General features: G+C 45.8%; 43 protein-coding genes, 1 tRNA gene and 1 pseudogene (1 of these 45 running past the window's edge). 22 read left to right on the forward strand and 23 right to left on the reverse strand.

All coding sequences use genetic code 11. The features are described 5' to 3' along the window. Positions 1-75: 75 nt before the first annotated feature. Positions 76-1,494, forward strand: a complete 1,419-nt coding sequence (locus tag BUR42_RS18025; protein ID WP_074240826.1) for a cation:proton antiporter domain-containing protein — start codon at positions 76-78, stop codon at positions 1,492-1,494. On the opposite strand, the gene BUR42_RS18030 is transcribed toward BUR42_RS18025, so the two are convergent. The 3 genes from BUR42_RS18030 to BUR42_RS18040 form a co-directional block, all read right to left on the reverse strand. Next, the gene (locus BUR42_RS18030) at positions 1,491-2,657 is read right to left on the reverse strand and encodes a TlpA family protein disulfide reductase (protein WP_074240827.1); all 1,167 of its coding nucleotides are present in this window, start codon (positions 2,655-2,657) and stop codon (positions 1,491-1,493) included. The two genes, BUR42_RS18025 and BUR42_RS18030, sit on opposite strands and share 4 nt — an antisense overlap. Positions 2,658-2,727: 70 nt before the next feature. Then, the gene (locus BUR42_RS18035) at positions 2,728-4,311 is read right to left on the reverse strand and encodes a RagB/SusD family nutrient uptake outer membrane protein (protein ID WP_074240828.1); all 1,584 of its coding nucleotides are present in this window, start codon (positions 4,309-4,311) and stop codon (positions 2,728-2,730) included. 18 nt (positions 4,312-4,329) lie between these two features. Beyond that, positions 4,330-7,380: a SusC/RagA family TonB-linked outer membrane protein gene (locus BUR42_RS18040; protein WP_074240829.1), complete on the reverse strand. Its 3,051-nt coding sequence runs from the start codon at positions 7,378-7,380 to the stop codon at positions 4,330-4,332. Positions 7,381-7,792: 412 nt separating this feature from the next. On the opposite strand from BUR42_RS18040, the gene BUR42_RS18045 reads away from it, so the two are divergent. Together BUR42_RS18045 and BUR42_RS18050 are read left to right on the forward strand one after the other, a co-directional pair. Continuing rightward, a complete protein-coding gene (locus tag BUR42_RS18045) occupies positions 7,793-8,557 on the forward strand; it encodes a DeoR/GlpR family DNA-binding transcription regulator (RefSeq protein ID WP_074240830.1) in 765 nt (254 codons plus the stop codon). Between the two features lie 49 nt (positions 8,558-8,606). Then, a pseudogene (locus tag BUR42_RS18050) lies at positions 8,607-9,274 on the forward strand (putative polyvalent protein kinase domain-containing protein). 8 nt (positions 9,275-9,282) lie between these two features. On the opposite strand, the gene BUR42_RS18055 reads toward BUR42_RS18050, so the two are convergent. From BUR42_RS18055 to BUR42_RS18100, 10 genes are all read right to left on the reverse strand, one after another. Further along, positions 9,283-10,767, reverse strand: a complete 1,485-nt coding sequence (locus BUR42_RS18055; protein ID WP_074240832.1) for an FAD-binding oxidoreductase — start codon at positions 10,765-10,767, stop codon at positions 9,283-9,285. 67 nt (positions 10,768-10,834) lie between these two features. Then, on the reverse strand, positions 10,835-12,070 hold the full coding sequence (locus BUR42_RS18060) for a lytic transglycosylase domain-containing protein (protein ID WP_084185691.1): 1,236 nt from the start codon (positions 12,068-12,070) through the stop codon (positions 10,835-10,837). Positions 12,071-12,083: 13 nt separating this feature from the next. Next, a complete protein-coding gene (gene gatA, locus BUR42_RS18065; RefSeq protein WP_317044477.1) occupies positions 12,084-13,535 on the reverse strand; it encodes an Asp-tRNA(Asn)/Glu-tRNA(Gln) amidotransferase subunit GatA in 1,452 nt (483 codons plus the stop codon). An 80-nt stretch (positions 13,536-13,615) separates the two neighbouring features. After that, the gene (locus BUR42_RS18070) at positions 13,616-13,789 is read right to left on the reverse strand and encodes a Sec-independent protein translocase subunit TatA/TatB (protein ID WP_317044478.1); all 174 of its coding nucleotides are present in this window, start codon (positions 13,787-13,789) and stop codon (positions 13,616-13,618) included. A 328-nt stretch (positions 13,790-14,117) separates the two neighbouring features. Beyond that, positions 14,118-14,465, reverse strand: a complete 348-nt coding sequence (gene rplS / locus BUR42_RS18075; RefSeq protein ID WP_074240836.1) for a 50S ribosomal protein L19 — start codon at positions 14,463-14,465, stop codon at positions 14,118-14,120. A gap of 84 nt (positions 14,466-14,549) precedes the next feature. Beyond that, complete coding sequence (gene trmD / locus BUR42_RS18080; protein WP_074240837.1) at positions 14,550-15,230, reverse strand: tRNA (guanosine(37)-N1)-methyltransferase TrmD; 681 nt, start codon at positions 15,228-15,230, stop codon at positions 14,550-14,552. An 11-nt stretch (positions 15,231-15,241) separates the two neighbouring features. Continuing rightward, a complete protein-coding gene (gene rimM / locus BUR42_RS18085) occupies positions 15,242-15,766 on the reverse strand; it encodes a ribosome maturation factor RimM (RefSeq protein WP_074240838.1) in 525 nt (174 codons plus the stop codon). Positions 15,767-15,844: 78 nt separating this feature from the next. Continuing rightward, a complete protein-coding gene (rpsP, locus tag BUR42_RS30170; RefSeq protein WP_074240839.1) occupies positions 15,845-16,300 on the reverse strand; it encodes a 30S ribosomal protein S16 in 456 nt (151 codons plus the stop codon). Positions 16,301-16,479: 179 nt separating this feature from the next. Then, complete coding sequence (ffh, locus tag BUR42_RS18095; RefSeq protein ID WP_074240840.1) at positions 16,480-17,802, reverse strand: signal recognition particle protein; 1,323 nt, start codon at positions 17,800-17,802, stop codon at positions 16,480-16,482. 351 nt (positions 17,803-18,153) lie between these two features. Next, positions 18,154-19,023, reverse strand: a complete 870-nt coding sequence (locus BUR42_RS18100; protein WP_074240841.1) for a sigma-70 family RNA polymerase sigma factor — start codon at positions 19,021-19,023, stop codon at positions 18,154-18,156. 388 nt (positions 19,024-19,411) lie between these two features. On the opposite strand from BUR42_RS18100, the gene BUR42_RS18105 reads away from it, so the two are divergent. Further along, positions 19,412-19,795: an START-like domain-containing protein gene (locus BUR42_RS18105; RefSeq protein WP_074240842.1), complete on the forward strand. Its 384-nt coding sequence runs from the start codon at positions 19,412-19,414 to the stop codon at positions 19,793-19,795. On the opposite strand, the gene BUR42_RS18110 is transcribed toward BUR42_RS18105, so the two are convergent. Beyond that, positions 19,792-20,394, reverse strand: a complete 603-nt coding sequence (locus BUR42_RS18110; RefSeq protein WP_074240843.1) for a hypothetical protein — start codon at positions 20,392-20,394, stop codon at positions 19,792-19,794. The two genes, BUR42_RS18105 and BUR42_RS18110, sit on opposite strands and share 4 nt — an antisense overlap. A 140-nt stretch (positions 20,395-20,534) precedes the next feature. Here BUR42_RS18110 and BUR42_RS18115 point away from each other — a divergent pair, with 140 nt between their 5' ends. The 3 genes from BUR42_RS18115 (at position 20,535) to BUR42_RS18125 (ending at position 24,405) form a co-directional block, all read left to right on the forward strand. After that, entirely contained in the window at positions 20,535-21,980 is a 1,446-nt protein-coding gene (locus BUR42_RS18115; RefSeq protein ID WP_074240844.1) for an LptF/LptG family permease, read from the forward strand. 37 nt (positions 21,981-22,017) lie between these two features. Next, positions 22,018-22,695: a phosphatase PAP2 family protein gene (locus tag BUR42_RS18120; protein WP_074240845.1), complete on the forward strand. Its 678-nt coding sequence runs from the start codon at positions 22,018-22,020 to the stop codon at positions 22,693-22,695. A 72-nt stretch (positions 22,696-22,767) separates the two neighbouring features. After that, positions 22,768-24,405 carry an ArnT family glycosyltransferase gene (locus BUR42_RS18125; protein ID WP_074240846.1) on the forward strand — a complete coding sequence of 546 codons (1,638 nt, stop codon included), beginning with the start codon at positions 22,768-22,770 and terminating at the stop codon, positions 24,403-24,405. 30 nt (positions 24,406-24,435) lie between these two features. On the opposite strand, the gene BUR42_RS18130 is transcribed toward BUR42_RS18125, so the two are convergent. Further along, entirely contained in the window at positions 24,436-25,158 is a 723-nt protein-coding gene (locus tag BUR42_RS18130; RefSeq protein WP_074240847.1) for a superoxide dismutase, read from the reverse strand. A 689-nt stretch (positions 25,159-25,847) separates the two neighbouring features. Between BUR42_RS18130 and BUR42_RS18135 the strand changes: the two genes are divergently transcribed. From BUR42_RS18135 to BUR42_RS18155, 5 genes are read left to right on the forward strand one after another with little or no spacing between them, the layout of a single operon-like run. Further along, a complete protein-coding gene (locus BUR42_RS18135; RefSeq protein ID WP_074240848.1) occupies positions 25,848-26,951 on the forward strand; it encodes a ThiF family adenylyltransferase in 1,104 nt (367 codons plus the stop codon). 28 nt (positions 26,952-26,979) lie between these two features. Further along, positions 26,980-27,675: a hypothetical protein gene (locus BUR42_RS18140; RefSeq protein WP_074240849.1), complete on the forward strand. Its 696-nt coding sequence runs from the start codon at positions 26,980-26,982 to the stop codon at positions 27,673-27,675. Between the two features lie 55 nt (positions 27,676-27,730). Further along, the gene (locus tag BUR42_RS18145; RefSeq protein ID WP_074240850.1) at positions 27,731-29,893 is read left to right on the forward strand and encodes a sensor histidine kinase; all 2,163 of its coding nucleotides are present in this window, start codon (positions 27,731-27,733) and stop codon (positions 29,891-29,893) included. A gap of 14 nt (positions 29,894-29,907) precedes the next feature. Beyond that, a complete protein-coding gene (locus BUR42_RS18150) occupies positions 29,908-31,005 on the forward strand; it encodes a sensor histidine kinase (protein WP_074240851.1) in 1,098 nt (365 codons plus the stop codon). After that, positions 30,989-31,405: a response regulator gene (locus BUR42_RS18155; protein ID WP_074240852.1), complete on the forward strand. Its 417-nt coding sequence runs from the start codon at positions 30,989-30,991 to the stop codon at positions 31,403-31,405. The genes BUR42_RS18150 and BUR42_RS18155 overlap by 17 nt, the downstream gene beginning before the upstream one ends. A 55-nt stretch (positions 31,406-31,460) precedes the next feature. On the opposite strand, the gene BUR42_RS18160 is transcribed toward BUR42_RS18155, so the two are convergent. The 5 genes from BUR42_RS18160 to BUR42_RS18180 all read right to left on the reverse strand — a co-directional run bounded on the left by BUR42_RS18160 (position 31,461) and on the right by BUR42_RS18180 (position 36,066). Further along, positions 31,461-32,975 (reverse strand): trypsin-like peptidase domain-containing protein, encoded by a 1,515-nt coding sequence (locus BUR42_RS18160; RefSeq protein ID WP_074240853.1) that lies wholly within the window; start codon positions 32,973-32,975, stop codon positions 31,461-31,463. 82 nt (positions 32,976-33,057) lie between these two features. Then, the gene (locus tag BUR42_RS18165) at positions 33,058-34,287 is read right to left on the reverse strand and encodes a sensor histidine kinase (protein WP_074240854.1); all 1,230 of its coding nucleotides are present in this window, start codon (positions 34,285-34,287) and stop codon (positions 33,058-33,060) included. Beyond that, complete coding sequence (locus BUR42_RS18170; protein WP_074240855.1) at positions 34,284-34,961, reverse strand: response regulator transcription factor; 678 nt, start codon at positions 34,959-34,961, stop codon at positions 34,284-34,286. The genes BUR42_RS18165 and BUR42_RS18170 overlap by 4 nt, the downstream gene beginning before the upstream one ends. A 31-nt stretch (positions 34,962-34,992) precedes the next feature. Further along, positions 34,993-35,439: a DoxX family protein gene (locus BUR42_RS18175; RefSeq protein ID WP_074240856.1), complete on the reverse strand. Its 447-nt coding sequence runs from the start codon at positions 35,437-35,439 to the stop codon at positions 34,993-34,995. Positions 35,440-35,499: 60 nt separating this feature from the next. Further along, the gene (locus BUR42_RS18180; protein ID WP_074240857.1) at positions 35,500-36,066 is read right to left on the reverse strand and encodes a Crp/Fnr family transcriptional regulator; all 567 of its coding nucleotides are present in this window, start codon (positions 36,064-36,066) and stop codon (positions 35,500-35,502) included. A 717-nt stretch (positions 36,067-36,783) separates the two neighbouring features. Between BUR42_RS18180 and BUR42_RS18185 the strand changes: the two genes are divergently transcribed. The 5 genes from BUR42_RS18185 to BUR42_RS18205 all read left to right on the forward strand — a co-directional run bounded on the left by BUR42_RS18185 (position 36,784) and on the right by BUR42_RS18205 (position 42,139). Next, positions 36,784-37,803, forward strand: a complete 1,020-nt coding sequence (locus tag BUR42_RS18185) for a sensor histidine kinase (protein WP_074240858.1) — start codon at positions 36,784-36,786, stop codon at positions 37,801-37,803. Further along, the gene (locus BUR42_RS18190) at positions 37,781-38,494 is read left to right on the forward strand and encodes a LytR/AlgR family response regulator transcription factor (protein ID WP_074240859.1); all 714 of its coding nucleotides are present in this window, start codon (positions 37,781-37,783) and stop codon (positions 38,492-38,494) included. Before BUR42_RS18185 ends, BUR42_RS18190 begins: the two co-directional genes overlap by 23 nt. A 113-nt stretch (positions 38,495-38,607) precedes the next feature. Next, positions 38,608-40,968, forward strand: a complete 2,361-nt coding sequence (locus BUR42_RS18195; RefSeq protein WP_074240860.1) for a TonB-dependent receptor — start codon at positions 38,608-38,610, stop codon at positions 40,966-40,968. A gap of 178 nt (positions 40,969-41,146) precedes the next feature. Further along, positions 41,147-41,219: transfer RNA gene (locus BUR42_RS18200), tRNA-Ala, on the forward strand. Between the two features lie 65 nt (positions 41,220-41,284). Then, positions 41,285-42,139 carry a DUF4349 domain-containing protein gene (locus tag BUR42_RS18205; protein ID WP_074240861.1) on the forward strand — a complete coding sequence of 285 codons (855 nt, stop codon included), beginning with the start codon at positions 41,285-41,287 and terminating at the stop codon, positions 42,137-42,139. Here BUR42_RS18205 and BUR42_RS18210 read toward each other — a convergent pair. The 3 genes from BUR42_RS18210 to BUR42_RS18220 all read right to left on the reverse strand — a co-directional run bounded on the left by BUR42_RS18210 (position 42,123) and on the right by BUR42_RS18220 (position 46,593). Beyond that, positions 42,123-42,470 (reverse strand): hypothetical protein, encoded by a 348-nt coding sequence (locus BUR42_RS18210; protein WP_074240862.1) that lies wholly within the window; start codon positions 42,468-42,470, stop codon positions 42,123-42,125. The two genes, BUR42_RS18205 and BUR42_RS18210, sit on opposite strands and share 17 nt — an antisense overlap. Before the next feature lie 611 nt (positions 42,471-43,081). Further along, positions 43,082-45,214, reverse strand: a complete 2,133-nt coding sequence (locus BUR42_RS18215; protein WP_074240863.1) for a catalase — start codon at positions 45,212-45,214, stop codon at positions 43,082-43,084. Between the two features lie 140 nt (positions 45,215-45,354). After that, complete coding sequence (locus BUR42_RS18220; protein WP_074240864.1) at positions 45,355-46,593, reverse strand: NAD(P)/FAD-dependent oxidoreductase; 1,239 nt, start codon at positions 46,591-46,593, stop codon at positions 45,355-45,357. 161 nt (positions 46,594-46,754) lie between these two features. On the opposite strand from BUR42_RS18220, the gene BUR42_RS18225 reads away from it, so the two are divergent. From BUR42_RS18225 to BUR42_RS18245, 5 genes are all read left to right on the forward strand, one after another. Beyond that, a complete protein-coding gene (locus BUR42_RS18225; RefSeq protein ID WP_084185884.1) occupies positions 46,755-50,798 on the forward strand; it encodes a hybrid sensor histidine kinase/response regulator transcription factor in 4,044 nt (1,347 codons plus the stop codon). A 128-nt stretch (positions 50,799-50,926) separates the two neighbouring features. Beyond that, positions 50,927-53,992 (forward strand): SusC/RagA family TonB-linked outer membrane protein, encoded by a 3,066-nt coding sequence (locus BUR42_RS18230; protein ID WP_074240865.1) that lies wholly within the window; start codon positions 50,927-50,929, stop codon positions 53,990-53,992. Between the two features lie 22 nt (positions 53,993-54,014). Further along, positions 54,015-55,496 (forward strand): RagB/SusD family nutrient uptake outer membrane protein, encoded by a 1,482-nt coding sequence (locus BUR42_RS18235; protein WP_074240866.1) that lies wholly within the window; start codon positions 54,015-54,017, stop codon positions 55,494-55,496. 11 nt (positions 55,497-55,507) lie between these two features. Then, positions 55,508-56,563: a glycoside hydrolase family 130 protein gene (locus BUR42_RS18240; protein WP_074240867.1), complete on the forward strand. Its 1,056-nt coding sequence runs from the start codon at positions 55,508-55,510 to the stop codon at positions 56,561-56,563. Next, positions 56,556-57,671, forward strand: the 5' portion of a protein-coding gene (locus tag BUR42_RS18245; protein WP_074240868.1) for an MFS transporter. 162 nt of this gene lie beyond the right edge of the window; only the first 1,116 of its 1,278 coding nucleotides appear in the window; it begins with the start codon at positions 56,556-56,558; its stop codon lies off the right edge, out of view. The genes BUR42_RS18240 and BUR42_RS18245 overlap by 8 nt, the downstream gene beginning before the upstream one ends.

Raw genomic sequence — 57,671 nt, forward strand, 5'->3', positions numbered from 1 at the left:
GGCTTGCAGAACAAAACAGGATGATATACACGGTTCATCATTTCTTACTATATTTCGGCCATTATCCTGTTGCACATGAAGAAGAGCCACCTGCTTTACCCTTTGATCATCGGTATTTTTGCTGCACTTATCTGGTTCATAATTGCCCAGGGCGAGCGTTTGCCTGAAAAACAGCCGGCTCCCCTCACCACCACTTTAACACCTGCCACTCCGCCACCAGCTGGTACAGGGGTATTTAATGAGTTAATACATCATGCACAGCATCCCCTGAGCATGCTGCTTTTCCAGATCATTATCATTCTCTGTGTGGCCCGCTTGTTCGGCTACCTGGCGCAAAAAATAAAACAACCTGCCGTAGTAGGGGAGATCGTTGCCGGTATTGTACTGGGTCCTTCCCTGCTGGGATTGTTATGGCCCGATGCCATGAAAACTATTTTCCCTGCCGGCTCTTTAAGCAACCTGCAGTTCCTGAGCCAGATAGGCCTGGCCTTTTTCATGTTCATTGTGGGCATGGAACTGGATATCAGTAAGGTCAGGCAGAAAGCACACGATGCCGTAATGATCAGCCACGCCAGTATCATTATCCCTTTTTTCCTGGGTGTTTGCCTGGCCTATTTCACTTTCCAGGAGTTTGCGCCGGCTAATGTGAACTTCGTTTCTTTTGCGCTGTTCATGGGTATTGCCATGAGCATCACAGCATTTCCGGTACTGGCCCGCATTGTGCAGGAAAGAGGGTTAACAGGCACCCCATTGGGTTCCATGGCCATTACCTGTGCTGCTGCGGATGATATTACGGCATGGGGCATCCTGGCTGTAGTAATAGCTATCGTAAAATCCACCGGCATCTTAAGTGCCGTGGTCACTATCCTGCTGGCCCTGACGTTTGTAGCCGCCATGTTCTTTTTGGTACGCCCCTGGCTGCAAAAACGCATGACGACCGTACAGGGAACTAAAACCAAAGTAGCGCTGGCTTTTTTTGTACTGCTGATCTCAGGATACCTGGCAGAAGTGATCGGCGTGCATTTGCTCTTTGGTGCTTTTATTGCCGGTGTGATCATGCCGCAGGAAATGAATATCAAAACCTTACTCACGGATAAACTGGAAGATGTAAGCGTACTCATACTGCTGCCCATCTTTTTTGTGCTCACCGGTTTGCGCACGCAGATAGGATTACTGAATGAAGGGCATCTCTGGGCCGTATTTGGTGTGATCATGCTCGTGGCCGTTTCCGGTAAATTTGCCGGCTCCGCGCTCACAGCAAGGATCGTAGGCCAGCCATGGCAGGAAGCACTTTCCATCGGGGCATTGATGAATACACGGGGGTTGATGGAACTGGTAGTGTTGAATATCGGTTATGAACTGGGTATTTTAACCCCGCAGGTATTTGCGATGCTGGTATTGATGGCACTTGCCACTACATTTATGACAGGGCCTGCGCTGGATATTATCAATCATTATTACGCCCGCCGGCGGCATGTTGTTTCGCAACTTTAGATCTTTTCTAATTTCATCCTGATAGAATCAAGGGGGCTATTCACATTTGCGATGATGCCCCCCTGATCTACCAGGAAAGAATAAGGCAAAGCGAAGATGTTGTATTCCTTAATATTCAGCTCGCCGCCCTTTTCAAGTAAATGCAAACCTTTATAGTTGTTTTCTTCAACAGCGTTTAACCACTTTTGCCTGTCTTTATCAATAGACACCGCAATAAGGGAAAACCCTTTCTTTTTATACTTCGCATACAATTCATTCAGTTCAGGCACTTCTTTTACACAGGAACCGCACCATGAAGCCCAGAAAACAACCAAAGTATATTTTGATCCTTTAAAAATATCCTGCGGCGCAATTTTCCGGCCATTTTCCGTTTCGCCATATAATACATGAAGCGTATCCCCCACTGCTTCGTTCACCGCGCTGTACTTTATCAACTCATCATTCAGCATTTCCCCATATAAACTGTTGCGAACATCTTCCGGCAGGTTTTTATATAACTCAAACCCATACCCAGGTTCCCATCTCGCAATGCTTGCATCCAATGCTGCATAGACGGATATAACCGAAGGGTTGATCCTTTTCTGAAAGTTTTTTGCTGCTGCTACCTGAAAGAACTTGAAGTGCTTATCAAAATCATTCACTACCGCAGACAGCGTATCAATCTGATTCCCCTTTTCAATCGCTGCAATAAGCAAATTCTTCACACTATCTTTTTGCCTGAAATACTCGCTCCGCATACTATCCTGCAAGTTCCTGTAAAGTGTTAATTCATTCTGCAAAGCGGAATTGGTTGTTATTCCGGGATAGGGCTTTAAGGTTTTTCGCGCATACGTTTTCATATCTGCCTCTATAAAAATGGTATCCCCACTACCGTCAGCATATAATATTATGGGCCAATTAGCCTTATAAGCCGGATTAACAATGCCCATATCAAGAAAGCCCGGCTGCGCTATTTTTCTTTCCAGTATCAGGATTGCAGAATCCGGTTCAATCCGGATCCTTGACTGTAACACTTTAACATCAGGGAACCTGTCACCCAGATCTACTGACACCTTTTCAAAGTTCTTTATTGACAGCTTAATGACTACGGACAGGTCCTTTTTTTGTTCCTTATTCCCGCAGGAAATAAGAAAGGCTGTAAGTAAGAGAAAAACAATGCGCATAGTATACAATATAATAAAAAAGAGGCTGTCTCAAAAGAATGAGACAGCCTCCATGTAGCCTGTTTTCCGTTTAATAAAGATTATTCTGTTCCAATGCAGGATTCAGGTCCCTCTCCCCAAGCGGGATTGGCCACCAGTAGTCCCTGTCTTTATTGAACTTCCTGGTTTCCAAACGATCTCCCTTGTAATTATAGATATCCGTGTTCAGTTCCACCTCTGCTGTTTTCCAACGGCGGATATCATTGTAATACATGCCTTCGCCGGCCAGCTCTATCCTTCTTTCATGACGGATCACTTTCCTCAGATCGTCTTTGGATAAACCGCGTGTGATCTTTGGCATGGCAACACGGCCGCGGATGGTATCCAGGGCATCGTAGATAGTAGCGTCAGGGCCGGCATACTCATTCTGTGCCTCTGCATACATCAGTAATATATCCGCATAACGCAGTACAATGAAATTGGTTTCAGACTGACGGTCTACCAGGGATGCTTTATCTGCAGGTGGCGCTTCCCGGTCATAGATGCTGAACTTCTTCATCCCAAAACCAGTGATCGCAAAACGGGTAGCGTTGATGGTTGCACCCATGTAACGGTCGCCAGGGAAAGTGAAGGTGCCATACAAACGTGCATCCCTGTTCAGGAAAGGCGTTGCTGCATTATACAGCGGAGACTGTGCCTGCGGAAGACCATCCTTCATCAGGTAAGCCTGTGCAAGGTTCAGCAGCGGGGCGTTTGTATTGTACTGGCGGCAGATCAGGTCGAAGGAATTACCCTGGTTAGGGAACATATACTGCACATCAAAGATCACTTCCTTGTTATTCTCGTTAGCCGGCAGGAATAAAGCGCGGTAATCTGCAAACAAACCATAACCAGTACTGGTGGATGCATCTATCACTGCTTTCGCAGCATCGGCAGCCGCTTTCCATTTGTTATTATCATTTGCTGTGTTAAACAAAGCACTTGCTTCATACAACAATACACGTGCTTTCAATCCCATGGCAGCACCTTTGGTGGCACGGCCTTTATCTGTGGCAGCGGTATATTTGAAAGGAAGTTTCAATGCTGCACTGTCCAGGTCTTTCAGGATCTGCTCTACTACCTTCACACGTTCAGTTCTTGGCAGGTCTGCCTGTGTTTCTTTATTTGGCGGATCAGTGATCAGTGGCACTGCGCCATAATAATTCTGCAACAGGAAATAATACAAAGCTCTCAGGTAATAAGCCTCCCCTTTCATGCGGGTTACAACAGCAGGATCCATACCCGCTATTGCATCTATCCTTGCCAGAAAAGTATTACAGCGGCCAACACCTCCGTAACAATCAGACCAGCGGCCGCTTATTACACCTCCGGTATTGGATGCCTGCAAACCTGCAGCAATGGAGTTATAGCTCATACTATTGCCATAATTGTAGGCATTGGGAGAAGCGGTTTCTTCCCATAAAGCAGTGGTATTATTGGCCCCTTTACCACCATATACGCCATCATTACGCAAATTACTGTAACAGGCCGTCAGACCGGCATTAGCCGCTTCCGGCGTAGTCCAGAATGTGCTTTCCGTATACCGGTCGTTAGGCTTAACATTTAACAGGTTGCTGTTACAACCTGCCGTTATCAGCAACAGGGCGCTTCCGGCTATGAATAATATCTTTTGCATACACATTTTTTGAAAACGTTAAAAGGTCACATTTAAACCCGCAGTGAATGTTTTCATCATCGGGTAAGTGTAGATGTCTGTTCTGTTCAATAAAGATTCCGGGTCCATGTCTTTATACTTGGAGAATGTGAGAAGGTTCTCAGCATTCGCATATACCGTCAGTTTGTTGATCTTTACTTTTTGGAGCAGAGAGTTGGGAAATGCGTAGGACAGCTGAATGTTCTTTAACCGTACATAATCGCCATTCCTTAACCAGAAATCAGAACGTTGTGTAAAGTTGGAAGTTCCGGCTGTGGTAAGCAGTGGCAGACGGGCATTAGGGCGTTCAGGCGTCCATGTATCCGTAGCCCATTCCCAGGTTGCATTTGCACCATTGTTGAAAGGGAATGCAAGGTTCGCGGCAGGATATACCTTGATACCGGCTACACCCTGGAAGGCTGTAGTGAGGGCAATACCTTTATATCCTACATTGAAGCCAAAGCTGAAAGTGTATTTAGGCATAACAGAAGAGGCATTCATCACCACGCGGTCATCCCCATTGATGATGCCATCTTTCTTCACATCCACGTATCGGATATAACCCGGCCTGGTATCGTTACCCTGGTTAGGCCCTTTACTGACTTCATCTGCGTTCTGATAAAGCCCGTTAGACTGCAGCAGGAAATAAGAATACATAGGATAACCTTCCATGCTGATAGTGCTGCCTGGTCCGTAAAGGAGTTCACCATTGAGATCTATCACCTTGTTCTTGTTGTAGGAAATATTTCCGAACGCACCATAATTCACATCTCCTGCATTATCCTTGTATTGCAGTGTGATCTCATATCCGCTGTTAGATACCTTACCCACATTCTCATTTGCACCGGCGAGGTTACCAACCTGGCTGGCCAGTCCTACTCCACGAAGGATACCGTCCGTTATCTTTCTATATACATCCACGGTAAGGCCTATACGGTTTTTCCAAAGATTGATATCCACACCACCGTTGTAAGCCGTAGTAGTTTCCCAGTGAATGGTAGGATCAGCATATTGCGTTGCTGCCGCACCGGAACTGAGGGTTCCGCCAAAGCTGTAATCCTGCCCCAGCAAAACTGCCTGTTCATAACTATACAGGTCTACTGCCTGGTTACCCAATTGCCCTATAGATGCACGTAATTTCAATTGATCTATGAAGCGGGATTTGAAGAAGGACTCCCTGTCTATTCTCCATCCGGCAGATACGGAAGGAAAATAAGCCCAGCGGTTGGAAGGGCCAAATCTTGAAGATCCATCTGCACGGAAACTTGCTTCCAGCAGATATTTATTATCAAAATCATAATTCACACGGCCGAAATACGAGATCAATACATCCTCTGTACCTTTACCTCCAGTAGCATTCCAAACAGTTCCGGCATCCAGTGCACTCAGGGAAGCATCCAGGTAACCCGTCATGCTCGCATTGAAATTGTCTGTTTCAAACTTATCAAAAGCCTGCCCGATCATCACGGAAACATTGTGTTTGCCTTTCAATGTTTTCATCCAGTCCAATGTATTGTAAACGTGAAGGGCCAGGTTATTTTCATCTGTTTTTGCAAAACGTGGTGCCGTAGCAGGACTGTTCCAGTTAATAGCTGCACCTGTTTTAGGATTGAAAGTTTGCAGCCTTGGGAAAGCTTCGCTCAGCAAACCGTCATATTTGTCCACACCCATTTTGAAGTTATAGGTAAGATCAAATGGCAATTTGTATTCAGCAGAAACTGTAGTCAGAAAGCGTTGCACCAGTTTGGTAGTGAGTGCGCCGAAAGCGATCAGTCTTGGATGCTCCCAGTTATTACGGCCTGGTGTTCTGAGCCAGGAGTTGCCGTAACGGCCATCTGCCAGGGTATCTGTAAGAATAGGCAGTGTGCGGGACATGTAATTCCAGAAGGAGTTGTAAGAAGGTTGGGTGTAGTTACGATAGTAACCATCCATGGTGATACCTACTTTTAAACGTTTGGTTACGTTCATGGAAGCGTTCAGGCCCAATGAATAGTTTTTAGCATGGTTGGTAGGGCCGAACATAATACCATCCCTGTCAAGGTAACCGATAGACAAGCGATACTGATATTGTTCTGTACTTGCCGCCACACTCAGGTCATGTTTCTGGATCATACCATTATCCAACGCTATCTTGTACCAGTCATTGGCAGGATAAGTGATCCTGTCTGTTTTCATGCCCTGCTCGTATTCATCGATCTCTGCCTGTGTATAGTCTGGTGCTTTGTTTTCATTGGCCAGCGCCTGGTTCTTCAGCTTCATGTAAGCAATAGGATCATTGATGGCATCCGGCAGGTAAATGGCTTTATGCGCACCACGGTAATAACTGTAGTTAACACGCGCTGTTCCTTTACCTTTTTTAGTGGTCACCAAAACCACCCCATTGGCCCCACGGGAACCATAAATAGCAGCAGCGGCATCTTTCAGCACAGAGATGGATTCAATATCGTTAGGATTCAATTCATCCATTGAATATTCAATCCCATCTACCAGCACCAGGGGGTTGTTATTATTAAATGTTCCTACTCCCCTGATACGGATCGTAGAACGGTCTACCCCGGGTTGGCTATTACTGAGGTTAACAAATAACCCGGGCGTACCATGTAATGCATTACTTACATTGGTAATTGGCGTTCCTTCTTTCTCCACCATGTCCAACATGGTCACCGCTCCTACCAGGGTTGCCTTTTTACGGGTACCATACCCCACTACCACCGTTTCATTCAGCTTTTGCACATCTTCCTGGAATTTAATGTCCAGGTTGGCGGCCTTTGTTACTTTGATCTCCTGGGAAAGGAAACCGATAAAAGAAAATTTCAGCACAGCACCTGCGGGGGCATTGATCTTAAAAACCCCGTTGGCATCTGTGGCAGTACCTGTAGAAGTACCCACGATCTGAACGCTTACGCCCATAAGAGGGGTACCCTCCGTGGCGGATGTTACCTTTCCCGTAATGGGCAGGTCCTGTGCCCTGAGCGATAACGTGGAAACGAAAATGATCCCGATGCAAACCGATAAAAACCGATAAATGTGGAATCGTTTGGAAAGTTCCATAATCTAAGATTTAAGGAATATGAATGGTTATTGTGTTACGTGGTTGATGTGGTTGATTGATAGCCGTATCAGTATATGACAATTTCTTTTATATGATTACGTTTTGGTTTAATTATTATATATTTAAAAGAATAAATAATAATTCGAAACCAAAATAGACAATAAATCGTAATCGCAAAAGGCTTTTATGTAAGAACGGGAGGAAATATTCGATAGAAGCCGCAGGGGGTTGAAAGTGACGGGGTTACCAATATGAACTAATTATTAACTCAGGGTATCTTCCCCAACATTTTCATCACTTTTCTAAAAATCCGCTGTAAATTAGAGTGGAAACCATTGCATTAAAATAGTAATCCGATGGTTTTCAAGCTGATTTTCACCTAACCTTGAAACTGAACCCAATTATATTCCGATGATCAATATCGCAGAGAGGCACAAGTTTATTCTTAGCCGGTTGCACGAGAAAGGCTACATTAACGTATTGGAGCTTTGCAAAGAACTGGATGTTTCGGGAGTAACAATTCGAAAGGATTTGAAACTACTGGAAGATAAAGCCCTGCTGTACCGCTCCCATGGAGGGGCTACTGCACAAAACCCTTATACGAACGATAAACCGGTGAATGAAAAAGAGAAGATCAGGCGGGAAGAGAAGAATAACATCGGAAAGGCGGCCGCCTCTCTTATTGTACCGGGTGATGCGATCATTATCGGCTCGGGCACTACTGTACTGGCCCTTGCTCAACATATTCAACCCCGCGGGCCATTAATGATCATTACCTCAGCACTGCATGTTGCCCTGGAGCTGAACCGTTTTCATGATATTGAAGTGTTGCAGCTGGGTGGTGTGTTGCGGAACAATTCCTCTTCTGTTACGGGTACTTATGCAGAGAAGATCCTGGCTGATTTTTCCTGCAGTAAATTGTTCCTCGGTGTAGACGGGATTGATGTTGAATTTGGATTAACGACTTCCAATATAAATGAAGCGCATCTCAACCAGCAAATGATGGCAGCCGCACAAAAAACAATTGTGGTAGCTGATTCTTCCAAGTTTGGGAAAAGGGGTTTCGGCAGGATCTGCCGGCTGGAAGATGTAGACCAGGTGATCACGGATAAAGGTATCTCTGATCACATGAAGAAGCTGCTGGAAGATGTGGGGATAGAGGTTACGATTGTGTAGACGCTTCCTCAAAATAAACATTGCACTAATTTTGCTATTTTTACAGCAAATGAATAACTATGATCCCGGAAGAAAACTTGAAAATATCATTCGAGGAGTTAGCATTGAGGGGGCAACAGATACTTGCACAACAACCAGAAATCTCCTATGCAGAAGCTTTAGCACAAGTACAACGGTTAAAAAAGATTTCGAAAGTAAATCAGTCATCAAAGAAGAACAGGCCGAATTCTTAAAAAAACATGCCTGGGAAAATGCCCTTTGGTATGATGAGGTTCCTCCCAATGAAAAATTTCTCGTAAGAGGTGGTGAAGCCAGCGTATACTTTGAGGCCGACAGCAAAAGTGTTATTAAGTTAAATGATGGCGTTTATTATGCAACCTGGCTTGAGTTTTTTAACAGCCTTGTAATTCACAATCTACTTTTCCTAATACAACCTATTCCTTCCTTGGGTTCATTGAAGCATATGAATCTTTTCATGCCGTTCTCCAGCAACCTTTTGTTGCTTCCGACGACGTTGTTGAACTACCAGATGTAAGGAAATTACTCGCGTTCAACGGTTTTGAAAATCGAAAAAGGAACGGTCTCCCCACTAACAACTACTACAACAAAGAATGGGGTATCATCCTGGAAGATATCCATGATGAGAATGTGATCGTACATTCAAATACCTTCTTTTTTATAGATACAGTATTCTACACTGCCTTTCAGGATAATTGACGAAACTTTTACTTCGCCGCCTCAACAGACAAAGCATGCTGAAATATATTCAGCGGGTCCCATTTGCTTTTTACATTTTGCAGGCGCGGGTAGTTCTCTTTATAATACAGCGTATGCCATGGAACACCTGATTGGTTCCATTCCGGGTCTTTGAGATCAATATCCGGATGATTGATCATACAGCCATCGGTTTGTTCATTGGGTACAGGAACACCACCGGTTTTTATAAACAGCTCTTTATAAAAATCCCGTACCCAGGTCAGCGCAGCCGCTTCAGCTGAGGGATCACCCCAACCCACATTGCAGGCAGTATCAAAAATGCAATCCCGTTGAGCCGATGCCGTTGCTTCCGGAGGTACTGTATTTACTTTTCCGCCGTAGGTGGCCATCCCCAATCCACCTCCGAAACTTCCTTCCATGTTAAGGTATTTATAGGCCGTTGCAATCTGGCTATCTGTAAAAGGCTGGCGAAGGAATGCATCCTTTGGTTTTGCCAGTACATTGTCGTACCCAGGTTGGAATAATTCAGGGAAAGGATTGAGTGCGAAACGCAGCCAGGAAGTTTCTTCTATCTGTGGTGTATAAGGCAAACCCAGGGGGCCGGCGATGGCAGCCAGATGTTCGTTGATAAGTTCAGCAGCTTTAGGCCCTAAGCACAGCCCTTTTATTTCCAACCTGCCAATGTTGCGATGGTTAAGGAAAAGCAGGCTGAATAATGGTGTGTATGGAGAATCCGGCGCACTGTTCTTGTATCCCCATTCTCCGAAATTCCGCGCGAGCCGGATAAACAATTGCTCATCAATATCCTTCCAGTCCCAACCCAACCGGAAAGTGGTAATAGATGCAGGTGCTTTTGGTAACGCAGCAGCGGGGTCAGCTCCAACGGCACCAGGAGACCGGAACCAGAAGCGGGTCACAATACCAAAGTTCCCGGCACCACCACCTGTATGTGCCCACCAGAGTTCCCGGTTAGGATCATTTGCTTCCCTGGTAGCGATCACACTGTAAGCTTTGCCGGACGCATCCACTGTTACCAGCTCCAGGCCATAAAGATGATCTGCCGCCAACCCATACTCCCGGCAAATAAAACCGAAAGCGCCACCCGCTATATGTCCGCCTACACCAATGCCGGGATGTTCTCCGGCAGGAAGCACAACTCCCCAGCCCAGGAAAAGCCTGCGATACATTTCACCTACTGTGGCACCGGCTTCCACTGCAAAGGCAGACCTTTCCGTATCATAATGAATGTCCGTCATCAGCGACATATCGAGCAACACCTGTACTGCGGGGTCTGATACAAAACCTTCCAGGCAATGACCACCACTGCGTACCACTAAACGCTTTTTACTGGTCACGGCTTCCTGTACAGCTGCTATCACCTCCTGGGTTGTAGTGGGGAGACGGATGTATTCGGGTTTTCCGGTGAAACGTTTATTGAATCTCTTTCCCGCGAGATCAGGATAGCGGAGGTCTTTCGGTGTGATCTTTTCCATCTGCTAAATTTAAATAAAAAAAGCCCCCCGATCTTCATCGGAGGGCTTTTACCTTTCAATCAGTAAATTATTTTCTTCTTGTAGTTGTTTTCTTTTTCTTGCTCACTGTTTTCTTTGCAACCACCTTTTTCTTGGCAGGGTTTGCATTCACTTCGGGTCTTTTAACCGGAGCGGGGAAACGTGATTTATCAACTGTGGCAGCTTTATCATCCAGTGTAAGCTGAAGGGATTCTTTCAGGATCTCTTCTTTCTCTGCCTGGAATGTTTTCATCTTCTCTTTCGGGATCCTCAGATCGTAGCTGTTGGTTTCACCTGCCAGTGTCTGAGCAAAGTTTGGATTTAATCTATCCAGCTCGGCTTCGTCCACAGACAGTTTTTTCGCAATCGCTTCGAGTTTGTATTTACCGGTGATATTGAAAACTACGGTGTTGTAAAGATCTTCGTCAGACAGTGGTGCTGCTTTTTTGTATTCGGCAGGCATGGTCATCCTTGCTGCGGGTGCTACATAATTATCGCTCACACCAAAGAAGGTATTGAAACGATCGAGGATGTACCCGGTGGCAATGAATTTGTATACATGATTACGGGATTCTGCAGGAAGGAAATACTGGATGCCCCAGAAATCGCTTCTTCCGCTGATCTTTTGTGCTCTTTGTACACCACCTGCTCCACAATTGTAGGCAGCTACTACCAGTAACCAGTCGTCGAATTGCTCATACAGTTCATTCAGGAATTTAGCGGCGGCCACGGTGGATTTGTAAAAATCCTTCCGTTCGTCCACTTTCTTTCCTACGCTGAGGCCAAAGATCCTGGCCGTACCGCTCATAAACTGCCACATTCCTACGGCGCCAACCCTTGAGCGGGCATTGTAGGACATACCTGATTCAATCACTGCCAGGTATTTCATTTCCTCGGGGATGCCGTGGTCTGTGAAAACCTTTTCGATCATGGTAAAATAAGGCGCCGCCTTGTCTACCATCACTGCGAGGTGCTGGCTGTAACGGGTGGCGTAATCATTTACATATCCGGTAATGTAGTGATTATTCATTTGTTCGTACACCTTGGGATTGCGAACGACCACGGGCATAGCCTGTGCGGCCTGTTTCACTGCTAAAGTAGCAGGAGAAGCGGGCACCACTGTGTCTTTCGGCAGGTGTGCGGATTTTTTAAGGGTGACTGAGGTATCAGCGGATAGTTCAATTCCCGGGATAACCATCTCCTTAGGGCTCATATTGCTGGCGGCGTCTGCACTGGTAATAATCCCCAAGGCCGGCAATAGGAGTGATAAAAAGACTTTCGTCATACGCGTTGTTGTTTTATTCTATGTTTACTTGCTGCTCATGCAACATGCTATGTGCTATTTGTAACAAGTTCTCTTCGTCAAACTCCTTCGTGATGATCTGTATACCATATGGCATCCCGTTGGAATGCCTGTGCAAAGGTACGGAAATTGCCGGAACCCCGGTCAGATTGGCTAAAACTGTGTAGATGTCCGCCAGGTACATGGCTATGGGATCATCCATTTTTTCACCGATCTTAAAAGCCGTTGTAGGTACGGTAGGGAGCAGAATGGCATCATATTCGCCCAGGATCTTTTGCATCCTTTCTACTACCAGCCTCCTAACCTGCTGAGCCTTAGTGAAATAAGCGTCGTAGTAACCGGCGCTCAGCACAAAGGTACCCAGGAGGATACGGCGTTTTACCTCTTTTCCAAAGCCCTCAGACCTGCTTTTTTTATAGAAATCGGTCAAGTCCAGATCCTTTTCAGGTGTACGGTAACCATACTTTACCCCGTCAAATCTGCTAAGGTTGCTGGAGGCTTCTGCGGTGGTGAGCACATAATAGGCTGCCACAACATAATCCAGGTAATCGAAGTTCACCCCTTCTACGGTGTGCCCTTCTGCTTTCAAATCTTCAAAGAAACTTTCATACCCCCCACGCATCTCAGTATCAAGGCCTTCGTGATGCAGGGCATCCTTTAAATACGCAAATCTCCGGTTTTTATTGTGTGGGAGACTAGCTTGATAATCAGGCACTTTACTTTGAGAGGCTGTACTGTCGTATGCATCTGGTCCGGCGATGACTTGTAGAACCAGTGCCACATCTGCAATATTCGAGCCAAAAATGCCTATTTGGTCGAACGAGGAAGCATAGGCGATGAGCCCATGCCGCGAGATCCGGCCATAAGTGGGTTTAAGGCCTACAATACCGCAAAAATCAGCTGGCTGGCGTACGGAACCGCCGGTATCGCTACCCAGGCTCACCTGGCATAAACCAGCCTGAACGGCTACAGCAGAACCTCCGGAACTGCCGCCGGGAACACGTGTATTATCCAGGGCATTGAGCACATTGCCGTAGGCAGAGTTCTCATTGGTGGAGCCCATGGCAAACTCATCACAATTAAGGCGCCCGATGATAATGGCGCCTTCAGCGATCAGCCGCTCAACGGCTGTTGCAGAATAAAGAGAAGTAAACCCTTCCAGGATCTTTGATGCGGCGGTTACCTCATGGCCTTTGTAGCAGATCACATCTTTAATGCCGATCACTACGCCTGCCAGGCTGCCGGGGCGCTCTCCTTTTTGGATACGCGCATCCAATGCCGCTGCCTGCGCCAAAGCGTCCTCGCTGAATACTTCCAGGTATGCGTTCAAATGCCGGGCCTGCTCAATCCGGCGCAGGTACAAATGCACCATTGCCTCGCAGGTCGTTTTTCCGGCATACAACGCCTCTTGAAAAGACGATATACTGCTGAATTCAGTCAAACCCAAACCAGTTTAAATCTTACAATGGGAGATCTCTAATAAAACGGAAATCCTCTACTCTTTCTATGTGGGAGGGAGAGACGCGATTAGTTCTTCTTAACTTCGCCTTCTTTCATGCCTTCTTCCATCTCACGACGCACGTTGTCTTTGGCATCTTTGAACTCACGGATACCTTTACCCAGGCCACGCATCAGTTCAGGAATTTTCTTACCTCCGAACAGGAGCAATACAACCAATGCGATAAGGATAAGTTCAGTCATGCCCAGTTCTTGAAAAAGTAAAAGCGGTGATTTAACGAAAATTGCGGTCATTTCTCAGTTTTTATAATGTTCAGCTAACAAAGATAGGTTTTAATTTGGGGTTTTTCAATGCAATCGCAGGACTTTAATTAAGTTTTAAGGATGCGCGCGAAGGCAGGATGGATGCGGATTAGACAGGATTTTTGCTCTCTAATTGTTGTTTCGGTTAGAAACTGTTAATATATACGCAGAAGAGGGGGGAACAGATGTTTTTCCGCAGATCGGGCCGGGCATAAAAAAAACGGAAGCCCATTGGACTCCCGTCAAGAATTAATTTCCTGTATTAGTACTAAACCCTTTTTTCCTTAATACGAGCTGCTTTACCCTGGCGATCACGCAGGTAATACAGTTTAGCCCTTCTCACTTTACCAACTTTGTTCAGCACCACTGAATCAATGTTTGGAGAATGCATAGGGAACAACCTTTCAACACCTACTCCGTCAGAGATCTTACGCACAGTGAAAGAAGCTGTAAACCCAGTACCCTGAACCTTTACAACATCACCTTTGAAGGACTGGATACGCTCCTTGTTACCTTCTACGATCTTATAGTTAACGGTAACGTTGTCACCGGCTTTGAATTTCGGAAATTGCTTGGCAGCAGTCAACTGCTCGTGAACAAAAGAAATCGCGTTCATCTTTTTCTAATTTATAGGACGGCAAAGGTAAGGAACTATATCCAAATACCAAGAGCTTTTCCCGGTTTTTAAAAAAATTAGTTGCTAATCATGGCTTAAGATGTCCGGCCGGCGCTCTTTTGTTCTCCTGAGGGCTTCCTCATGGCGCCATTCATCCACTTTACGGTGATCCCCGCTTAGCAGGATGGCAGGCACTTTCCAGCCCCTGAACTCCTCCGGCCTCGTATACACAGGGGGCGCCAGCAGGTTATCCTGGAAAGAATCGAACAAAGCGGAGGTTTCGTCGTTCAGCACCCCCGGCAGCAGGCGCCCTATGGCGTCTACCATTACTGCGGCGGCCAGTTCCCCCCCGGAGAGTACAAAATCCCCGATGGATACCTCCAATGTCACAAAATGCTCCCGTACCCTTTCATCTATGCCTTTGTAATGCCCGCAAATGAGCAGCAGGTTCCCTTTCAGGGAAAGCCCGTTGGCCATGCGCTGGTTAAACGGTTTGCCATCCGGCGTCAGGTAGATCACTTCATCATAAGTTACTTCCTTCTGCAGGCTCTCAATGGCATTCACCAGTGGCTCTATCATCATCACCATGCCGGCGCCGCCGCCAAACTGGTAATCGTCCACCTGGTTCTGGCGAAGGGTGGAATACTGGCGTAAATGATGCACGTTCACTTCCAGCAAACCCTTGTTGCGCGCACGTTTCATGATAGAATGTGCAAAAGGGCTTTCCAGCAGTTCCGGTAATACGGTAATGATGTCTATCCGCATGATCAAATGGTTTATTTCCCCAAATAGATGTCCAGCAGGCCATCCGGCAGTTCCAGGTATACGATCTGTTGTTTCTTGTCTATCTTCAGCAGGGTCTGCTCATTCAGCGGAAGCAACATCTCCTGCTCTTTGAACATTACCTTGGCCAGCACCTGTTGCGGCATTTCAATGATCTCTTCTATCTCACCCAGTAAACCCGCTTCTTTGTCTTCTACCTTAAAACCTAAAAGTGATAAGGGTGCAGCCGATGAAGCCAGGCCTTTAAAGTCTGCCTCTTCCAGGTAAACCCCTTTCTGCATCAGTACCCGCGTAGCTTCCCGGGTATCAATGCCTTCCAGTTTGAGATAGGTGTTCTCTGCGTCTTTGGCTTTGGCTTTCTGAATGAAGTAGGGCATGAAACTGTCCTTCCGTTCTTCAATGAACACCGCCGTGATATCTTTCAGGGCTGTTTTCTTTCCCAGGCTGTGCCGGAGAACGAATTCCCCGTCTGTACCATAAGCGGCAGCGAGTTTCCCGATATTGAAATAATTAGCCATTCAAGGATGCCTTTTAAAAAGCAAAAAGGGAATCTTTGCGAACAAATCTTCCCTTTTTGCAATATGGTATTTGATGAATTATGCTTCAGCAGGGCCGTCGCCTTCAGCTTCAGCAGCAGGAGCATCTTCAACTTTCCTTACAATCGGAGTAACTGCGCGGGCAGCTCTCTTTTGGCTTTCGCGGCGAGCAGATACTTTTTCTTCGTGATCAGCCTGCCATTGCTCAAACTTAGTGTAAGCAGTTGGTTCATCGAACAGTCCGAGTTTAACGCCTCTCAGGAGGTGTTTCAGGTAAAGTACGCCTTTGAAGGACAGGATGCGTCTAACAGTATCGGTAGGTTGTGCACCTTTCTGCAACCAGCGTAATGCTTTTTGCGTATCGATGTTGATAGAAGCCGGTACAGTCAAAGGATTGTATGTACCTATCTTTTGGATGAATTTACCATCCCTTGGCGCGCGGGCATCAGCCACTACTATAAAGTAAAAAGGTCTCTTTTTAGCGCCGTGTCTCTGTAATCTGATCTTTACTGGCATAAATAAGTCGAATTATTTGGTGCGAGTTGTTAGTGAATAAAATTGTTTCAATCGGGCAGCAAATGTAGCCCTAAAATTCAAATTCTCAAAATGTTTTCATTTGCTGAATATCTCTAAAGGGTTACGAATAATAAACTAATCTCTTACAGATCAATCTGTTTTATTATCCGTTATCCCTCCTATCCTCTCATTTTGAGGCCTTTAGCCCCGCCCGGGATCTTGTTCATCATTTTCATCATCTGCCGCATCTGCTCAAATTGCTTCATGAACTGGTTCACGTCGGTGATCTCTTTACCGGCTCCTTTGGCGATCCGTTTCCGGCGGCTGCCATCGATAAGGTCCGGATTAGCCCTTTCTGCAGGGGTCATGGAATTGATCATGGCCTCTATGCCTTTGAAGGAATCATCGCTGATATCGAGGTCTTTCACCGCTTTACCTACCCCCGGGATCATTCCCAGCAGGTCCTTGATGCTACCCATTTTTTTGATCTGCTGTAATTGCTCCTTGAAGTCGTCAAAATCAAACTGGTTCTGGCGGATCTTCTTTTCGAGCTTTTTAGCCTGCTCCTCGTTGAACTGTGCCTGTGCTCTTTCCACGAGGGTGGTAATGTCTCCCATCCCCAGGATCCGCTGCGCCATCCTTTCAGGATAGAACACATCCAGCGTATCCAGCTTTTCACCCATGCTCACAAACTTGATGGGCTTGTTCACGGTGTATTTGATGGTCAACGCAGCACCACCGCGGGTATCACCATCTAATTTGGTGAGTACCACACCGGTAAAGTCCAGCCTGTCGTTGAAGGCTTTGGCTGTATTCACGGCATCCTGACCGGTCATGGAATCCACTACAAAGAGGATCTCCTGTGGTTGTACGGCAGCTTTTACATTGGCTACCTCGGTCATCATCACTTCATCCACCGCCAAACGGCCCGCGGTATCTATGATCACAATGTTGTAACCCTGTGCTTTAGCCTGTTTGATAGCATTCTCTGCTATCTGCACAGCATTCTTGTTCTCAGGTTCGCTATATACTTCCACCCCTATCTGGCCGCCCAGTACTTTCAACTGATCGATCGCCGCGGGACGGTAAATGTCCGCCGCTACCAGTAAAGGTTTCTTGTTCTTTTGTGTTTTGAGGAAATTGGCCAGTTTACCGGAGAAAGTGGTTTTACCGGAACCCTGCAGACCCGCTATCAGGATCACGGTAGGGTTGGCTTTGATATCCAGCTCCACTTCCGTGTTACCCATCAGTTCGGCCAGTTCGTCCTTCACGATCTTCACCATCAGCTGGCTGGGGGAAATAGCCGTGATCACTTTCTCGCCCAGTGCTTTATCCTTTACCTTATCGGTGAATTCCTTAGCGATCTTATAGTTCACATCCGCATCCACCAGGGCCCTGCGAATTTCCTTCACAGTAGTGGCCACATTGATCTCAGAAATGCGTCCTTCTCCCTTAAGCTGCTTGAAGGCTGACTCTAACCGCTCCGATAATGATTCAAACATATACTTGATACCGGCATTTTGACCGGGAGTGCAAAAATAAGCTTTCTAAAAAGTAAAAAGTTAAAAAAACGAAGAAAGATGGCCGGTCCGGCTTAAAAAATCCCTTTTTTTCAAAGTATCAGCCTCCTTCCGGGGGAGTACGATCTCCTCTTTCTCCTATATCGCTCCTATAGCATTCCTATAGCATTGTAGGCACATACCTATATCCAAACGATATAGGAATGCTATAAGAGTGCTATAGGAATGCACCTTCAGTGATATAGGGATATAGAACTATCAAACCGCTATAAACGAAAAAAGGGACCAGGTTTGCACCTGATCCCTTCATTTACAATATGTTACAGCTGATTATCAACCTCCCAGGTAGTTGCGGAGCAACTTGCTGCGGGAAGTGGTACGGAGCTTTGTGATGGCTTTGTCTTTGATCTGGCGAACGCGCTCACGTGTAAGGCCAAATTTCTCACCGATATCTTCCAGGGACATGGGATGTTCCACACCAATACCGAAGTACAGCATGATCACATCTTTCTGGCGGTCTGTAAGGGTAGAAAGGGAACGCTCGATCTCGCGGCGGAGGGAATCATGATGGTCCAGTTCCTCATCTGCGCTCACAGCATTCGGATTTTCCAGTACATCGAGCAGGGAATTATCTTCTCCGTCAATGAAAGGCGCATCCATGGATACGTGGCGGGCAGCTACACCTAAAGTAGCTTCCACTTCTTCCGTATTTATTTCGAGGATAGTAGCCAGCTCATCCGGAGAAGGCTCTCTCTCAAATTCCTGTTCTAACTGGGAATATGCTTTGCTGATCTTGTTGGACAATCCCACTTTATTCAACGGTAAACGTACAATACGGGATTGTTCTGCCAATGCCTGGAGGATCGATTGACGGATCCACCAAACGGCGTAGGAGATGAATTTAAAACCACGGGTTTCATCGAAACGCTGTGCTGCTTTTATCAGCCCCAGGTTTCCTTCATTGATCAGATCACTTAAGGATAAGCCCTGGTTCTGGTATTGTTTTGCAACAGACACTACGAAACGCAGGTTTGCTTTTGTTAGCTTCTCTAAAGCGCGCTGGTCGCCCTGTTTGATCCGGATGGCCAGGTTCACTTCTTCTTCCGGCGTAATGAGATCCACTTTGCCGATCTCCTGCAGGTACTTTTCTAACGACTGAGACTCACGATTGGTGATCGACTTCGTGATTTTAAGTTGGCGCATTGACATAGCACGGGAACAGTTACAGGTTAAAAAAAAGTTAATTTAGAAGAATGCTAGACAAAAATAACTTTTTTTAGATGCTGGCCAAAAAAAATATAGTCCTGTTAAATCCTTTTTAAGCTAAATCGATTGTGGGCAAGAATATTCAAGATGTAATACTATTTTGCCCTAAACCGCCATTGTTTTAACCTGAATTCTGAAGATTGGGGAAATAACCAAATAAAGAAGTGGTATATACATAATCCAGAAAGATCATATTTCAAAATAAAACCACGTTTGATAATGAATTAGTTAATATATCAAAAAAAACTCAAAATTTCCTTTGTTAGACTAAATTATTTTCTATAATTGCATGCAGATGATTTAGTTTTTATAATAATACTGTGCGATGTCAAAGAAAGTGCAATATGAGTTAGAATATCCGGTTAGATGCTCCCCAGGTATCCTGTTTGAATTTCTATCAACCCCGGCAGGCCTTCAGGAATGGTTTGCGGACAAAGTGGATTTCAGGGATAATGTTTTTTCTTTCTCCTGGAACGGATCCACAGAAGAGGAAGCAGAGGTATTGGAACAGTTACCAGATGAACGGATACGTTTACGCTGGTTACACGCCCCCAAAGGAGAATACTTTGAATTTAGTATTCAGATATCAGAAGTAACGAACATGACTATACTTACCGTTAGAGATTTTGCTGAGAAGAAAGAAGTGGCAGATCAAAGTCAGTTGTGGAATTACCAGATAAAAGACCTATTTCACCGTATCGGCAATTAAACCGGCCCCCTGTTCAGCAATTCCAGCAGTGGCGCGTAAGCAGCCACGGCCTTATCAATTATTTTTTCCCAATCCTGCAACTCGTACCTTTTAGCAAGTTTTACAAAAGACTTTTGCACTATGCTTTCCCAATGCTCCGGCGACAGGGAAGTGATAGGCAGGAAGTTGTTTGCCTCAAAGTGATGCTGCCAGGGATCGTCCTGTATACAAACAGACCAGTGTTCCGCCGCCAGCAAAGCCTGCGAAGCCAGCAATGTAGCTCTGTGCGGTACTAAGTATTCTCCGCCAAGGTGTACGGTGGTGCTGAAAAAACGGCCCCACCAGAAAAAAGTACGGCAGGCAAAGATATTGTCGCGACTAAAAAGACGGGGATAATCGAGGATCACATAAGGCAGGCCCTGGTAATTCTCTCCTTTGGAGATCTTCGGGGAAAATGCGCCTTCCACCGGAAAGGCCGATATCACCCGATCTGCTGCCATGGCCAGTTGCAACGCTCCGAAAAGCTGAAATACCTTTTCAATGATCCGGTTCTTATGTAAGAGCCAGTCTGCATCCGTTACTATGCTCAGTTCTTTGCTATCCAGCTGATATTGGTTCATATGAATAATTTAACGCTTTTTTGATAAGCCCATACTGTGGAGCTTAGCGGATTCGTGTTAACTTTGTGCATCAGCATACAAAAGTATACTGAATATCAGGCAGTTTTACATTTTTCATTTTTATTTTTCATTCACCGACTGTGAAGAAACTCGATAAACTCATCATTAAAACCTTCATTGGGCCATTTATCGCCACATTTTTTGTGACGCTTTTTGTTCTCATCATGCAATTTGTATGGAAGTACATTGATGACCTCGTAGGGAAAGGCCTGGATACACCGGTGATCGTAGAACTGCTGGCCTATACCAGCGCAGGGCTTGTTCCGCTCGCTATGCCACTGGCGGTACTGCTGTCTTCCATTATGACCTTCGGGAACCTGGGCGAGAGCTTTGAACTGGTGGCCATTAAGTCTTCCGGTATTTCCCTGCTGCGTTTCATCAGGCCTTTGTTTATCCTTTCCTGTATCATAGCACTGGGTGCTTTTCTCTTTTCCAACTACATTATTCCCATTGCCAACCTCCGCGCAAAATCCCTTTTATACGATATCACACAATCCAAACCGGCCTTCAATATCAAACAGGGTGTATTCTACACGGATATTCCCGGTTACGTGATCAAGGTAGCGCGTAAGGAGCCCGACAATAAAACCATTCACCAGGTAATGATCTATGACCGCACAGCCGGCACCAGGAATGAAAGGCTGATCCTGGCGGAAAAAGGGCTCATGGAATTGTCGCAGGACAAACGTTACCTGAACTTTACACTGGAGAACGGCTGGCGCTTTGAGGATAAAGGAGAACCCCGCGGCACCGGCAACAATGAACTGGTACGGGTGGGCTTCAAGAAATACAAAATGCCCTTCGACCTGGCTTCTTTTGCATTCGACCGTTTACCAATGGACCTCTTTGCTTCCAACCAGCAAATGCTGAACATCCGCCAGCTGGATGAAGGCATTGATTCCTTATATCGTGTGGACTCAACATTTGGCCGTACTGCAAGCGCCTATGTTTCAACCCGTTATCCATTCTATAAATGGAAAGATACTGGCTGGATGGCCCAGGCGCCTCCTTTAAAAGCAACTTCTTTCTATGATATCATCCCTGCAAAATCCAGGCGTTATGTGCTGGACAGGGTGGAATCAAATATCCGTGATGCAGAAAGCAGCCTTAGTACCACTGCAAAAGACTTCTCCGATAACTTTAAAAGAATACTTCTTTTCAAAGTGGAATGGCAGCGGAAATTCTCGCTGGCATTGGCTTGCGTGGTTTTATTCCTGATCGGGGCTCCACTTGGTTCAATAATTCGTAAGGGTGGCTTAGGTACTCCGCTCGTTTTTGCCGTTATATTCTTTGTGATCTTCAATATATTCTTTATGTTGGGGGAGAAAATGGCCAGGAACGATGTGATGGCTACCTGGAGCGGGATGTGGCTGGCCAATTTAGTATTGCTGCCCATTGCTATTTTCCTGGTAGTAAAAGCCATGAACGATTCCAACCTGTTTAACCAGGAATTCTATTACAGATCATACAAACGCATTAAACAATATATCCAGAGAAAACGAAATAAACACGAAATAAGCGCATAACTAAATACACACATTACGGACCTACAACTTACAACGCATGCTGAAAACACTGGCAACACTAGTGGCTAAGAACCGTTATTTTTTTATCCCATTCCTCCTGTGGCTGATCATTGGCGGAGCCCTATTGACGATCTTTACAAAGGACCAGCTGTTCCTTGCGGTGAACGGCGCGCACAATCCCGTTGCGGATATCCTGGTTACCATCAGTACTTATGTGGGCAACGGCCTCCTCTTCGGGTTGATCCTTGCCTTCTTCCTTTTCAAGCGCCAATGGCGGAATTTCTTTATGGGTGCTGCCGCTTTCCTGCTCGTAACACTCATCGTGCAATTCCTCAAACGCGCATTCAGTGAACCCAGGCCTATCTCCTATTTCACAGATCCTACCGTTCTTCATATCCTGCCCTGGATCAGTGTGCATAGCGGACTGAGCTTTCCTTCGGGCCATACCTCTACTGCATTTGCCATGTACTGTTTCATTACATTGATGTGGAGCAATAAGAAAATGGGCTGGGTATTGTTCCTGCTTGCACTGAGCACTGCACACTCCCGTTTGTACCTTAGCCAGCACTTCTTTTCAGATGTATATGTAGGCAGCATCATCGGCACTTTCTGCTGTACGCTTGTTTACTGGCTGTTCGAATACAGAAAAAGTCAAACACCCGGAACTACGTGTATCCACAACACGGTGATCACACCTTCTGCGGGAAATATATAAATAACAGAATAATTAAGGTTTCTTTGCGAACTTAGCATCTCAACAATAGAGAAGCATAAATCGTACATCCTGATGAAGTATCTTTTGATCGCAATCGTTGCGGCCCTGTTATTCATTCCCTTCCTGGGTGCTGTGCATCTGTTCGACTGGGACGAGATCAATTTTGCAGAAGCTGCGAGAGAAATGATCGTTACCGGCAATTACTCCCAGGTGCAGATAGACTTTCAGCCTTTCTGGGAAAAGCCGCCGTTATTTATCTGGATGCAGGCCATCAGCATGAACATCTTTGGCATCAATGATTTTGCAGCCCGCCTGCCCAATGCTATTGTTGGGATTGCCACCCTGCTCACGTTCTTTCATATCGGTAAAAAACAGGTAGATGAAAAGTTCGGCATCTGGTGGGCACTCATTTATGCCGGTTCCTGGTTGCCGCATTTCTATTTTAAATCCGGGATCATAGATCCTACTTTCAACTACTTCATTTTTGTTGCACTATATTTTGCGTCACGGATCACATGGTCTGCGAAACCTACGCGCATGGCTATTTTCAGCGGCATCTTCCTGGGGCTGGCAGTACTCACCAAAGGGCCTGCAGCGTTCCTCATCGCCGTGCTGGCTTTGCTGGTCTACTGGATCGTGAACAAGTTCCGCATCCAGATAAAGATCGTACACCTGCTGCTGATCATGGTGTTCTCTTTACTGACCACCGCGCTGTGGTTTGGTTATGAAATAGCCGCACACGGCTGGTGGTTTGTGAATGAATTTGTGGTTTACCAGTGGCGGCTTTTCAGCACACCGGATGCAGGGCATGGCGGACCATTCTTTTATCACTGGATCGTATTGCTGATTGGCTGTTTTCCGGCCAGCATCTTCCTGCTCAGCTATTTCCAAACCAGCCGTACAAAATCCATTTACCTGCAGCAATCAGGTGAGTCCAAAGATTTCAGGGTATGGATGTGGGTGTTATTCTGGGTAGTGTTATTGCTGTTTTCCATCGTTAAAACAAAGATCGTTCACTATTCTTCCCTCTGTTATTTCCCGCTGAGCTACCTCGCGGCTTTACAGATCTACCGTTTGCTGGAAGGAAGGTTTACATTGAAAGGATGGAATATCAGCCTGATCATGGTGATAGGGATCATCCTGGGCCTTGCCATTGGATTACTGCCACTGGTGGGTATTTATAAACATGAACTCATTCCTCATATCGGCGATCCTTTTGCGCGGGCCAACCTGGAAGCAGATGTGCCTTTCAGCTTCGGGGAAATGGGTTATGGCATTGGCTATATGATCCTGGTGATCGTGAGCTGTGTAATGCTCTTTAACAAAAAAGTAAAACAGGGGCTGCTCTGCCTTTTCATCAGCACTATCTTTATACTGGAAGCAACGGTGTTGAATTTTGTACCCAAAGTGGAGAAGTTCTCACAGGGCGCAGCCATTGAATACTTTGAATCGTTCATCGGGAAGGACGTGTATGTGCATCCTTTGAGCTATCACAGCTATGCACATCTTTATTATACGAGGAAGCAGCCGGGTGGCGATCCTGCCTATTATAAGGAAAATCAGAAAGATAATAAATGGTTGCTGGAAGGCAACATTGATAAGCCGGCCTATTTTATCTGCCGGATCCAGGATTCAGCTCCGTGGCGGGCACATCCCAACCTGGAGGTGACCGGTGAAAAGAATGGATTTGTATTCTTCAAAAGGAAATAAAAGAAAAGCCCCGATGGATCGGGGCTTTTTTTATTTTTTAGCGGCATCGTACAGCTTTTCCACTTCGTTCCAGTTGATCACATTCCAGAAGGCGGCCACATAATCCGGGCGTTTGTTCTGGTATTTCAGGTAATAAGCATGTTCCCAAACATCCAGCGCCAGGATGGGTTTGCCGGTTTCTTTCACCAGTTCCGTCATCAGGGGATTATCCTGGTTAGGGGTGTTGATCACCGCGAGCTTACCATCTTTCTTCACGATCAGCCATGCCCAGCCTGAACCGAATTGGGTTTTAGCGGCATCGTTGAACTTTGTCTGGAATGCTTCAAAAGAGCCAAAGCTGGCATTGATAGCAGCCGAGAGCTTTGCAGAAGGTGTGGTTTTCTGTGCGCCCAGCAGGGTCCAGAAAAGGCTGTGATTGTAATGCCCACCTCCGTTATTGCGGATAGCGGCTTCCTTTGCGGTCACTTTTGCGAGGATCTGCTCCAGTTCCAAACCTTCCAGCGGGGAACCTTTCAGGGCATCGTTCAGGTTCTTCACATAGGCGGCATGATGCTTATCGTGGTGGATCTCCATCGTCATTTTGTCGATATATGGTTCCAAAGCATCAGTAGCATAAGAAAGTGCAGGCAGCGTAAAAGGTGCTTTTTCCGCTAACAGGGCCTTCTTATTCTCCGCGGCAAACAATCCTTTTGGATCAGCCATTGCGGCTAAACCGGCCAGGCTGGCCACTTTGAGGAATTCTCTTTTATGCATATGTTTATTATTGATCTTACAAATCTAAAAGATAGCGGGTAATTCAGCGCAAATTTTACACCAAGTTTAAAGCATGCGTTACAACATACATAATATTCATAATATCATATTATCCTTACTTTTGCGATATGATTAAAATAAAGAAGAAGATTATAGTTTAATTTGAAATTAATTGCTATTTTACTTTTATATTCATGTGTTGTTGTTGTAGTATTTAATCATTATCGAAAGATGAAGCGAAATATCCCTGGCAGATGGCCCGGCCCTGCCCCGGTAAGCAAGGCTCCGGATGCCGCCCTGTACTATCCAAACCGGCAGACGCCGGCTCTCGTCCATCCCCATCAAAAATTGAATGTTGGAATAATCTTACCGGCAAACGACTGTTTTGCTTACTTCGCCTGAAGAGGAGAAGGAAAATTTGATTTTAGCACAACTTGAAAAACAATCTGTCAGCTGATCTAACCACTTCACCCGGTAACAGGGTTTAGCGGTCTTTTGGCATTTTGGCAACCAGTATTTTCGTTATTACTTTAAATATTGAAAGGATAAAGGAGGAGCATATCTTCCTTTTGTGGACATGGTTTTGGTGAAGTCCTTATACTTTGGCCCGTAAAAATTAACCTGACAAGAAGAAAAGAGAACCGAGACAGGCAAAATTATTCACCTAGTAAATCAAGTCCAGAAGCAGCATGATGATTCAGGATCGCGTACAGAAGACAAGGCATGAGCCGTTGACCTATTCGCCATTTTTTTACCGGCCCGCGATTGGGAAGGAGAAGGAGGCCCTGCTGAAATTGTTGCAGGATAACCCTCAGATAAGCGTGTACGATGAGTTAGAGGGTCAGTTAAAAGAGCTGATCAAAAGTAAACACCCATCGCGCCGATTAACGGCAGAAGAGTCAACCGCCGCCATTAAGGAACACCTGGGAGGTATTGCCCCGGAAGATTACGGTGTATGGGTACATTATCCATGGGCAGGAAAAGTTGTACACCTGCTGGACGAACAAGAGTTTATTACCATGCGCACCTCGCGCAACCTGCATAAAATAACCATTGAAGAGCGAGATATACTGGGAAGCAAGCGAATTGGGGTGATCGGTTTGTCCGTGGGGCAAACGATTGCCTTAACTTTGACGATGGAACGGATCTGCGGAGAGCTCCGGCTGGCAGATTTCGATACCGTTGAGCTTTCCAATCTGAACCGGCTCCGTACCGGTGTTTTTAACCTTGGCCTTCCAAAAGTGATCATAGCTGCCCGGGAAATACTGGAGCTGGATCCTTTCATGAAAGTGAAGTGCTATACGGATGGCGCCACCGAAGAAAACCTGCATAGTTTCTTCACCGAAGGGGGCAAACTGGATGTGCTGGTGGAAGAATGTGATGGCGTGGATGTTAAGATCCTCAGCCGGATCAGGGCTAAAGCACTGAAAGTTCCTGTAGTGATGGACACTAACGACAGGGGCATGCTGGATATTGAACGCTATGACCTGGAAGAGGATTACCCTCTCTTACATGGCCTGATACCAGACATCGCAGATCTGAGCGTATTACGCAACCTTACCAATGAAGAAAAGATACCCATCCTGGGGCCTATGGCTGGTATAAAAGATATGAGCCCCCGGATGAAGCAATCGCTTGGAGAGATCGGTAAAACGATCACAACCTGGCCGCAACTGGCATCCTCTGTGATGCTCGGCGGGGCACTTGTGGCAGATACCTGCAGAAGGATCCTGTTAGGTCAGCTGCAATCATCAGGCAGGTATTATGTAGACTTTGATCAACTCATTCAATAATGCCCAGCGTAAATAAAAAGAGCAATCAATGAGTGCATCGATAAATGTAAGGGCTTTTATGGCGCCGGATGATCCGGAAGCATGCATGCGGTTCTATGAGGGCCACAGCAAGCTGTTACAGATCTACTTCGGGATCAATAAGATCACTTCCGGAAATGTAGACTGGATCTCCCATAAGAACACCGTGGTGGTGATCGTGGAAGATGATACCGGTACAAAAACCTATGGTGGCGCAAGGGTACAGATGGCAGACGGTGTATTACCGCTGCCTATTGAACTTGCTATAGGTAAATATGATCCAAAGATCTATTCGGATGTAAAGATCGGCAGCGCAGAGATCTGTGGCCTGTGGAATTCAAAGGAAGTGGCGGGGATGGGCATCGGAAGCCTCATCCTGAGCAGGGTTTGTGTGGCACTCATGACGCAGTTACCCGTTGACAATGTACACGTACTCTGTGCCCCCATTACAACCCGTGGGGCCAAACGTGTTGGTGCCGTGATCGATACCTCCCTCGGAAATGAGGGTGTTTTCTATTACCCTAAAGACGACCTGGTAGCTACTGCCATGATTATCAGAGATGTGCATGAAGTGTCCAGCGCAGACCAAAGCGAAAGAGACCTTATTTTTAACCTGAGAAAAAACCCTAACCAGATACGGGTAGAAACCGGCCCCAAAGGATCGTTTGAAGTAAATTATCAGCTCGGGCTCCCGCAATGGGTATAAACTATTATGTTTGCTGCGCAAAGCGCAGTAACTTAATATTCAATTTCGTATTCCAATGCCTATACGTTTTTTCGTTTTAGTATTCCTTGGCCTGCTCTGGAGCCAATATTCCAAAGCAGGTGAACCCGTCGTATTTAAAGATAGCTCCAAACTCATGCAAATAGGAGCGTCATTGGAACTCTATAGTGACAGTAGCAGCAAGCTTACCATAAACGATATCGTTAAACAGCATTTCCGGCCTTCCGGCCAGGAAGTTCCTAACCTCCAGATCTCCGCTTTCACCAACTGGGCAAAGTTTTCCATCAAAAACGAAACAGATGTACACCGGCTTTTGCTGGAAGTGGAATATCCTACCATTGATGAGATCACCTTATACGAAGTGCTGCCGGGTGGCGGATACAAAAAAGTAGCGCTGGGGCAGCTTAAACCGTTTAAAGAACGGCCATACAATCATCAGAACTATATCTTCCCGCTGGACATCCCCAAAGGTGAAACCCGCGAATTCTACTTTGAAGTAAGGGCCGGAGAACAGGCACAGTTACCTGTTTACCTGGGTGTGGAAACTACCATGAACTTCAAGAACACAGAACGGAACTTCATATTCGGCCTTTACATCGGCATCATTCTCGTAATGGCCCTGTACAATCTCTTTATCTATATCACCATCCGCGATACCAGCTACCTGTATTACGTGGGTTACATCATCTGCGTAGGGCTTACTCAGGCATCGCAACAGGGGTACACTTTCCGGTTCCTCTGGCCCAACAATACCTGGTTTGCCACACACGATACATTACTGATACCCATTTTCAATGGTATCACGGCCGCTATATTCATTCAGTCTTTCTTACATACACGCGAGAAATATAAAACAGGGCATACCATCCTCAACGCCGTAGTGGTGGCATACCTGCTCTGCCTGATCCCTACTTTCATGGACCAGTATTTCATAGCCAACATGATGTCCCAGATGACAGCCATGTTTGCTTCCCTACTGGCCATTTTTGTAGGTATCAAAGTAAGCATCAAAGGATTCATTCCTGCCCGCTACTTCCTGGTGGCATGGGGTATTTTCCTCACCAGTGTAGTGGTGTTTGTGATGCGGAACTTTAATGTGCTGCCTTATAACGACTTTACTTACTATGCCCTGCAGGTAGGTTCTGCGGCGGAAGTACCCCTGCTGTCTTTCGCACTGGCCAATAAGATCAATATCTACCGGAAAGAGAAAGAAGAGTCGCAGGCCATGGCCCTGCTGGTATCCCAGGAAAATGAGCAACTCGTGCGCGAGCAGAACATTATACTGGAAGCCAAAGTGCAGGAAAGAACTGAAGAGCTGCAAACCAGTAATAAAGAGTTGAACAAAGTACTCACCAATCTCAAAGAAGCGCAAACGCAACTGGTGGAATCGGAGAAAATGGCCTCGCTGGGTCAGCTCACCGCGGGTATTGCGCATGAGATCAATAACCCTATTAACTTCGTTACCTCTAATATCAAACCCCTGAAGCTGGATTTCGAAGACCTCAAAGGCCTCCTGAAAAAGTACGAAGAACTGGGGCCAAATGGGAATATAGAAGAGCAGTTAAAAGAGATAGACCGCTACAAGCAGCAGATAGATATCGAATACGTACACACGGAAATAGATTCCCTGATCAAAGGAATTGAAGATGGCGCCAACCGCACGGCAGAGATCGTAAAAGGCCTCAGAACATTCAGCCGCCTGGATGAAAGCGATCTTAAATCCGTTGATATTCACGAAGGTATTAATTCCACGCTGGTGCTCCTCCGTAATACCATGCCCAAGAATGTGACCATCATACAGGACTTTGGGGAATTACCCAAGATTGAATGTTATGCCGGTAAACTGAACCAGGTTTTCCTCAATATCATCAACAACGCATTGAATGCCATTAAGATGAAGCCGGTGCAGGGAGATGAAAAGCTCACCATTACCACCCGCCTGATGGAAAATAAACAGGTGAGCATAGGGATCAGGGATACCGGCATCGGTATGACGGACAAGGTAAAAGAGCGGATCTTTGAGCCTTTCTTTACAACGAAAGATGTAGGCGAAGGAACCGGATTAGGTTTATCCATCGTATTTAGTATAATCGAGAAACATCATGGTAAGATACTGGTAGAATCCACTCCGGGTATAGGAACGGAATTTATTATATATTTACCTCAAAATGTGCCAAGTACTCAGAGTTATATGTCCTAACTAATAGACCCTCAATGAAAAATAACCGAATCAGGATACTGTACATCGATGATGAGGTACATAACTTAAATGCCTTCCGCGCCAACTTCCGCAGGAGCTATGAGATCTATACTGCCAATTCAGCCGCAGAAGGTATGCAGGTACTGAAAGGCATAGAAGTACACATCATCATAGCGGATCAGAAGATGCCTACCACTACAGGGGTAGAATTCTTCAACGAGATCAAAGACCTTTTACCCGACCCCATCCGCATTCTGCTCACAGGTTACACCGATGTGGAAGATATTATCGATGCCATTAACAAAGGGCATATCTTCTCCTACATCAAGAAACCCTGGGATGAACATGAACTGTTCAAAACCATAAACAACGCTTACGAGATCTACTCCGCCAGGAAACAGCTCAAAGAAAAAGTGGCAGAGCTGGAGAAAACAAATGATGAACTGAACCGCTTCATTTACTCCACCTCCCATGATCTCAGGGCACCGCTGATGAGCGTTCAGGGCATTATCAACCTCAGCCGGCTGGACCAGAGCCTGACAGATCCCCAGGGTTATATGAATATGATAGAGGTATGTATTACCCGGCTGGACAGTTTCATACAAAAGATCATTGAATATTACCGTAATTCCCGGCTGGACCTGGAATACGAGAAAATAGATTTTGAAGCCCTCATTAACGACTGTATTGATACTTTCAAACACCAGAACACCACCATCAGTTTCAAGGTAAAGATCGATCAGCATGTGCCGTTCAAGGGGGATTTCTTCAGAATAAGTGTAATACTGAACAATCTTATCTCAAATGCCGTTAAGTATCAGAAACCGGAAGAAGCATATCCCCAGGTGAATCTGAACGTAGTAGTAGAACCCCATAAGGCCACCATCCGGATAGAAGATAACGGAATAGGCATCCTGAGTGAGCATCTGAGCAATATCTTCAAAATGTTCTTCCGTTCAAAGAATAACAATAAACCCGGAAGCGGCATTGGCTTATACATTGTAAAGGAAGCTTTAAGCAAGATCGGTGGAACTATCAGTGTAGATTCCCGTTACGGTGAGGGCACACAATTTGAAATTTCTATCCCAAACAGAAATGAATTCGATTCCTGATCTTCGCGTCATACTGATAGATGATAACGACATCGATCTGCTACTGCATGAACGGCTGATATCCATACAGCAGATCAGCAGAACGATCCTTGCTTTCAGTAATGCCAATAAAGCGCTGGAGTTCCTTTCCAGCAATATCACCTTACCGCACATCCCCCCTACCGTTATCCTGCTGGACATTCAGATGCCGGAAATGGACGGGTTTGAATTCCTGCGGTCCTTTGATTCCTACCCTCAGAAGATCAAGAACCAGGTGTACATCATCATGGTTTCCTCTTCACTGGATTTTGGTGATATTTCCCGCACCAATGCCAATCCGCTGGTGGTAAGATTATTAAAGAAACCCCTGCAGCCAAAGGAGTTGAAAGAAGTGATAGAGAACATCTTTAAAGAACAATAAAAAAAGGCCTCCTCATAAAAATGAAGAAGCCTTTTCAGTTTTAATCCTTAAACCCTTATCTGTTAAAATCGTTGATCCCGTAGTAATAAACATTTCCACTACCGGGGTAAGTACCTTCGATCTGAAAATTTCCATTTTGTTTTGCGAGCGCCGCTTTCAGTTCGTCCAGGTTCTTTACCGGAATCCCACCTATTTTGGTGATCACAAATCCTTCCTTCATATTCGTTTGCGCATCTAATACGCCATCGCTAATATCCGTTACCTGCAATCCGCCGGCAATACCCAGTTTCCTAGCTTGTTCCGGGGAAAGAGGTTTAAGTTCAGCACCAAGGGACTCAACAGCTGCAGCCATCTGACTGGCCATAGCACCCATCTTTCCTTTCAGTGTAACATTCAGCACATTTTCCTTTCCACCTCTTAACACGGTCAGGCTCACCTTATCACCTGGTTTCTGACGGGCAATCTGTTCAGACAATTGTGCGCCTGAAGTAACTACCACATCATTCACTTTCGTGATCGCATCTCCTTTCTTCACACCGGCAGCCGCTGCTGCACCACTCGGATCAGTATCCACTACAAACACACCATTCAGGTTATCGGGGATGCCTAATTCTTTCTTCTGTGCATCTTCCAGGTTCTCAGGCGCCATGCTGATACCAAGGTATCCGCGTTGTACGGAGCCAAATTTCATAATATCGCCGATCACCTTTTTCATGAGGTTGGAAGGGATAGAATACGCATACCCTGCATAGGAACCTGTAGGAGAAGCAATCGCGGCGTTAATACCTACGAGTTCGCCATTTGTATTCACCAATGCACCACCACTACTACCGGGGTTCACTGCAGCATCTGTTTGCAGGAAAGCTTCTACCGGGGCAGAGCCTTGCCTGTTGATACCAATGTTGCGGGATTTGGCACTGATAATACCTTGTGTAACGGTTACATCCAGGTTCAGCGGGTAACCGATGGCCAGTACCCATTGCCCTAATTTAGTTTCGTCTGAATTACCCAAAGGCATTACAGGCAAACCTTTTGCGTCGATCTTCACCAATGCCAGGTCTGTATTAGGGTCTGTACCAATTACTTTTGCGGAGTAGTTCTTACGGTCGTTCAGGGTTACGGTCACTTCTGATGCGCCGTCCACCACGTGGTTATTGGTAACAATGTACCCATCCTCACTGATGATCACACCTGAACCGGAAGCTTTCTGGTCCGGACGGCGGAATTGGCGGGAACCGCCTTCATCGCCAAAGAAACGTTGAAAAATATCGTCGTCCATGCCGAAGGGATTATCTCCCCGCTGGCCACGTTGTTGTATGCTGGCCTGTTTGAACTTAACGACGGTTCTGATATGTACCACAGAAGGAACTGCCGTACCTGCTGCTCTTTCAAAATCTACCGGTTGTGCTGCGTTTGCGGAAGAACCGGTATAAGAAGTTTGAACAAGGGGCTTGGGATCATCCTGTAAGATACTGTTGTAAGGCTTGTTGGTGGTAGCACTGATAGCGTACCCTCCTGCAACCCCTGCCGCAATTAATGCTATGGCGGCAAATGTGAATTTCTTATTCATAGTATCCAGTTTTTAATTGATACCGTAAAATTCACGGGGCATTCTGAATACATTCTGAATAAAAGGGAAGGCCGGGCGGGTTTTAACGTTTCATTATAACATGGAAAGCATGAAGGGGATGCTCATAGGTATAACTGATCTCAAACTGGTACAGGTCGCAGATCTTTTTCACAATCTCCAGCCCAAGCCCCATGCTCTCTGCATCCGCACTGTTCTTGGAGAAGCGCTGGAAAAGCCGGTTCGCATTAAGGGCATACAGCTGGCCGGTATTCTGTACGGTAAATACACCGGCTGAGAGTTTTACAATGATCTGGCCTCCTTTCAGATTATGCCGGATGGCATTCACCAGCAGGTTACTGAGCAATACTTCCATCAATGTGGGATTAGCTGCAATATGCAGATCTTCCTCCCAATGCTGCTCCAGTATTAATTCCTTTTGCTGCATTTGTTGCTGGTATTGGTCCAGCAGGTGAAGTGCCATTTTTTTGATGGACACTTCTTCCGTTTCGGGGAACTGGCCGTTCTGGATACGGGTGAGCAGGATGAGGCCTTTGTTCAGCCTGGCCATCCGCTGGCTTGCTGAAGCCATGTCCGTTATAAGCATAGCCTGCTCTTCCGTGAGCGGGGTGGTTTGCATCAGCAGTTCCAGTTTCCCCTGGAAGATGGCCAGCGGTGTGCGCATTTCATGAGAAGCATTCTCTGCAAACTCTTTCTGCGCCACATAAGATTTTCTGCTGCGTTCCGCGAGCTGTTCTACAGCGGTATTCAGTTCTTCAAATTCATTTACTTTGGAATGTGGCAATTGCAAAGGCTCCACCTGGTCCACTTTATACGCACGCAGTTTGCGCAGGGTATTATAGAATGGTTTCCAGACCTGCCGGGCCAGGCTCCTGTTGATCAGTAGCAAACCTGCCAGCAGTAAAGAAAGTAGCAGTACCTGCAGAATGATGATGCTGGTGATCAATGCCTGGTGATTAGCCAGGGAGGATTTGATCTGTAAACGATACGTTTCCTGGTTGATCACCAGGTAAGAAGTAAGCAGGCGGTAAGTGCCTTTATCCGATGTATAGAGGGAATCTTTTGCGCCGGGTTTACCAGACTTCTCCAGTGTAATGTCATTGTCCAGTAAAGGCTGTTTATTTTCCATTACCTGCAAACGCGGGATCAGCTGGGTTTTGGTGGCAATCAACCTTGCATCTACATTGGCGATCACAATGCGTTGTAATACAAAATAGAATACGGGTACCGCTACCAGCAGCAGTACCACGGAAAGCAGGAAATAATATTGTACGGTTTTATTGAGCAGTTTCATGGCACATCCATTTTATACCCCATACCATATACTGCTTTGATCTGATCCTGCCAGCCGGCCTGTAATAATTTCTTCTTCAGGTTCTTCATGTGGGCGTAGATGAAATCGTAATTATCAAACAGCCCTTCGCCGTCTCCTGACAAATGTTCCGCAATGGCGTGTTTGGAAATTACGCGGTTGCGGTTGGTAATAAGGTATAAAAGGAGATCGTATTCCTTGCGGGTAAGATCAACCGTTTGATCTTTTACCTTTACCGTCCTTGCCTGTGTATCCAGCACCAGCCCTCCTGCTTCCAGGGTATTACTTCCTGAAAAACGGCGGCGGCGGATCACTGCGGCGATCCTTGCGCTGAGCTCTGATAAATGAAATGGTTTGGTGAGGTAATCGTCTGCCCCCAGCTGAAGGCCTTTGATCCGGTCGTCGATGGAATCGCGCGCGGAGATAATGATCACCCCTTCTGTTTTATGGTCCCGCTTCAGGGCCTGCAATACCTGCAGCCCGTTTCCATCCGGCAGGGAGATATCCAGCAGGATGCAGTCATATTCAAATGTCTCTATCCTGTCCAGCGCAGTTTTACAATCTGCCGCTACCTCGCAGGTATAATTTTCCGCTGCGAGGTAGGTAGCAATGCTTTTACTCAGTGCCTGTTCGTCTTCAATAATTAGAATCTTCATACTTTCTTTCTGCACATTAATTTACAGAAATTTAGGGGAAGATCAGGCGGTCGACCGAAAAACGGCCACTGCCCGTGAAGAGTAAAGCGATGGCAAGGCCAATAATTAAGAGATGATATTCATATCCTTCGTGCCCTGCCGGCATAGTGCCAAACCAGTTCATGAAAAAGCCCATGGAGGCATGCACGTGCCAGATGATGCCGATGAACAAACCTATTACGGCTATTGCGGCAATACGGGTACCGGTGCCTGTTATCAGCATTAAGGCAGCAAAGAATTCTATGAGGATCACCAGCACAGCCACAAAAGCAGGCAGGCCTGCCTGTTGGGTAAGATGGTGCATTTCCCCGGAGAAGCCCGGCCCGCCAAACCAGCCGAACATTTTTTGTGCGCCGTGGGGGAAAAGAACAATACCTAATGTAAGCCGGATGATAAAACCTGTCCAGCAATTGTCTGTAGAAAAGATAGTTTGTAACATGTGTATCCTGGATTAGGATACAAAATTGCCGCAGCCACGCCTGCTAATCTGTGATATATATCACTGTTTATTTTTCACCCGGTTCAGTGTTTCTCGGGTAATGCCCAGGTAGGAAGCAATCTGTTGCTGTGGCACCCGTTGTTCAAAATGGCCGTAACGGCTATAAAAATCCGCATACCGTTCTTCTGCCGGTTTCTGCAAAAAGAGGATCCTGCGCTGCTGTGCTACAAACGCATGCTGCATAATGATCCTGAAGTATCTTTCCAGTTTGGGTATTTCCAGGAACAGTTCTTCCAAACGGTTCTTGTCTATCAACAGTACTTCTGAATCTTCCAGCGCATCGATATTGTAAACAGAAGGCGTGCCGGTTAACATGCTGTACCAGTCTCCTATCCACCAGTCTTCAAAAGCAAACTGCATAATGTGTTCCCTTCCTTCCTCATCAATTTCATACTGGCGCAAACTGCCTTTGATCACAAAATGATCGTACCGGCAAAGTTCTCCTTCCTGCAGGATGAATTCTTTCCTGCGTAAGGTTTTGTGTTGTAATGCTGCAGTAAAGTGTGCCTGCTCCTGCGGATCGAGGGTCACGTAGCGGGATATGTTTTCAAGGATAAGCGCGTACATAGGGCAAATATAAGCAAATAGCCCATGGAAGCGAATTCCACGGGCATTTCACAGATCAATCATATAGACTAATTATCCGAATTCAGGTTTGATGTTATCAAACCTCTTTTTTCATGCAATCGTTTAAAGGATTTAAAAAGATATATGATCAATGCAGCGAGCAGCATGGGGAAAAGCAGGTTCAGACCTCACCCGAAGCCGGCACCACGCAGCGTGGCGCCGGGAACGAATGAATGGTTGGGTGATTGATAATGGTTGGTGATGTGCAAATTTGGTGTCAGGCAAAAGCGGGTTCTGCGGCGCCAGATAATTTACCACCAAGTAATAGGTGACGCACACTTCTCCCGCTGCCCGACAAAAGCTTTATATAGTTGGTTCCATAATTGTAAAACGGATGATTACATGCTGCAATAACACCTGGTGTTAAAACTTGTGGGAGATGTTACCACAAAACGCATGGGTTTGAGATTTTTCATTTCAAATGCATTTAGTTCAATAAGATACAGGAGGCGTTGCAGCACCCTGGTTGTTTTGTGGTGGTAAATTATGTATCCTATTAGTCTACTAATTCTGTAGACAAATATACGGCATGTAATCAAATAACCAAATTTATCCCGTAAAAAATTTTTGTCTGCACAATAAGCCTGCTGGAAGGCACACCCTGTCCATTCGTCTCCGGGCGCAATAAATGGAGAAGAATTAAGTAGTTTTATTGCGATGTTGTCTACCAAACGGGTCAACCTGATCCTGCATTTCTTTCTGTGGGTACCCAGTATAGGGGTGCCGCTTTTCCTGTTACCACTTAAAGATGGAACGGGTAAACCGGAATTCTTTTCTCTCAGCAAGATGATATTTACCCTGGCACAGGTGGTGGTATTTTATATCATGGTGTATTACCTGTACCCCAGGTACTTTCTGAAGAAGAGGATCAAAGAATATCTCATCATCCTCACCAGCCTGTGTATTTTTATTGCTGTGGTGAGTGCAGTGGCGGTAGCACAGTTTGATGCGCACTACAATTCTATCCTGTGGGTAGGCATTACTATCAAGTTCCTGATCAGCATGGCCGTAATGGCCACGGGCACCTCCTATATGCTGATCATTCATTTTATCCAGGACCAGCGGCTGCAGCAGGAGAACCTGAAAACAGAACTGGTATTCCTGCGTTCACAGGTAAGCCCGCATTTTATGTTCAACACGCTGAACAGTATCGTATCGCTGGCCCGTAAAAAATCAGATAAGCTGGAACCCGCCTTGCTGGAACTCTCCAACTTAATGCATTACATGCTGTATGAATCGGATGAAGAGAAAGTATGCCTGCGGAAAGAGATCGATTATATCCAGAGTTATATAGACCTGCAGACCCTGCGTTTCGGACACCAGGTACGCATCACCTTCAGGGCTGTTAATCCGCCGGAAGAGCTCTCTATTGAACCGATGTTACTAATCCCTTTGATAGAGAATGCTTTTAAACACGGTATCGGTTTAATAGAAGATCCTGAGATCATCATAGACCTGGAAGTGCAGCAGGGTGAGCTTTCGCTTACCGTGTTGAACAAGTTCAATCCCCGAAGCGTTGAAACAAAAGATAAAACTTCGGGCATAGGGCTTACCAACCTGGAAAGGCGGTTGAAATTGCTCTATCCCAATAAACATGCGATCAGCGCCGTTAAGAACGATAATTACTTTAATGCATCTCTTAAAATCTATTTAAATGATCAGATGCCTGGCAGTTGATGATGAGCTCTTATCGCTGGACCTGCTGGAGGATAATATCCGGCGCATCCCTTTCCTGCAACTGGCAGGGCGGTGCAATAATGCCTATGAGGCCATGGAAGTGATGCAGCGGGAGCCTGTTGACCTGATCTTCCTGGACATCCAGATGGCAGGCCTTACAGGCACACAATTCCTGCAGGGCATGACCAACCGGCCCATGGTGATCTTTATTACAGCCTATAAGAAATATGCACTGGATGGTTTTGAACTGGATGTATTGGATTACCTCGTAAAACCTGTGCCCTTTGAACGTTTCCTGAAGGCAGTGAACAAAGCGGCAGAATATCATTCACTTAAAAAAGCACCCGTTGTAAATCATGCAGCGGATTACTTCTTTGTGAATGTGGAATATAACCTGGTGAAGGTTGCCATTAACGACATCAGTTATATTGAAGGATTAAAAGATTATATCAAGATCTATTTACACAATACCGCCAAACCCATCGTTACCCGGCTGATGATGAAAGCCATCTCTGAAAAGCTGCCGCCATCAAGGTTTATAAGGGTACATAAATCCTATATCATAGCACTGGATAAGATAACTGCTATCCGCAAGAACCGGATTTATATCAATGAACACATCATACCTATCAGCGATTCGCATCGCGATCATCTCTTTTCCATTATAGATCCCAGGAACCTGAAAGATTAACTCGTCTGCACATACCGTGTGGATGTCGCATTGTTGCCAGAGATGGCATACTTCGTTTTTACGGACAGGGAGGAGTGTGCAATTTAGCTACTTAACGCACACAATTATTCGCTATGAAACACTTTCTCCTATCACTGCTGTTCTTTGGCTTCCTCCCTACCCTGGCGCAGAACAATACCCAAACGATCAGTGGTATTGTAACAGACAAAGCATCTGAAAGACCGCTCGCACATGTAGCGGTACAATTAACAGGTACCGGTATGGGTGCCATCACAGATTCAACAGGCCGGTATGTAATAAGAGGCGTACCTCCCGGACGTCACCGGATCTCCTTTACCTTCCTGGGTTATAAAACAGTGGCTATCCCTGAAGTACTGGTTACCTCCGGAAAACAGGTAGCGCTGGATATTCCGATGGATCAAAACATCAGTTCATTAAGCGGGGTTACCATCTCCTCCGGCAGGGCCCGTAAAGGAAATGCAGCCAATGAATTTGCCGGCAGCAGTGCCCGCTCTTTTAATATGGATGATGTAACCCGTTATGCCGGAGGCCGTAACGACCCATCCCGGCTGGCCAGCAACTTTGCCGGGGTAGCTACTACCAACGATTCCCGCAACGATATTGTGGTACGCGGTAATGCTCCCACCGCAGTATTATGGAGAATGGAAGGTATTCCTATCCCCAACCCCAATCACTTCTCTACATTGGGTACAACCGGAGGTCCGGTAAGTGCATTAAACACCAATGCACTGAAGAACTCTGATTTCTATACCGGCGCTTTCTCTGCTGAATATGGAAATGCTACAGGCGCTGTATTTGATATTGCATTGCGCACAGGTAATAAAGAGAAAGTGGAAAAAACGCTGCAACTGAATATGTTCAGCGGGCTGGAGGCTATGATAGAAGGCCCCATCGGTAAAAAAGGCGCCTCCTTCCTGGTAGGCTACCGTTATTCTTTTGCACAGCTGGCACAATCGCTTGGTTTGAATGTAGGCACACAAGCCACGCCACAATACCAGGACCTGATCTTCAACCTCAGCTTTGCAGATTCCAAACTCGGCAAGTTCAGCTTATTTGGTATGGGCGGTGTCAGCCAGATTGATTTTATCGGGAAAGACCTTGATTCAACTGACCTCTTTGCCAATAAAGATGAAGATGTTTATTTCCGCTCAAGGATGGGCGTGGTGGGACTCAAACATACGATTGATGTAGGCCGCAATTCCTTCATCCGTTCTATTCTTTCCTATTCTTATTCCGGCAACGAAGGAGATACTTACAAGTACAACGAAACCGAAACCGAGCGTAAACATGTTGTTTACGGAACAACCACCAATACCGGCCTGCGCCTTTCTACCTATATCAATTCAAAGATCAATACAAGGTTCACTGTGAGAGGTGGTGTGCTGGCTGAAATACAGGGACTGGACACTTACGTTCAAACCCGGATAGAGCAGGCAGACTGGATAACCACCAGGGCTTACGACGGAAGCTCTTTATTACTGCAACCATACCTCCAGGGCAAATACCGTTTCTCCGATAAACTTTCTCTCAATGCCGGCGTACACGGCATCTATTACGGCTTCAATGAAACATCCAATATAGAACCAAGGGCTTCCCTCAGCTACGCGATCGACAATACGAAAACACTCACCTTCAGCTATGGCCTGCACAGCCAGCAACAACCCTTACCTGTATATCTTTATCAGTCACAGCAACCGGATGGCACTTACGATCAATCCAACCGTGATCTGGGACTTACCAAAGCACATCATTACGTATTGGGGTACGACTGGTCTTTTGCCCGCGACTGGCGCCTGAAAGCAGAACTGTATCATCAATCTATATACAATGCGCCCGTGGAACAACAACCCAGTGGTTTTTCTGTACTCAATGCCGGCGCGGATTTCACTTTTCCTGAAAAAGCCGGTTTAGTGAACAATGGTACAGGAACCAATACCGGTGTGGAACTGACCGTAGAAAAGTTTTTCAGCAGTGGATTCTATCTCCTCACCACCGCCTCCGTTTTTGATGCGAAGTATAAAGGCAGCGATGGTGTGGAAAGAGCTTCCACTTTTAATAACAGGATAGTGCTCAATGTACTGGCAGGCCGTGAATGGAAGATCGGTAAAGATGGCAAAAATGCTTTTACAATAGATCTTAAAGTAGCCAATGCAGGTGGCAGGTATTACACCCCTGTGGATATTCCTGCCTCTGTTGCCGCCGGAGTAGAAAAGCTGGATGAATCGAAGTACAATGCAGAACGCCTCCCTTCTTATTTCAGGGCAGACCTGCGGTTCGGCTTCCGGCTGAACAATGCGAAACGAAAGATCTCCCATACCCTTTTCTTAGACCTGCAAAATGTAAGCAACCGGGAGAATGTATTTACACAACGTTACAACCAGGTATTGAAACAGGTAGGCACCCTCAACCAGATAGGTTTTTTCCCGGACCTCATGTACCGGCTCCAATTCTAGCCGATAGGATGGCGGATAACTGATCCAAACACAATGCCCTGTTCCCGGGTAGGGGAACAGGGCTGGATCAGCCCCCATACCTCATATAAAGCATAAAAAGTATACTTAGCGCGGGGCAGGAGAATTATTTTTTGTTTTATCAAAAAAGCGGCTAAATTTGCACTCCATTCAAGCCTTCGGGGGATTAGCTCATCTGGTAGAGCGCAAGCATGGCATGTTTGAGGTGATCGGTTCGAGTCCGATATCCTCCACGAAAGAAAAGGCCTTAAGTTTCATAACTTAAGGCCTTTTAGTTTTAACGCCAAATCCTCGCCCTATGAAACTAAAACAACGATTCTGGAAGATCGCCAGATGGTTCATCGTTCTCTTCTTTTTCATGTTCATCTGCAGATTGATCTATGGTTATGTAGCCACAGACATTATTGCCAGCTCCGACAACGCGGGCGACTTCTTTAGCAGTGTAGAAAACTTAAGGAAGAACTATGCGTCAGAGAATAATGTGAGCAGGCAGGCAAGTTTTGCGGCTTCTCAGAAGTATGAGAAAACAGCTACGGTGAGAACTAAAACCAGCCAGTTTGAAAAGGACCTGAATGAGATCAAAAACAAAACAAAAAGTTTTGATGGTATTATCCAATATGAACAAAATACCGGCAACAAAGGCAACAGGGAAATTCACCTGCTGATAGGCGTGAACCCTGAAAAGTTCGACAGTTTCTATCTAAAGGTCCAGAACATTGGCAGGATCAACTCCACAGAAATTACCAAGATCGATAAAACCAATGAATACAGGGAGTTGAATGCGAAAAAAGCATCGCTTGAAAAAACATTGCTATCGCTGAACGAGCTAAGATCAAGGAGCGGCGTGATCAGTGATTATGTTTCCCTGCACGATAAGATCCTGGAAATAGAAACAAAGCTACAGGAACTCGGTGTTGAGTTAGGCAACTTTGATGCAGAGAATGAATTCTGCAGCATTCGCTTCTCTCTCTTTGAAGGCGCACCTAAAAAAGGGATCAGTTTCCTCAGCCGTTTAAAGACCACTACGGAATGGACGATACGATACTATGCCATACTTGCCGTATCACTTGTTTGCATATCATTATCCGTTTTCATCATCTTACTGATCATTGATAAACTGAAAATATTAAGTACACTTACAAAGACTTCTTAAATACGATCTGGTTAAAGAATGTCATATTGAAGAACAGGAAAAGATCGTACAGGATAAAAGAAAGGATACTGAACTCTGTGAAGAACATCCTGATGGTAAAGAATCCGTAAAGGCCTGCCGCCAGCAGCTGGGATAGGATAAGCGCTACTTTGATCCAGGTGTTTTCATTTCGGATGTATAATAAAAGAAAGCCCATATTGACCACCAGTACTATCGTTTCAATGAGCAGCTTTTGTTGGTAAGGGCCGGTGTGGAAGAAAAGTTCAATCAGCCAATTGCATAACAGGTACCCCAATGCAAGTCCAAAATAGTACTTCCTAAATTGCGTCATAGATACAGGTATAAGAAAAGGTCTTAAGCTCCACAACTTAAGACCTTTTTTTAATTCTTAGGAAACCCGTCAGGTTAAATTTTATACACATGTCCATATCATTCTCTGCGAGAATGATCTTCAAAATGGAGATGCGGGCCGGTTCATTCCGGTAGCCCTTACTTTCTGACGATACATGTAATCACGGCCAATGTTTGCCCGCAGCCAGATCCATGTACCGTAAGTGCCACCGGTCATAACATGTTTCTTCGGATTAAGATTTTCATGGTTTAAAGGTTAATGTGCATAAGTAATCCGTTCTCCCGGTGATCGTCACCGGCAGTCAGATGCGTGTAGAAAAAATGTCGTTAAACAGGCTGTGTTGTGAGGCGCTCTCCTCAGGGCTTTGCTAGGTTAAATTATTTTGCTCCCCACTAAATAAATGTACGGATAATTCTAATTATTCGAAACTTTTTATGATTGGTGAAAATCAATCAGTTACGTAAAATAACAACAAATTGAAAGCGTATTACAATGTTTTAAAAGTAATTTATTGGTCAAACCGAAACAAAACGAATAAAAAAAGACCCTGAATGAAACTCAGGGCCTTCTTCCTCTATCCTATATTTACATCATGCCGGCACCTTTTCTCTTGTCCAGAAACGATGCTGTGCGATTGCTTTTATAAACGCTTTCTCCAATGCCTTTTCCCCTGTGATCACACCATCACTTTTAATCTTTACAAAACTTGCTTTCAAAACATCCAATCCCTGCGCGTCCGCAGCAATCGCTTTACAATGTTTATACCCTTCGTTGATGAAATGAATGGCATCTGGTTCATTGATCAAAGTAGCTGCACTTCTTTCTCCTCCGGGTATAAAAACTGCATCAAATAAAACAGATGCAGCTGTGAGGAAGGTCATATCTACTTTAACGTCTGCCCCTTTTGCATTTTTGATCACGCCTCCATGTGGTGCGATCACTTTCGCCTGGGCACCTTCTGCTTCCAGCGCAGCTTTCATCTTATTTAAAGAAACACCATCCACACCATCTGCTGCAAGTATAGCGATCTGCCTTGTGCTGATCGTATCCTTTCTTGTGTTTGCCATACTTAATGCAGGAGATTTTTCTATGCCCTGGGGAACAGGGCTATGCTGAAAGTTCTTCGGATTTGCGTCCGCACCAAAATTATGATTGAGCGGCTCCTGTGGTTTCGATACTTTAATTCCTAATCCATCTGCCACACGCTGTGCCAGTTGTGTACTCACTTTCGCCAGCAAACCTACCATGCGTTCACGGATAGCCGGTGTTTCCAGTTTACCTAATTCAAACCGTAAGGCATCTACTATATGATCCTGCTCTGGTTCAGACTGACTATTGAAGAACAAAGTAGCCTGGCTGAAAAAATCCATAAAGCTCTTGCTGCGCCCACGTACCTTTTTTGCATCTATCCTTTCTTCATGAGATGTAAAACCACCTTCCGCCATCTTTGCCTGGAAAGGACATCCGCCACCCGTAGTATTAGGATGATAACTGGCTTTACCTACATTGATCTGCTGACGCATGTGGCCATCCCGCTGATTATTATGTACCGTATTCACAGAACGGTTGATGGGTATCTCATGAAAATTAGGACTGCCCAGGCGGGATAGTTGCGTATCTGTGTAAGAGAACAACCGCCCCTGTAAAAGCGGATCGTTGGTGAAATCAATCCCCGGTACAAGATGCCCCGGGTGAAAAGCCACCTGCTCTGTTTCAGCAAAGAAATTATCTGGGTTACGGTTCAGCGTCATTTTGCCGATCCGCATAACCGGCACAATTTCTTCCGGGATTATTTTAGTAGGATCTAACAGGTCGAACGGAAATTTATGTTCGTCTTCTTCTGCCACTATCTGCACCCCAAATTCCCATTCCGGGAAAGCTCCTGCGGCGATCGCTTCATACAGGTCCCTGCGGTGAAAATCCGGATCTTTACCGGAGATCTTCTGCGCTTCGTCCCAAACCACAGCGTGCATACCCAGCAAAGGTTTCCAATGGAACTTCACAAAGTGCGACTTTCCTTTTGCATTGATAAAACGGAATGTATGCACCCCAAACCCCTCCATCATTCTATAACTACGGGGAATAGCCCTGTCAGACATGGCCCACATGATCATATGCATGGACTCCGGTGTTAAAGAAATAAAATCCCAGAAAGTATCATGTGCGGAAGCGGCCTGCGGCATTTCATGATCCGGCTCCGGTTTTACGGCATGGATCAGGTCAGGAAATTTTATGGCATCCTGGATGAAGAACACGGGCATATTATTACCCACCAGGTCGTAATTCCCTTCTTCTGTGTAGAACTTCACGGCAAAACCTCTCACATCCCGCGCCAGGTCTGTTGAGCCCCGGGAACCAGCAACCGTGGAGAACCTTACGAACACAGGGGTTTTAACAGAAGGGTCCTGCAGAAAACCGGCCTTCGTATATTTCTCCATCGACCTATATACCTGGAAAAAACCATGTGCAGCAGATCCGCGTGCATGCACGATCCGCTCAGGGATGCGTTCATGGTCAAAGTGTGTGATCTTTTCCCGGAGAATAAAATCCTCCAGCAATGTAGCACCGCGTTCACCAGCCTTTAAAGAATTATTATCGTCGTTAATTTTCAGGCCCTGGTCTGTAGTCATAAATTCACCGGTGCTATCTACACGATCCGGGTTAAGGTCTGCTAATTTTTTGTCTGGATTTACATTCTTTGGGTTAGCGTTCTTCTTTGCCATAAGATAAAGGTTTACCATTCCTTCATCAAATTCATGCCACGATGCAGGCAGGCGCTAACAAACAAATTGCTAAGCGGTAATAATCAATTCAAAAACTATATATATGCTATGGTGGGGACATTCAGCCCCAACCTGCGCATTTAGGCCCTGTTAAACAACAACTTAACGTAAAAGGAAGGCTTCGTTAATTTCTTCCTCAGGTCCAGCTCATAGAACATACAGGACATCAGTTCACGCAGTTGTTTATTTCCCATACCTAATTTCATCAGGTAATTAAACAACCATGGGCGATGCACCAGTTTTTGCAAACGTGCGCTGAGTTTTAACTCGGGTCCCAGTTTATAATAGATGGTTTCATCATATGCTTTTAGCTGTTCCGCAGAAAAATTATTAGCAGCAATAGCCAGTTTAGCCTGTTGTGCTGCATACCTTCCGGAATACAGCGCATTACCAATACCTTCTCCGGTAAAGGGATCTATAAGGTGACCGGCATCACCGATCAACATATACCGTTCACCGCTCAGCTTCCTTTTCTTACTGCCCAAAGGCAATCCATATCCATCTATTTTATCTATCAGCACCGCATCTTTGAAACGCTCTTTCAGCATGGGGTCATTCTCCAATGTATCCTGCAGCATTTTCCGCAGGTTCAGTTTCCTCTTTCTTACCACTTCGCTCAGGATGCCCACCCCTACATTGGCTTCTCCATTCGGCAAGGGGAAGATCCAGAAATAACCGGGCAGCAGGGATTTCAGGAAATGTAATTCCAGGTGGCCCTTCGGATGCAGGCCCTCAACATTTTTATAATAAGCACGAAGCCCCGCGCAATAATGTTTGGGCTCCATTTGTATGCCTGCCACATCTTTCGTAAAGGAGGAGTGTGCGCCATTGGCCACGATGATCAGTTTCGCTTTGATCCGTAAAGAGCCGGAAGCATCGCTGAGCAGGTATCCATCCTGCTGTAAAGTATATGTATCGATGGCTGTACCTTCTATCAATTCAATAGTTCCACAACGTTTCATTTCATCCACCAGGAAGTTATCAAACACCATACGTTTGCAAACAAAACCCGCCGCACCATCATTCACCGGTTTATATGCTATATCCAGCGATGCCCTGTTGGAAGCAACAAAAGTAACGCCCCAGCTCTCCTCTTTATCCTGCAAGCCCACCAATCTTTCCCCTATAGCAGGGTCGATGCTGTTCAGGATGGTGAGCACTTTCCCGCTCAATCCGTCTCCGCAGACCTTATCTCTCGGGAATACGGCCTTATCTACTACTATGCAGGGAATATTATACTGATGTAACTGTAAAGCTGCTGTGGCGCCAGCAGGGCCAGCTCCAATAATACAAACGTCGGTTTCCTTTATCGTGTTCATTTCCAGAAAGATACTCCTTAAAAAGTAACTGAAAAAGATTAAATTTACTATATCCACGCCGGTCAGGCATGATAAGCAACCCGAACCAAAACCGTACTTTCATCCCACCACCCATTTATCAATTGTGCTTAAGGCGCATGGATCAAACAAGCAGGTATACCATGTTATTCGCATTTCAGCCACAACCTTTAAGATCATGCTTCCTTTTCCTGGGAGGTTTACTGTGTTTGCTATCTGCTCATGCCCAGCCTGCCGATAAATATTTCCTCCAGAACCTGGATAACCGCAACGGCCTTTCCAACAGCGCTATCAATTATATTTATAAAGATGCGGACGACATCATCTGGGTAGCTACCTGGGATGGACTCAACCGGTATGATGGCTCTTCTTTCCACGTTTTCAATTACAGTAAAGAAAACGACCTGAAAAGTATAGGCAATAACGTGATACAATATATCACGGAGGATAAAAAAGGCAATATCTGGATCAGTACGATCGAAGGTATTTCCCGGTATGAAAAACACAGTGGCCGGATCTATAATTATTTCTATCAGCAACACCAGCGCAGCAAAATAAGTGAACAGGAATTCCAACTGGCAGTAGATACTGCCGGCACGGTATTCTGCCTCACTCAAAAACATGGGCTCACCCGCTATGATGCTGCGGCAGATTCTTTCCGTGTTTTTAAGTTCCCGGAGTCAGGGATCAGTAAATTTGCTTTTGATGACAGTAACGCCCTATGGCTGATCAACCATGCTGGCGAGCTGGAAAAATATACCTGGAACGGGCAGCAGTTTAAGAGGTTGCAAAACATACAGCAAAAGGTTAGTAATTTCTTTGTAATTAAGGAACACCTGTTCTTCACTACAGCAGATAATCAATTATACCAGCTCACAGATAACGTTGCGAAGCTCATCCTGCAAATGAAAAACGGGCTTACCGCTATGGTCCGCTATAATGATCATTACCTGCTCGCATGGTCCGGCAAAGGATTTGGGGTGTTTGACAACCAGTTCCGCCCTGCTGATTTTCTGCAGGAGGAAGCGCGGCAAATGCAGAACATCCGCGTAACCGCATGGGCTTTAGGCAGCGAACAGATCTTATGGTACGGCACCGATGGAAATGGCATGATCAAAATATTCCCTAAAACAAAACCCTTCGGCTCCATCGCCACGGCAGATGCTGATATGCCCTACAGCAAACCGGTGCGTGCATTCTGTGAATACAATGGTAACCTTTGGGTTGGCACAAAAGGCAGTGGTATTATTGAGCTGCCCGGTTTCTGGCAGCCGGGATCAGATCTTACAAAACGGAATTATTTTTTATCTCCCGGCGAATTGGATAACAATGCCGTTTATGCCCTGAAAAAAGGCACAGATCAATTGATCTATATTGGTACGGATGGAAAAGGTATCGGTGTGTATGATACCCGCAACCGTAAGTTCCACAAATGGGCCAGCATAGAGGGGTACGACAAACATCCGGAATTCGGTTCCGTTTATGCCATCCTGCAGGATGACGACAAGTCTGTATGGCTGGGCACCAGCAGTTATGGGCTCATTCACCTGAAACTGCGTTTGAATAATAATGGAAGTATCAGCCTTGTTTTCCTGGAGCAATACACTTTTAACGGCAGCAACACCGGTCCTGCCAATGATATCATTTATGCCCTCGCGGCCGGAGATACTGATCATATCTGGATTGCCTGCCGGTATGGAGGATTGAGCCTGCTGGATAAAAGGACCCGGCGCTTCAAAACCTTCAAGGCCTTCACCTACGAAGGCAGCCTTTCCAATAATGATGTGCTCTCCCTTTACAATGACAGCCATAACAGGATCTGGGTGGGAACCAGTTACGGACTCAACTGGATCAACCAGGCGGATGCCGTAAAAGATGAACCTGCATTCCGGAAACTTACTACAGAAAATGGTTTGCCTAATAATACCATTCACGCTATTGAAGAAGACAATGCCGGCAACATTTGGGTAACTACCAATAAAGGACTGGCCAAAGTACAGCCGGATAAAGCAACCGTTTCCTATTACCAGCAGGCAGACGGATTGCAGAGTAACGAATTCTGTGATGGCGCGGTTTGGAAAGATTCCTCCGATCATCTTTTTATAGGCGGTACTTCAGGCTTCAATTATTTTCTGCCGCAAAGGATCAGGAATACCAGCTGGTGCCCGAACCTGCTTGTTTCCAATATCATCATGGGTGGCGCAAGTACACATGGTACCATACTCCGGCCAGCAGGCAACAAAACACTGGATTACACCATTCACCGCAGGGATGGTTATTTTGACCTGGATGCGAAAGCCATCAGCTTCCTCAATGCAGATAAATGTGAATATGCCTATTACCTGGAAGGATATGATAAAGTATGGCATTACCCCGGCACCAATGGAAAGATTGCTTACAGCAATGTATTACCCGGCCATTATACCTTCCGGATAAAATGGTCTAACGGAGAAGGGGTATGGACAAACGACATTGCGCTGCTGAACCTGGAAGTGCAGCAATATTTCTGGCTTACTTTCCCTGCCTTCCTGGTATACATTATTGTATTATCCTTCCTCGGTTACCTGTTCTATCAATACCGCAGGAATCAGAACCAACTGGCTATGGAACACCTGATGCGGGTAAAGGAAGAAGAGATCCACCAGGGGCAGTTGGGCTTTTTCACCAATATCGCGCACGAACTGCAAACTCCCCTGACATTGATCATGGGTTCAGCAGAACGGTTCATGGATAAAAAAGAGAAACCTCATTTCCTCAACCTTATTCACCAACAAGCCTCCCGCCTCACTTATCTTGTGCAGCAACTGCTGGAGTTCCGGAAAGCAGAAGCCGGCTTCCATAATAATCAATACAGCTACCTGCATGTATCAGACCTGCTGTATAATCTCACGGATCCTTTTGTTACACTCAGTGAACAGAACGGTATTGATTACCAACGGAACATCCCCCCGGATATTAAAGCCTGGGTGGACAAAGACAAACTTGAAAAGATCCTTTTCAATCTTTTATCCAACGCCTTTAAACATGGCGGCAAAAAGATAGAACTCAGCGCCGCAGAAAACAACGGCCAGCTGGAAATAGCGGTCAGCAATTCCGGCAGCCACATCCCTCCGGATCAACTGGATAAGTTATTTGACAAATTCTATGTGGCCAAACCAGGTAATGAAAAATTCGGCACAGGAATAGGCCTTGCTTTCACCAAACAGCTGGTTACCATGCTGCAGGGGAAAATAACTGCTACCTGTGTGGAAGGCTGGATCACCTTTAAGGTAGAATTACCGCTAAGTACTGCAGGAGAAAATGCCCAGCTCATTTCAGACAAACCCTCTTATTTATATGAATCCCTCACTTCCTACAGGGACCCTGCCATTTCCCCGGAAGAAAATAATAAGCGGGCTATCATTGAACAACTGTCGCCGGACAACAGCCGTAAGAACATCCTGGTAGTGGAAGATGAACCCGGCATCCGTTACCTGCTGAAGGATATCTTAAAAGACCATTATACCATTTATGAAGCAGAAAATGGCAAAGAGGCACTGGACCTGATGGCCAAAGTGATCCCGGACCTCATTATCAGCGACATTATGATGCCGGATATGGACGGCCTCACCCTTTGCAATAAAGTAAAGAACGCTCCTGCCACCTGCCAGATACCTTTTATTATATTATCTGCCAAAGGAAGCGTGGAACATAAAACGGAAGGGTATGAAGTGGGAGCGGATGCCTATATCGCCAAACCCTTCCATATTGCCCATTTAATGGTCCGGGTCCGGAAATTGCTGGAATACCGTCAGCGGATGCATGATCTTTTCAGGAACAACGGAAATATTACCACTGCAGACATGCCGGATACGGATAAGGAATTTATCCAGCACCTGGTGCGCATCATTGAAGAGAAACTGGACGAACCGGAACTAAATGCCGCAGTACTGGAAAAAGAACTGGCCATGAGCAAAATGCAGCTCTATCGTAAACTAAAAACGATGACCAATATGACGCCCGGAGAGTTTATTAAACACATCCGCCTGAAACATGCGGCCCATTTACTTACTTCCACCCAGTTCACCGTCTCCGAAATTTTCTACCGTACCGGTTTCAATAACCAGTCTTACTTCTTCCGGGAGTTCAAAAAACGTTACCTCTGCGCACCCAACGAATACCGGGGTCAACAATCTGCGCAAAGTTAAATCATTGTATTTCAGCAAAGTAAGTACCCGTTGTAACTATAGTACAGTAAAATGTGACTATAGTGCATAAGCCCGGTATGCAATAACCCTACTTTGTAATAGCATTCCACATTATTTAAATCGCCGTTATGAAAAAAATACTAACACTATTATTAGTATGTTTCCAGGTGACCGCTTTCTCTCAATCAACTGAGATCAAAGTCACCGGAAAGATCACTTCCGTTTTCGGGCAACCTTTAGCAGGTGCCTCCATCCAGGTAAAAAATGCAACTAAAACCACTTCTACAGATGCCAGCGGCACTTTTTCCATTACCGTAGCCCCGGATGCCATATTGGTGGTGAGCTTTGTAGGTTACCAGAAACAGGAAGTACCTGTTGCGGGTAAAACAGCCATCATGATAGCGCTCGAACCTGCAGAAACCGGTTTGGGCGAAGTAGTGGTTTTGGGATATAACAGTCAGAAAAAAGCTTCCCTTACTGGTGCTATTTCCACCGTGAACATGGCAGATCTTGATCAGCGTAAGGTACCTGATGTGGCACAAGCCCTGCAAGGCCAGGTTGCCGGTGTGCAGATCACACAAAGCACCGGTGCGCCGGGTGAAGATATCAGTATCCGTATACGGGGTGAAGGAACCATCGGCAACAACAGTCCATTATTTATCATAGACGGCATCCCTTCCCGCGACATCTCCTTCCTCAGCCCCTCAGATATTCAATCCATCACGGTATTAAAAGATGCCTCCGCTGCAGCTATTTATGGCTCAAGGGCTTCCGCGGGTGTAATTGTGGTGGTAACCAAAACAGGTAAAAAAGGCGCCACTAATATAGATATCAACTATTTCAATGGCATCCAGAAGGTAGCCAACCTGCCCAAAATGTTGAACAGGGACCAGTATATGAATAAGATGGAAGAAAGCTGGAATAATTCCGGCTTTACAGGTACCAATCCATATACGGCCGATAAAAGCAGAACGGACCTTGCTAATACAGACTGGCAGAAGGAATTATTTGAAACAGGCCGCTCCCAGAACCTCCAGGTATCTGCCAGCGGCGGTAGCGACAAAGTACAGTTCCTGGTATCCGGCAGTTATTACAGCCAGGATGGGATTGTGGTTTACGACAATGATCAGTATAAACGTTATAACTTCAGGACCAATATCCGGGCCAACCTCACCGATAGATTATCCATCGGCACCAACCTCCAGTTCTCTTATGAACTGCAGGATAAATTATCTTCCAAAGGAGACGCCCCCGGCATTATCCGTCATGCATTGATCCGCCCACCGGTGATCCCCGTATATAAAGATCCCGGCGATCCTACTTACAAACCAGGCGATCCCTTCACCGACCTGCCTTTCTATAAACACAGCGATCAGGCCAATGGCGGATGGGAAAGCAATAAATATGAATACAGCAGCAATCCCGTTGCCCTCGCCTATTTCACGAACGATAAAAGGAATAGCTTAAAGACCTTCGGTAACGTATATGCAGAGTACGGCTTCCTGAAAGACAATGCTCTGAAGTTCCGTACCAACCTGGGCGTTGATCTGAACATGACCCATAACAAAACATTCAACCAAAACTTTGGTGATGACGATGGTGGCGGAAACGCTACAGATAAGGGGCAGGGACGCAAAAACCGCCCCAATGGCCTGAATGAGGACAGAGGTGAAGAATACACCATCACCTGGAACAATACATTGAACTACACAAAGGCCTTCGGCAAACATAATATCAGCGCACTGGCCGGTACTGAATATATCACTAACTACGCTTCTTCCATTGGCGCCTCACGGAGCCGGTTTGAATATGTGAACACCACCTTCCAGTACATTGATTATGGCGGAACACAAACGGATGTATGGAATGGCGGTAACGGTTCTGAATGGGGACTGTTCTCTCTTTTCGGTTCCGCTACTTACTCTTATGATGCACGATACATGGCCACTGTGAATTTAAGGGCAGATGCTTCTTCCCGTTTTGCTGAGAACAACCAGTGGGGTTACTTCCCTTCTGTTTCTTTAGGCTGGCGCATCTCCGAAGAAAAATTCATGCAGGATGTCAGCTGGATCTCAGACCTGAAATTGCGCGCGAGTGCAGGTACGTTGGGGAACCAGGAGATCGGTAATTACGCTTACCTTACTTTACTGCGTAAAACCGGTGATCAATATGTGATTTCCCGTTATGGCAATCCCGATCTGAAATGGGAAACCACCCGCCAGCAAAATATAGGGGTAGACATCGGTATCCTGCGGAACAAAGTATATCTCTCTGTAGATTATTTCTCTAAGAAAACATCGGACATCCTGCTGCCTATTTCCCTCCCTGCTTTAGTAGGAAGCGTTTCTCCCACTATTGTGAATGCAGGTGAAGTATCCAACAAGGGTATAGAAATTGCACTGAACCTGCGGAACAATGATCATGCGTTTAAATATGACATCAATGCGAACGTAGCCACTGTTACCAATAACGTGGAAAAACTGCATCCTAATTTGCCCAACATCACCGGCAATGTTTCCAGAACACAGGTAGGTCATCCGCTGAGTTCTTTCTACGGTTATGTAATGAATGGCATCTACCAGAACCAGGCAGAGATCACCAGCTACTTACACGGCACGCCTAATCCTTCTGAAAAACCCGGCGACATCAAATTCAAAGACCTGAACAACGATGGTATCATCAATGATAACGACCGCACCTTCATCGGTAATCCAAATCCTAAGCTCTCCTATGGTTTAAATCTCTCCGGCAGCTATAAAGGTTTTGATATCGGCATCCTCTTCCAGGGCGTACAGGGTGTTGACAAATACAACGATCTGAAAAAGATCACGGATTACGATACCCGTCCTTTTAACCACAGCATCCGGACCTTGGAAGCATGGCATGGTGAAGGAACCAGCAATACCATTCCCCGTTCCACTTTCAACGATAACGGCAGCAGCAGGGTATCGGATATTTTCGTGGAAGATGCTTCTTACCTGCGCCTGAAGAACCTGGAAATAGGATATTCTTTCGGCTCCATGCTGAAAAGAACAAATACCGGCATTAAAAATGTACGGTTGTATGTATCAGCGCAAAACATTTTCACCATCACCAACTACACAGGCCTGGACCCGGAATCCACTGACTTCTTCGACCAGGGAACCTATCCGCAATCACGCGCATTGTTGTTTGGTGTAAACGTTCAGTTCTAATTACTGTTTAAAAGTAAAAGCCATGAAATCATTCTATTATATTCTCGCCATTACAGCCATTTTAAGCAGCTGTACAAAGCAATTACATAAAGATCCGATAGGCCTGTTAACGCCTGATCAGATCAACACTGATCCCAAACTGGGAACTGTTACTTCGTCCGTTACCTCTTCTTACCAGATGCTTTCCAGCACGCTCAACCTGTTGGGAGAATGGCAGTGGGATGGCGGAACCGTTACCCGCAATGATTTTGTACTGCAGGATATTGCCTCCGGAGATATGCAAAAGAAATGGAACCCGGATGGGGACCAGGCCTGGATGGACCAATACTCCAACTATAGCTTTACTGCGGCGAATGGTGGCTTTAATGGCCAGTGGAGTTATGATTATGAAGGCATCTCCCGCGCCAATCTTGCTATCAGCTACCTGACTGATCCTGCTGTTACAACCAAGATCGGCATTGATGAAACGCTGCGTAAAAGGCTATTGGGAGAGGTATACTTCCTGCGCGCTTTCTACTATTTTGAACTCGTGAACAATTTCGGGGATGTTCCCCTGTTGTTGAAACCACTGAAGAACTTCTCAGAAGCCTATAGCGTAGCAAAAAGAGAAAAGAAAGCCGTTGTAATGGAGCAGGTTAGTAAAGACCTTGCTGAAGCCAAACCCTTATTACCTAATACCAAATTTTCAGACAATACAGAAAAATGGAGGGCATCTAAAGGTGCTGTGATGGCCATGCAAGCCAAGGTGGCATTGTACGGTAAAAAGTGGGCAGATGTGATCGCGATCATTACAGAACTGGAAGGCCTTGGTTTTTACGGCCTTAATACGAACTACTTTGATGCTTTCAGCGTAGCCAAAGAATTCGCCGACAATGAAGTGATCTTTGCTTATGACCACCAGCAGGGAAAGAACCCCAGGAACGGGAATGGTTTATGTGCATTACAAGGCTGGGGCTTTATAGCACCTACTGCTAATTTCATCAGCGCATTTGAAGCTAACGATCCCCGTTTGCTGTACACTGCAGATGTAGCCAACCAGGCATGTTACAAATTACTGGGCACTACAGACAACAGCAATAAAGGAAACGACGATGCTCCCAATAATAAGATCTTCATCCGTTGGGCAGATGTGCTTTTATGGAAAGCAGAAGCTTATAACGAAAGCGCTAATTATCCTGCCGCCATCGGCATTATCAATTCTATTCGTGCACGTGCGAGAACAAGCCCTTCTGTAACGGGTGCCCTGCCTCCTGCAGGTACATTGCCTGCCAGGAATATCGCGGCTACAGATAAAGCCCTTGTTACTTCCTGGCTGGTAAGTGAACGCAGGGTGGAATTAGGTTTTGAATCACAACGTTTCTATGATCTGAAAAGATGGGAAACCGCCAAAGCAGTACTTACCGCTATGGGTAAAAACTTCCAGGACAAAAATTACCTCTACCCCATTCCGCAGGGTGAAATCGATAAATCAGGCGGTAGCATCACACAGAACACAGGATTTTAAAAGCAGCAGACATGAGTGATATAGCAAAGCGATTTGAAGCAAACCCATTGTTGTCTCCCGCGGACTTAAAAGCCAGCAGTGAAGGATTACTGATCACCTGTCTTTTAAACCCCGGCGTTTTTCAGTTCGAAAATAAAACATGGCTGATCGTAAGGGTAGCAGAAAGGCCGGAACAGCAGGCGGATGTGATCTCCTTCCCCATCCTCACGCCCACGGGTACAAAGATCATGGAGATCCCCAAGGATGATCCCGCATTGATAGCTACAGATGCGAGAGTGATCAGTTATCACGGTGTGGATTACCTCACTACCCTATCTCATCTGCGATTGCTTTGCAGCGATGATGGTGTACATTTTTATGAACCGGAAGGATATACTTCGCTATATGGAGAAGGAATGTTACAATCCTTTGGAATAGAAGACTGCCGGGTAACACAGATAGATAACAAATACTATCTCACCTTCACTGCTGTGTCTGACAGTGGTGTGGGAGTTGGTATGCGTACCACCACCAACTGGAAGGAATTTGAATCCCACGGTATGATCATTCCTCCGCATAATAAAGACTGTGCCATCTTCGAAGAAAAGATCAATGGGAAATATTATGCCCTGCACCGCCCCAGCAGTGTAGATATTGGCGGAAATTATATCTGGATTGCAGAGTCCCCGGATGCCATTCACTGGGGGAATCATAAATGCATTGTCAAAACCCGGGAAGAAAGCTGGGATAATGCACGCGTAGGTGCAGGATGTGCTCCTATTAAAACAGCGCAAGGCTGGCTGGAAATATACCATGGCGCCAATAAGCTGCATCAATATTGCCTCGGGGCTTTCCTGCTGGACCTGAACGATCCTTCTAAAGTACTGGCCCGCACAGAAGAACCTATTATGGTACCTACTGCACCTTATGAGCTGACCGGCTTCTTTGGCAACGTGGTATTCACCAACGGGCACACTGTAAACGGCGATACCATTACCATGTATTATGGTGCTTCGGATGAATTTGTTTGCGGTGCAACGCTTTCCATTAAAGAAATATTCTCATTACTAAAATACGATCATGCTTAGGAAATTAAGGTCTGAAATAGCCCATTTCAATAGTCAGCCGCATAACTTTCGCATCCTCGTAATGACGAATATTGTGTACGCATTTGTACTACCGGTAATAGATATTTTTGTTGCAGCTTACGTGATGCGCAGCTCCAACGATCCCGCCAAAGTGGTGATCTACCAGTTAACGATCTATACCGGTATACCATTAACCTTTCTGTTAAATGGATTCCTACTGAAACATTTTAATATCCGGAAACTTTACTCTGCCGGCATGTTGCTCAGCGGCGTATCCATGATGATCATGATGTCTCTCAAAACCCTCAGCCTTACAGGCATTGGCATTGCAGGGATCACCATGGGCATGTCCTTTGGTTTCTACTGGGCCAATCGTGATTACCTGGCATTGGCCATCACCCACGACGGTAACAGGAATTACTATTACGGATTAGAAACATTCTTCTATACGATCATTGCCGTAGTGATCCCCGTAGGCATTGGCTGGTTTATTGAAACATGGGGAGGCAAAGGAGGAGCGCACAGCGCTTACCTGATCATTACAGGGCTGGTATTTGTGATTACGGTACTGGCATCCATTGTTTGTTTCCGTGGTACTTTCAGCAACCCTATACAAAAGAAATATATTTTTCTGAAGTTTCACCCTTTATGGTATAAGCTATTGTTCCTCGCGCTGCTGAAAGGGCTGGCGCAGGGATTCCTGGTAACAGCGCCTGCCATGCTGATCATGTTACTATTAGGAAAAGAAGGAGCATTAGGTACTGCTCAATCTATCGGAGCCATTATTGCAGCCGTACTAATGTATATCATTGGCAGGGTTTCCGGCCCGGCGCATCGTTTGCGCATATTTGCAGGCGGCCTTATATTATTTACCATCGCCGCGCTTTTTAATGGTATTTTGTATAACGAAATAGGGGTTGTACTCTTCATGCTCTTTCTGTTACTTGCCAAACCCTTAATGGACCTCGCCTACTTTCCAATACAGTTCAGCGTGATAGACATTCTTGCACAGAAAGAGAACAGGGGCGAATTTGCCTACATCCTTAACCATGAAGCCGGTTTATATGTAGGCCGGTTCCTGGGTGCAGCTACCTTTCTTTTGCTGGCA

Source organism: Chitinophaga niabensis (assembly GCF_900129465.1).
In the GTDB taxonomy this organism is placed as follows: domain Bacteria; phylum Bacteroidota; class Bacteroidia; order Chitinophagales; family Chitinophagaceae; genus Chitinophaga; species Chitinophaga niabensis.

Bases quoted from the DNA above. Each gene is read 5' to 3' on its own strand.
- BUR42_RS18230 (WP_074240865.1), top strand. From the start codon at position 50,927: ATGAAAAAAATACTAACACTATTATTAGTATGTTTCCAGGTGACCGCT.
- BUR42_RS18140 (WP_074240849.1), top strand. From the start codon at position 26,980: ATGAGTGCATCGATAAATGTAAGGGCTTTTATGGCGCCGGATGATCCG.
- trmD (WP_074240837.1), bottom strand. From the start codon at position 15,230: ATGCGGATAGACATCATTACCGTATTACCGGAACTGCTGGAAAGCCCT.
- BUR42_RS18185 (WP_074240858.1), top strand. From the start codon at position 36,784: ATGTTGTCTACCAAACGGGTCAACCTGATCCTGCATTTCTTTCTGTGG.
- BUR42_RS18170 (WP_074240855.1), bottom strand. From the start codon at position 34,961: ATGAAGATTCTAATTATTGAAGACGAACAGGCACTGAGTAAAAGCATT.
- BUR42_RS18195 (WP_074240860.1), top strand. From the start codon at position 38,608: ATGAAACACTTTCTCCTATCACTGCTGTTCTTTGGCTTCCTCCCTACC.
- BUR42_RS18135 (WP_074240848.1), top strand. From the start codon at position 25,848: ATGATGATTCAGGATCGCGTACAGAAGACAAGGCATGAGCCGTTGACC.
- BUR42_RS18100 (WP_074240841.1), bottom strand. From the start codon at position 19,023: ATGCGCCAACTTAAAATCACGAAGTCGATCACCAATCGTGAGTCTCAG.
- BUR42_RS18040 (WP_074240829.1), bottom strand. From the start codon at position 7,380: ATGGAACTTTCCAAACGATTCCACATTTATCGGTTTTTATCGGTTTGC.
- BUR42_RS18240 (WP_074240867.1), top strand. From the start codon at position 55,508: ATGAGTGATATAGCAAAGCGATTTGAAGCAAACCCATTGTTGTCTCCC.
- BUR42_RS18155 (WP_074240852.1), top strand. From the start codon at position 30,989: ATGAATTCGATTCCTGATCTTCGCGTCATACTGATAGATGATAACGAC.
- BUR42_RS18035 (WP_074240828.1), bottom strand. From the start codon at position 4,311: ATGCAAAAGATATTATTCATAGCCGGAAGCGCCCTGTTGCTGATAACG.
- BUR42_RS18055 (WP_074240832.1), bottom strand. From the start codon at position 10,767: ATGGAAAAGATCACACCGAAAGACCTCCGCTATCCTGATCTCGCGGGA.
- BUR42_RS18105 (WP_074240842.1), top strand. From the start codon at position 19,412: ATGTCAAAGAAAGTGCAATATGAGTTAGAATATCCGGTTAGATGCTCC.
- BUR42_RS18175 (WP_074240856.1), bottom strand. From the start codon at position 35,439: ATGTTACAAACTATCTTTTCTACAGACAATTGCTGGACAGGTTTTATC.
- BUR42_RS18180 (WP_074240857.1), bottom strand. From the start codon at position 36,066: ATGTACGCGCTTATCCTTGAAAACATATCCCGCTACGTGACCCTCGAT.
- BUR42_RS18030 (WP_074240827.1), bottom strand. From the start codon at position 2,657: ATGCGCATTGTTTTTCTCTTACTTACAGCCTTTCTTATTTCCTGCGGG.
- BUR42_RS18220 (WP_074240864.1), bottom strand. From the start codon at position 46,593: ATGAACACGATAAAGGAAACCGACGTTTGTATTATTGGAGCTGGCCCT.
- BUR42_RS18110 (WP_074240843.1), bottom strand. From the start codon at position 20,394: ATGAACCAATATCAGCTGGATAGCAAAGAACTGAGCATAGTAACGGAT.
- BUR42_RS18145 (WP_074240850.1), top strand. From the start codon at position 27,731: ATGCCTATACGTTTTTTCGTTTTAGTATTCCTTGGCCTGCTCTGGAGC.
- BUR42_RS18070 (WP_317044478.1), bottom strand. From the start codon at position 13,789: ATGACTGAACTTATCCTTATCGCATTGGTTGTATTGCTCCTGTTCGGA.
- BUR42_RS18045 (WP_074240830.1), top strand. From the start codon at position 7,793: ATGATCAATATCGCAGAGAGGCACAAGTTTATTCTTAGCCGGTTGCAC.
- rpsP (WP_074240839.1), bottom strand. From the start codon at position 16,300: ATGCCAGTAAAGATCAGATTACAGAGACACGGCGCTAAAAAGAGACCT.
- BUR42_RS18215 (WP_074240863.1), bottom strand. From the start codon at position 45,214: ATGGCAAAGAAGAACGCTAACCCAAAGAATGTAAATCCAGACAAAAAA.
- BUR42_RS18235 (WP_074240866.1), top strand. From the start codon at position 54,015: ATGAAATCATTCTATTATATTCTCGCCATTACAGCCATTTTAAGCAGC.
- BUR42_RS18130 (WP_074240847.1), bottom strand. From the start codon at position 25,158: ATGCATAAAAGAGAATTCCTCAAAGTGGCCAGCCTGGCCGGTTTAGCC.
- BUR42_RS18160 (WP_074240853.1), bottom strand. From the start codon at position 32,975: ATGAATAAGAAATTCACATTTGCCGCCATAGCATTAATTGCGGCAGGG.
- BUR42_RS18120 (WP_074240845.1), top strand. From the start codon at position 22,018: ATGCTGAAAACACTGGCAACACTAGTGGCTAAGAACCGTTATTTTTTT.
- rimM (WP_074240838.1), bottom strand. From the start codon at position 15,766: ATGGCTAATTATTTCAATATCGGGAAACTCGCTGCCGCTTATGGTACA.
- BUR42_RS18025 (WP_074240826.1), top strand. From the start codon at position 76: ATGAAGAAGAGCCACCTGCTTTACCCTTTGATCATCGGTATTTTTGCT.
- BUR42_RS18060 (WP_084185691.1), bottom strand. From the start codon at position 12,070: ATGACGAAAGTCTTTTTATCACTCCTATTGCCGGCCTTGGGGATTATT.
- ffh (WP_074240840.1), bottom strand. From the start codon at position 17,802: ATGTTTGAATCATTATCGGAGCGGTTAGAGTCAGCCTTCAAGCAGCTT.
- BUR42_RS18205 (WP_074240861.1), top strand. From the start codon at position 41,285: ATGAAACTAAAACAACGATTCTGGAAGATCGCCAGATGGTTCATCGTT.
- BUR42_RS18165 (WP_074240854.1), bottom strand. From the start codon at position 34,287: ATGAAACTGCTCAATAAAACCGTACAATATTATTTCCTGCTTTCCGTG.
- rplS (WP_074240836.1), bottom strand. From the start codon at position 14,465: ATGAACGCGATTTCTTTTGTTCACGAGCAGTTGACTGCTGCCAAGCAA.
- BUR42_RS18190 (WP_074240859.1), top strand. From the start codon at position 37,781: ATGATCAGATGCCTGGCAGTTGATGATGAGCTCTTATCGCTGGACCTG.
- BUR42_RS18125 (WP_074240846.1), top strand. From the start codon at position 22,768: ATGAAGTATCTTTTGATCGCAATCGTTGCGGCCCTGTTATTCATTCCC.
- BUR42_RS18210 (WP_074240862.1), bottom strand. From the start codon at position 42,470: ATGACGCAATTTAGGAAGTACTATTTTGGACTTGCATTGGGGTACCTG.
- BUR42_RS18150 (WP_074240851.1), top strand. From the start codon at position 29,908: ATGAAAAATAACCGAATCAGGATACTGTACATCGATGATGAGGTACAT.
- BUR42_RS18225 (WP_084185884.1), top strand. From the start codon at position 46,755: ATGTTATTCGCATTTCAGCCACAACCTTTAAGATCATGCTTCCTTTTC.